Annotated in this window: 54 protein-coding genes; 28 read left to right on the top strand and 26 right to left on the bottom strand. The window is 69.1% G+C overall.

Annotation, left to right across the window (positions count from 1 at the left end; genetic code table 11):
- Positions 1-320: 320 nt before the first annotated feature.
- Positions 321-959 carry a glutathione S-transferase family protein gene (locus tag ASE10_RS08145; RefSeq protein ID WP_056306243.1) on the bottom strand — a complete coding sequence of 213 codons (639 nt, stop codon included), beginning with the start codon at positions 957-959 and terminating at the stop codon, positions 321-323.
- A 110-nt stretch (positions 960-1,069) separates the two neighbouring features.
- Between ASE10_RS08145 and queF the strand changes: the two genes are divergently transcribed.
- The 3 genes from queF to ASE10_RS08130 all read left to right on the top strand — a co-directional run bounded on the left by queF (position 1,070) and on the right by ASE10_RS08130 (position 2,860).
- Entirely contained in the window at positions 1,070-1,876 is an 807-nt protein-coding gene (gene queF / locus ASE10_RS08140; RefSeq protein ID WP_056306241.1) for an NADPH-dependent 7-cyano-7-deazaguanine reductase QueF, read from the top strand.
- 92 nt (positions 1,877-1,968) lie between these two features.
- Complete coding sequence (locus ASE10_RS08135) at positions 1,969-2,286, top strand: LysM peptidoglycan-binding domain-containing protein (RefSeq protein WP_055905741.1); 318 nt, start codon at positions 1,969-1,971, stop codon at positions 2,284-2,286.
- An 82-nt stretch (positions 2,287-2,368) separates the two neighbouring features.
- On the top strand, positions 2,369-2,860 hold the full coding sequence (locus tag ASE10_RS08130) for a hypothetical protein (RefSeq protein ID WP_055905738.1): 492 nt from the start codon (positions 2,369-2,371) through the stop codon (positions 2,858-2,860).
- 82 nt (positions 2,861-2,942) lie between these two features.
- On the opposite strand, the gene ASE10_RS08125 is transcribed toward ASE10_RS08130, so the two are convergent.
- Entirely contained in the window at positions 2,943-3,323 is a 381-nt protein-coding gene (locus ASE10_RS08125) for a YchJ family protein (RefSeq protein ID WP_055905735.1), read from the bottom strand.
- Between the two features lie 115 nt (positions 3,324-3,438).
- On the opposite strand from ASE10_RS08125, the gene ASE10_RS08120 reads away from it, so the two are divergent.
- The 6 genes from ASE10_RS08120 to ASE10_RS08095 all read left to right on the top strand — a co-directional run bounded on the left by ASE10_RS08120 (position 3,439) and on the right by ASE10_RS08095 (position 8,139).
- Complete coding sequence (locus tag ASE10_RS08120) at positions 3,439-4,152, top strand: UPF0149 family protein (protein ID WP_055905732.1); 714 nt, start codon at positions 3,439-3,441, stop codon at positions 4,150-4,152.
- A gap of 19 nt (positions 4,153-4,171) precedes the next feature.
- On the top strand, positions 4,172-4,534 hold the full coding sequence (locus ASE10_RS08115; protein WP_056098292.1) for a YkgJ family cysteine cluster protein: 363 nt from the start codon (positions 4,172-4,174) through the stop codon (positions 4,532-4,534).
- A 393-nt stretch (positions 4,535-4,927) separates the two neighbouring features.
- Positions 4,928-6,256, top strand: coding sequence for an NADP-dependent isocitrate dehydrogenase (gene icd, locus ASE10_RS08110; RefSeq protein WP_056098291.1), 1,329 nt, complete (start codon positions 4,928-4,930; stop codon positions 6,254-6,256).
- Positions 6,257-6,446: 190 nt separating this feature from the next.
- On the top strand, positions 6,447-7,439 hold the full coding sequence (locus ASE10_RS08105) for a peptidoglycan recognition family protein (RefSeq protein WP_056306239.1): 993 nt from the start codon (positions 6,447-6,449) through the stop codon (positions 7,437-7,439).
- A 52-nt stretch (positions 7,440-7,491) separates the two neighbouring features.
- The gene (locus tag ASE10_RS08100) at positions 7,492-7,803 is read left to right on the top strand and encodes a hypothetical protein (protein ID WP_055905721.1); all 312 of its coding nucleotides are present in this window, start codon (positions 7,492-7,494) and stop codon (positions 7,801-7,803) included.
- Between the two features lie 123 nt (positions 7,804-7,926).
- Positions 7,927-8,139 (top strand): hypothetical protein, encoded by a 213-nt coding sequence (locus ASE10_RS08095; protein WP_055905717.1) that lies wholly within the window; start codon positions 7,927-7,929, stop codon positions 8,137-8,139.
- A gap of 8 nt (positions 8,140-8,147) precedes the next feature.
- On the opposite strand, the gene ASE10_RS08090 is transcribed toward ASE10_RS08095, so the two are convergent.
- The 4 genes from ASE10_RS08090 to ASE10_RS20085 all read right to left on the bottom strand — a co-directional run bounded on the left by ASE10_RS08090 (position 8,148) and on the right by ASE10_RS20085 (position 12,593).
- Positions 8,148-8,561, bottom strand: a complete 414-nt coding sequence (locus ASE10_RS08090) for a hypothetical protein (protein WP_055905715.1) — start codon at positions 8,559-8,561, stop codon at positions 8,148-8,150.
- Between the two features lie 118 nt (positions 8,562-8,679).
- Positions 8,680-10,062, bottom strand: a complete 1,383-nt coding sequence (locus ASE10_RS08085; protein ID WP_055905712.1) for an alpha/beta hydrolase — start codon at positions 10,060-10,062, stop codon at positions 8,680-8,682.
- A gap of 324 nt (positions 10,063-10,386) precedes the next feature.
- On the bottom strand, positions 10,387-12,177 hold the full coding sequence (locus ASE10_RS08080) for a DUF885 family protein (RefSeq protein WP_056306237.1): 1,791 nt from the start codon (positions 12,175-12,177) through the stop codon (positions 10,387-10,389).
- On the bottom strand, positions 12,174-12,593 hold the full coding sequence (locus ASE10_RS20085; RefSeq protein ID WP_157481131.1) for a hypothetical protein: 420 nt from the start codon (positions 12,591-12,593) through the stop codon (positions 12,174-12,176). The genes ASE10_RS08080 and ASE10_RS20085 overlap by 4 nt, the downstream gene beginning before the upstream one ends.
- Positions 12,594-12,677: 84 nt before the next feature.
- Between ASE10_RS20085 and aceK the strand changes: the two genes are divergently transcribed.
- A complete protein-coding gene (aceK, locus tag ASE10_RS08075) occupies positions 12,678-14,408 on the top strand; it encodes a bifunctional isocitrate dehydrogenase kinase/phosphatase (RefSeq protein ID WP_056306263.1) in 1,731 nt (576 codons plus the stop codon).
- 4 nt (positions 14,409-14,412) lie between these two features.
- On the opposite strand, the gene ASE10_RS08070 is transcribed toward aceK, so the two are convergent.
- The 3 genes from ASE10_RS08070 to ASE10_RS08060 form a co-directional block, all read right to left on the bottom strand.
- Positions 14,413-14,895, bottom strand: coding sequence for an RES family NAD+ phosphorylase (locus ASE10_RS08070; RefSeq protein ID WP_200944118.1), 483 nt, complete (start codon positions 14,893-14,895; stop codon positions 14,413-14,415).
- A 38-nt stretch (positions 14,896-14,933) separates the two neighbouring features.
- On the bottom strand, positions 14,934-15,305 hold the full coding sequence (locus ASE10_RS08065; RefSeq protein ID WP_055905703.1) for a hypothetical protein: 372 nt from the start codon (positions 15,303-15,305) through the stop codon (positions 14,934-14,936).
- Positions 15,306-15,445: 140 nt separating this feature from the next.
- The gene (locus ASE10_RS08060) at positions 15,446-15,631 is read right to left on the bottom strand and encodes a hypothetical protein (RefSeq protein WP_056306235.1); all 186 of its coding nucleotides are present in this window, start codon (positions 15,629-15,631) and stop codon (positions 15,446-15,448) included.
- A 127-nt stretch (positions 15,632-15,758) separates the two neighbouring features.
- Here ASE10_RS08060 and ASE10_RS08055 point away from each other — a divergent pair, with 127 nt between their 5' ends.
- The 5 genes from ASE10_RS08055 (at position 15,759) to ASE10_RS08035 (ending at position 21,238) form a co-directional block, all read left to right on the top strand.
- A complete protein-coding gene (locus tag ASE10_RS08055) occupies positions 15,759-16,706 on the top strand; it encodes a LysR substrate-binding domain-containing protein (RefSeq protein WP_055905697.1) in 948 nt (315 codons plus the stop codon).
- Between the two features lie 110 nt (positions 16,707-16,816).
- The gene (locus ASE10_RS08050) at positions 16,817-17,680 is read left to right on the top strand and encodes a class I SAM-dependent methyltransferase (RefSeq protein ID WP_056306234.1); all 864 of its coding nucleotides are present in this window, start codon (positions 16,817-16,819) and stop codon (positions 17,678-17,680) included.
- Between the two features lie 307 nt (positions 17,681-17,987).
- Positions 17,988-19,328 (top strand): hypothetical protein, encoded by a 1,341-nt coding sequence (locus ASE10_RS08045; protein WP_056306232.1) that lies wholly within the window; start codon positions 17,988-17,990, stop codon positions 19,326-19,328.
- 43 nt (positions 19,329-19,371) lie between these two features.
- Positions 19,372-20,637 (top strand): hypothetical protein, encoded by a 1,266-nt coding sequence (locus tag ASE10_RS08040; protein ID WP_056306230.1) that lies wholly within the window; start codon positions 19,372-19,374, stop codon positions 20,635-20,637.
- Between the two features lie 67 nt (positions 20,638-20,704).
- Positions 20,705-21,238 carry a pseudouridine synthase gene (locus ASE10_RS08035; protein WP_056306260.1) on the top strand — a complete coding sequence of 178 codons (534 nt, stop codon included), beginning with the start codon at positions 20,705-20,707 and terminating at the stop codon, positions 21,236-21,238.
- Between the two features lie 239 nt (positions 21,239-21,477).
- Here the strand turns inward: ASE10_RS08035 and ASE10_RS08030 are convergent, their stop codons facing one another.
- Positions 21,478-22,431: a DMT family transporter gene (locus tag ASE10_RS08030; protein ID WP_055905831.1), complete on the bottom strand. Its 954-nt coding sequence runs from the start codon at positions 22,429-22,431 to the stop codon at positions 21,478-21,480.
- Between the two features lie 542 nt (positions 22,432-22,973).
- Between ASE10_RS08030 and ASE10_RS08025 the strand changes: the two genes are divergently transcribed.
- Positions 22,974-24,065, top strand: coding sequence for a hybrid sensor histidine kinase/response regulator (locus ASE10_RS08025; protein ID WP_162250120.1), 1,092 nt, complete (start codon positions 22,974-22,976; stop codon positions 24,063-24,065).
- Between the two features lie 51 nt (positions 24,066-24,116).
- On the opposite strand, the gene ASE10_RS08020 is transcribed toward ASE10_RS08025, so the two are convergent.
- Positions 24,117-24,479 (bottom strand): hypothetical protein, encoded by a 363-nt coding sequence (locus tag ASE10_RS08020; protein WP_055905683.1) that lies wholly within the window; start codon positions 24,477-24,479, stop codon positions 24,117-24,119.
- 155 nt (positions 24,480-24,634) lie between these two features.
- Here ASE10_RS08020 and ASE10_RS08015 point away from each other — a divergent pair, with 155 nt between their 5' ends.
- Both ASE10_RS08015 and ASE10_RS08010 read left to right on the top strand, forming a co-directional pair.
- Positions 24,635-25,306: a Fe2+-dependent dioxygenase gene (locus ASE10_RS08015; protein ID WP_055905680.1), complete on the top strand. Its 672-nt coding sequence runs from the start codon at positions 24,635-24,637 to the stop codon at positions 25,304-25,306.
- Positions 25,291-25,716: a hypothetical protein gene (locus ASE10_RS08010; protein ID WP_055905677.1), complete on the top strand. Its 426-nt coding sequence runs from the start codon at positions 25,291-25,293 to the stop codon at positions 25,714-25,716. The genes ASE10_RS08015 and ASE10_RS08010 overlap by 16 nt, the downstream gene beginning before the upstream one ends.
- Positions 25,717-25,969: 253 nt before the next feature.
- Here ASE10_RS08010 and ASE10_RS08005 read toward each other — a convergent pair whose 3' ends face one another.
- Entirely contained in the window at positions 25,970-26,992 is a 1,023-nt protein-coding gene (locus tag ASE10_RS08005; RefSeq protein WP_056306229.1) for a hypothetical protein, read from the bottom strand.
- Positions 26,993-27,047: 55 nt separating this feature from the next.
- Positions 27,048-29,555, bottom strand: coding sequence for an ATP-dependent helicase HrpB (gene hrpB / locus ASE10_RS08000; protein WP_056306227.1), 2,508 nt, complete (start codon positions 29,553-29,555; stop codon positions 27,048-27,050).
- A 412-nt stretch (positions 29,556-29,967) separates the two neighbouring features.
- On the opposite strand from hrpB, the gene ASE10_RS07995 reads away from it, so the two are divergent.
- Positions 29,968-30,762 (top strand): TatD family hydrolase, encoded by a 795-nt coding sequence (locus tag ASE10_RS07995; protein WP_055905670.1) that lies wholly within the window; start codon positions 29,968-29,970, stop codon positions 30,760-30,762.
- 328 nt (positions 30,763-31,090) lie between these two features.
- Here the strand turns inward: ASE10_RS07995 and ASE10_RS07985 are convergent, their stop codons facing one another.
- The 5 genes from ASE10_RS07985 to ASE10_RS07965 form a co-directional block, all read right to left on the bottom strand.
- Complete coding sequence (locus ASE10_RS07985; RefSeq protein ID WP_157481129.1) at positions 31,091-31,531, bottom strand: hypothetical protein; 441 nt, start codon at positions 31,529-31,531, stop codon at positions 31,091-31,093.
- Positions 31,532-31,616: 85 nt separating this feature from the next.
- The gene (gene sigJ / locus ASE10_RS07980; RefSeq protein ID WP_055905662.1) at positions 31,617-32,516 is read right to left on the bottom strand and encodes an RNA polymerase sigma factor SigJ; all 900 of its coding nucleotides are present in this window, start codon (positions 32,514-32,516) and stop codon (positions 31,617-31,619) included.
- Positions 32,516-32,956 (bottom strand): carboxymuconolactone decarboxylase family protein, encoded by a 441-nt coding sequence (locus tag ASE10_RS07975; protein ID WP_055905659.1) that lies wholly within the window; start codon positions 32,954-32,956, stop codon positions 32,516-32,518. The genes sigJ and ASE10_RS07975 overlap by 1 nt, the downstream gene beginning before the upstream one ends.
- A gap of 90 nt (positions 32,957-33,046) precedes the next feature.
- Positions 33,047-33,574: a hypothetical protein gene (locus ASE10_RS07970; protein ID WP_055905656.1), complete on the bottom strand. Its 528-nt coding sequence runs from the start codon at positions 33,572-33,574 to the stop codon at positions 33,047-33,049.
- 72 nt (positions 33,575-33,646) lie between these two features.
- Positions 33,647-33,940, bottom strand: coding sequence for a hypothetical protein (locus tag ASE10_RS07965; RefSeq protein ID WP_055905653.1), 294 nt, complete (start codon positions 33,938-33,940; stop codon positions 33,647-33,649).
- 199 nt (positions 33,941-34,139) lie between these two features.
- Between ASE10_RS07965 and ASE10_RS07960 the strand changes: the two genes are divergently transcribed.
- Positions 34,140-36,149, top strand: coding sequence for a winged helix-turn-helix domain-containing protein (locus ASE10_RS07960; protein WP_162250455.1), 2,010 nt, complete (start codon positions 34,140-34,142; stop codon positions 36,147-36,149).
- A 70-nt stretch (positions 36,150-36,219) separates the two neighbouring features.
- Here ASE10_RS07960 and ASE10_RS07955 read toward each other — a convergent pair whose 3' ends face one another.
- From ASE10_RS07955 to ASE10_RS07945, 3 genes are all read right to left on the bottom strand, one after another.
- Positions 36,220-36,522, bottom strand: a complete 303-nt coding sequence (locus ASE10_RS07955; RefSeq protein ID WP_156087551.1) for a hypothetical protein — start codon at positions 36,520-36,522, stop codon at positions 36,220-36,222.
- A 107-nt stretch (positions 36,523-36,629) separates the two neighbouring features.
- Positions 36,630-37,433, bottom strand: a complete 804-nt coding sequence (locus ASE10_RS07950; protein WP_055905642.1) for an ABC transporter permease — start codon at positions 37,431-37,433, stop codon at positions 36,630-36,632.
- Entirely contained in the window at positions 37,430-38,458 is a 1,029-nt protein-coding gene (locus ASE10_RS07945) for an ABC transporter ATP-binding protein (RefSeq protein ID WP_056306225.1), read from the bottom strand. Before ASE10_RS07945 ends, ASE10_RS07950 begins: the two co-directional genes overlap by 4 nt.
- 143 nt (positions 38,459-38,601) lie before the next feature.
- Between ASE10_RS07945 and ASE10_RS07940 the strand changes: the two genes are divergently transcribed.
- The 5 genes from ASE10_RS07940 (at position 38,602) to ASE10_RS07920 (ending at position 43,663) form a co-directional block, all read left to right on the top strand.
- On the top strand, positions 38,602-39,312 hold the full coding sequence (locus tag ASE10_RS07940; RefSeq protein WP_055905636.1) for a ferredoxin--NADP reductase: 711 nt from the start codon (positions 38,602-38,604) through the stop codon (positions 39,310-39,312).
- Between the two features lie 99 nt (positions 39,313-39,411).
- Positions 39,412-39,834 carry a low affinity iron permease family protein gene (locus ASE10_RS07935; protein ID WP_055905633.1) on the top strand — a complete coding sequence of 141 codons (423 nt, stop codon included), beginning with the start codon at positions 39,412-39,414 and terminating at the stop codon, positions 39,832-39,834.
- A gap of 330 nt (positions 39,835-40,164) precedes the next feature.
- Positions 40,165-41,682, top strand: a complete 1,518-nt coding sequence (locus ASE10_RS07930) for an alpha/beta hydrolase (RefSeq protein ID WP_055905630.1) — start codon at positions 40,165-40,167, stop codon at positions 41,680-41,682.
- A gap of 50 nt (positions 41,683-41,732) precedes the next feature.
- A complete protein-coding gene (locus tag ASE10_RS07925; protein WP_055905627.1) occupies positions 41,733-42,479 on the top strand; it encodes an ATP-binding cassette domain-containing protein in 747 nt (248 codons plus the stop codon).
- Positions 42,476-43,663, top strand: coding sequence for an ABC transporter permease (locus ASE10_RS07920; protein ID WP_055905625.1), 1,188 nt, complete (start codon positions 42,476-42,478; stop codon positions 43,661-43,663). The genes ASE10_RS07925 and ASE10_RS07920 overlap by 4 nt, the downstream gene beginning before the upstream one ends.
- Before the next feature lie 986 nt (positions 43,664-44,649).
- On the opposite strand, the gene ASE10_RS07915 is transcribed toward ASE10_RS07920, so the two are convergent.
- From ASE10_RS07915 to rpmH, 5 genes are all read right to left on the bottom strand, one after another.
- Positions 44,650-45,636 carry an energy transducer TonB gene (locus tag ASE10_RS07915; RefSeq protein WP_235565852.1) on the bottom strand — a complete coding sequence of 329 codons (987 nt, stop codon included), beginning with the start codon at positions 45,634-45,636 and terminating at the stop codon, positions 44,650-44,652.
- A 223-nt stretch (positions 45,637-45,859) separates the two neighbouring features.
- Positions 45,860-47,218, bottom strand: a complete 1,359-nt coding sequence (mnmE, locus tag ASE10_RS07910) for a tRNA uridine-5-carboxymethylaminomethyl(34) synthesis GTPase MnmE (protein ID WP_055905622.1) — start codon at positions 47,216-47,218, stop codon at positions 45,860-45,862.
- A gap of 1,286 nt (positions 47,219-48,504) precedes the next feature.
- Positions 48,505-50,211 carry a membrane protein insertase YidC gene (yidC, locus tag ASE10_RS07905; protein ID WP_055905619.1) on the bottom strand — a complete coding sequence of 569 codons (1,707 nt, stop codon included), beginning with the start codon at positions 50,209-50,211 and terminating at the stop codon, positions 48,505-48,507.
- 15 nt (positions 50,212-50,226) lie between these two features.
- On the bottom strand, positions 50,227-50,643 hold the full coding sequence (gene rnpA / locus ASE10_RS07900; protein ID WP_055905617.1) for a ribonuclease P protein component: 417 nt from the start codon (positions 50,641-50,643) through the stop codon (positions 50,227-50,229).
- 69 nt (positions 50,644-50,712) lie between these two features.
- Entirely contained in the window at positions 50,713-50,853 is a 141-nt protein-coding gene (rpmH, locus tag ASE10_RS07895) for a 50S ribosomal protein L34 (protein WP_031374044.1), read from the bottom strand.
- A 405-nt stretch (positions 50,854-51,258) separates the two neighbouring features.
- Between rpmH and dnaA the strand changes: the two genes are divergently transcribed.
- The 3 genes from dnaA (at position 51,259) to recF (ending at position 55,262) form a co-directional block, all read left to right on the top strand.
- Positions 51,259-52,590: a chromosomal replication initiator protein DnaA gene (dnaA, locus tag ASE10_RS07890; RefSeq protein WP_055905614.1), complete on the top strand. Its 1,332-nt coding sequence runs from the start codon at positions 51,259-51,261 to the stop codon at positions 52,588-52,590.
- Between the two features lie 301 nt (positions 52,591-52,891).
- Positions 52,892-53,992 carry a DNA polymerase III subunit beta gene (gene dnaN / locus ASE10_RS07885; protein WP_055905611.1) on the top strand — a complete coding sequence of 367 codons (1,101 nt, stop codon included), beginning with the start codon at positions 52,892-52,894 and terminating at the stop codon, positions 53,990-53,992.
- A gap of 145 nt (positions 53,993-54,137) precedes the next feature.
- On the top strand, positions 54,138-55,262 hold the full coding sequence (gene recF / locus ASE10_RS07880) for a DNA replication/repair protein RecF (protein WP_056306223.1): 1,125 nt from the start codon (positions 54,138-54,140) through the stop codon (positions 55,260-55,262).
- Positions 55,263-55,851: the final 589 nt, after the last annotated feature.

Below are 55,851 nucleotides of genomic sequence, written 5' to 3'. Positions count from 1 at the left end.
GGACGCGTTGCCGATGGAGCGAGAGCTGCGCCGTCGCCTTGGGGTAGGAGCGGCGTGAGCCGCGACCTGCGCCGTTGCCGAACCGGCGCGGTCGCGACTCACGTCGCTCCCACAGAAAGCTGCGCCGTCGCCTTGGGGTAGGAGCGGCGTGAGCCGCGACCTGCGCCGTCGCCGGAGTGGCGTGATCGCGACTCACGTCGCTCCAGCAGAAAGCTGCGCCGTCGCCTTTGGGGTAGGAGCGGCGTGAGCCGCGACCTGCGCCGTTGCCGGAGTGGCGTGGTCGCGACTCACGTCGCTCCTACCCCACGGCTGCGCGACGCTTACAATTCCTTCGAGGAATGCGGATCGATCTCGTACGGATACCGCTGGGCCAGATGCCCCGGCTGACTCTGTACGCGATCGACCCAGGCACGGAACTGCGGGTAGGGCGCCAGCTCGATACCCGCGTCCTCCGCGCGGCTCGCATAGGCGTACAAGGCGATGTCGGCGATGGTGTAGTCCTCGCCGGCCGCGAACGGACGCAGGGCGAATTCCGATTCCAGGATCTTGAGCGCCCGCAAGGCCGCGCCGCGCTTGGCGTCGATCAAGGCCGGGTGGCGCTGCGGCAGCTTGCCGGTCAGGGTCCAGTAGCGCAGCGAGCCGATGACCGGCTCCACGTACTGCTGCTCGAACGACAGCCACTGCCGCACCTTGGCCTGGGCGAAGGCGTCGCCGGGCAGATAGGGCGAGCCCTGGGCGAGGTAGTCGAGGATCGCGTTGGACTCGGCCAGCGCGCGTCCGTCTTCGAGTTCGATCGCCGGCACCGCGCCGGTCGGGTTGATGCGGTGGTAGTCGTCGCGGCGGCCCTCGCCTTCGAAGATGCTGACGATGCGGGTGCGATAGGGCCGCTGCAGGTGCTGCAGCAGCTGGCGGATCTTCCAGCCGTTCTGCGAGGGCAGGTAGTCGTAGAGAGTGAGCATGGTCGGGCTTCCGGGAGGCGATGGGGCCAGTCTCGGCCAGCGCCCACGGCCGCGATATCCGTTTCTTGCCTTGGGGCGGGCTCTGCGCGGCAAGCGGGTAAAATGCCCGCATGACCCAGGAACTCCCTCTCGGCCGCCACGTCGACTACCCGCGCGAGTACGACCCCGCGCTCCTGTTCCCGATCGCGCGCGCGCTCGGCCGCTCGCAGATCGGCCTGTCCGACGGCGCCCTGCCCTTCGTCGGCCTGGACCGCTGGCACGCCTACGAACTGAGCTGGCTGGACGCGCGCGGCAAGCCGCACATGGCCACTGCGACCCTGACCGTGCCGGCCGACTCGCCCCATCTGATCGAGTCCAAGTCGCTCAAGCTCTACCTCAACTCCTACAACGCCTCGCGTTTCGACGACGCCGAAACGGTGCGTGCGCGCATCGCCGCCGATCTGAGCCAGGCCGCCGGCGCCGGGGTCGAGGTCGCCTTCGGCCTGCCGCCGATGCGCGACTCCGCGGCCGAATCGCTGGACGGGCTGGAGGTGGCGATCGACGACTACGGCCCGCCCAACGCCGCTCATCTGGCCGCCGACCCGGCCATGGTCGTCGAAGAGACCCTGTCCAGCGCCCTGCTCAAGTCCAACTGCCCGGTCACCGGCCAGCCCGACTGGGCGCGCGTGGACATCGCCTACCGCGGCCCGCGCCTGGACCGCGCCGGGCTGCTGCGCTACCTGGTCTCGTTCCGCGACCACGCCGAGTTCCACGAGCAATGCGTCGAGCGGATCTTCGCCGACCTGCTCCGCGCGGCGGCCCCGCAGGCCCTGTCGGTGGAGGCGCGCTACACCCGCCGCGGCGGCCTGGACATCAATCCCTGGCGGGCCACGGCAGGCTTTTCGCGCCCGGCGGCACAACGCGACGAACGCCAGTAGGCCCCCGCCCCGGCGTTCACACGGGCGCAATATGTTCTTAACAACTGCCGTGTCATCGTGCTTCCGCCAATTCGGCAGGAGCACGCAAACCCATGACTACCCCGGATAAGAAAGCCGATTTCTCCGACGTGCAAAGCAGCGTCGACAGCACCGAGCAGGTAACCCAGCGGGCTGACTTCAGCGACGTCCAATCCTCGGTCAGCTCCACCGAAGACATTACGTCGTCGACGGCGCCCTCGGACCAGACCTACACGGTGGAAAAAGGCGACACGCTGTCGCACATCGCCAAGCAGTTCTACGGCAAGGCGAACAAGTGGAACGCGATCTTCGAAGCCAATCGCGACCAGCTCGACGATCCCGACAAGATCAAGCCCGGACAGGTGCTGAAGATCCCCGCGATCAACGATTGACCCTCAACGATCCGATCCGCCGGGGCCCTCGCGCTCCGGACGCGCCCGAATGCTTGTTCGCACCTATTCCAGGAGAAACACCATGATGATCCGCAATCGCACGCACTACGCTCTGGCCGCTGCCCTGGTGGCCTCGCTGGCCCTGGCCGGCTGCAAGAAGAAGGAAGAACCCGTCGCCGTGACCCCGCCGCCGGCCGCCGAGCCGGTCGCGCCGGCTCCGGCGCCCGTCGCCGCGACCGCCAGCGTCGCCAGCGTCGACCTGGGCAGCGCCGTGGGCGCCGACAAGAAGGTCACCGCCCCGGCGACCACCTTCAAGCCGAAGGACACGATCTACGTCGCGATCTCCACCAACACCTCCGATCCGGCCGCGACCGTGCCGGCGAAGCTGGGCGCGAAGTGGACCTTCCAGGACGGCCAGACCGTGAAGGACGACAGCGCCGACGCGCAGCTGATGGGCCCCGGCGTGACCAACTTCAGCATCAACAGCCCGAAGGGCTTCCCGACCGGCAAGTACAAGGTCGAGGTGTCGCTGGACGGCGCCGTGGTCCAGTCCAAGGACTTCGAAGTCAAGTAACTCTCTCCCCGCCTGGTGGGCGGGCAAGCCCGGGCGCGGTTCGATCAGGACCGCGCCCTTTTTTTGTCCGCGGCTTGCGCGATCAGCCGCCGGGGAACTCGCCGTCCAGGTAATACCAGCGGCCGTCCTCGCGCAGGAAACGGCTGCGCTCGTGCAATCGCACCGCCGAGGCGCCGCCGACCTTGTAGCGGGCCACGAACTCGACCATGCCGGTATCGCCCTGCGCGCCGTGCCGCTTCACCTCCAGCCCCAGCCAGCGGGTCGCCGCCGGATCGCCCAGTTCCAGCGCCTGCGGTCGCGTGCTCGGGTGCCAGGTCGCCAGCAGGTAGTCGTGCAGGCCCAGCACGTAGGCGCTGTAGCGCGAGCGCATCAGCGCCCGCGGATCGGCGGCCGGCGCGCCCGCGTGCAGGGGGCCGCAGCAGTCGGCGTACGGGCGTGCGGGGTCGCAGGGACAGGCGGTCATGGGACGGTTTCCGGGGTGGCGGGGCGGCGAAAACGCCGGCCGGGAAGCGAATTCTCGGCGAGCGCACGCCGCTGCGACTACCATGCGCGTCCCGGACCCCACCGTGCGACCTGCCATGAAACCGCCCGCCTACCTCGACGACGCCCAGATCGAACGCCTCGCCGACCTGCTCGACCAACGCGCCGTTCCGTTCAAGGGCTTCAATCTCGAGGCGCTGGACGGCTTCCTGTCGGCGCTGGTGGTCGCGCCCGAGACCGTGCCGGCGCCCGAATGGCAGCCCGTGGTCTGGGGAGGCAATCCGCCGCGCTGGAGCAACGAGGCCGAAGCGCTGGAGATCGACGCCCTGCTGCTGGGTCACTGGAACATGGCCTCCGCGCGCGTGCGCCACAACGACGACGACCTGCCCGACCACCTCGCGCCGCTGCTGTGGCTGCCCGAGGACGTCGAAGTCGACCAGGGCGACGACCTCGACGTCGGCCGCGACTGGGCCTTCGGCTTCTTCCGCGGCGTCGAATTGCGCGAAGCCGCGTGGGAAGCCTGGCTGGACGAGAACGAGTGGATCGACGAGATCTTCGTGCTGTTCGACCGCCTCGCCAGCGGCGAAGTGCTGGGCGAAGACCCGGAAGCGCCGGGCACGCCGATCAGTTACCGCGAGCGCCTGGAGATCGTTTCCAGCCTGCCCGGCATGCTCGCCGACCTGCACCACCACCGCATCGAAGCGCTGACCCCGCGCGAACCGCTGCGCCGCGTGGAAACGCCGGACCGCAACGCCGCCTGCCCTTGCGGCAGCGGCAAGAAATACAAGAAGTGCTGCGGGGCCGCCGCCTAAGCCGGAGCGAACCCGCCGCATGCGGCCCCATCCCTGCCTGAGCTGCGGCGCCTGCTGCGCCCACTACCGCGTCGCCTTCCACTGGAGCGAGACCGACGCCTGCAGCGCCGACGGCACGCCCGCGGCGCTGACCGAAGCCGTCGATCCGCACCGGGTCGCGATGCGCGGCACCTACGCCGGCGCGATCCGCTGCACCGCGCTGCGCGGCGAGGTCGGCCGCGACGCCCACTGCACGATCTACGCGCAACGGCCCTCGCCCTGCCGCGAACTGCACGCGGCCTGGGAAGACGGACGGCCTAGCCCGCAGTGCGACAAGGCGCGGGCGGCGTATGGATTGGCGCCGTTGGCGCCGGAGACGTGGGCGTCGGCGAGCGAGGCGTGACCTCGCAATCGCCGCATCGCTGCTCCTTTAGAACGACCGCTGCGGGATTCACGCCCAAGCCGCGCTTTGGGGGAACTGCGTGAACCGCGACCAACGTCATCGCCGTAGTCGCGCGATCGCGGCTTACGCCGCTCCCACAGGAGGCGGTGGCGTTCCCGTCACCTGCACGGCGGCCTTTGCGCGACGAACCGCCCGGCGCCCCAAGTCGCGCTGCCTGCGTGCGGGCCCGGAAAACATCATTCCATCTCGACCGCGCCCGATAGCCCGTCGGCCTTTGCCACACCCCGCCCGAACCGCGACAATGGCGGGCCGGATCGCAGCACCGTCGCGACCCGCCAGAACCCTGCTTCGCCCCTGCGCCCGCGCACGGGACTGGCCCCACTGGAGATCGTAATGACCGAGTTCGTAGCGACGCCGCCCGCTGGCGGCGCCAAGATCACCAAGACCCCGACCGGCCTGAACGTGCCGGACCGCCCGATCGTCCCCTTCATCGAAGGCGACGGCACCGGCCCGGACATCTGGCGCGCCTCGGTGCGCGTGCTCGACGCAGCCGTGGCCAAGGCCTACGGCGGCCAGAAGAAGATCGAGTGGCTCGAAGTCTATGCCGGCGAGAAGGCCAACAACACCTACGGCACCTGGCTGCCCGACGGCACCGTGCAGGCCTGCCGCGATTACCTGGTCAGCATCAAGGGCCCGCTGACCACGCCGGTCGGCGGCGGCATCCGCTCGCTCAACGTCGCGCTGCGCCAGATGCTCGACCTGTACGTCTGCCTGCGCCCGGTGCGCTGGTTCGAAGGCGTGCCCTCGCCGGTCAAGAAGCCGGGCGACGTCGACATGGTGATCTTCCGCGAGAACACCGAGGACATCTACGCCGGTATCGAATGGGCCGGCGGCAGCAAGGACGCGCAGAAGGTGCTGGACTTCCTGCAGAAGGAATTCCCGCAGGCCTTCGACAAGATCCGTTTCGGCACCGCCGACAAGAACGGCGCCTGGCTGAAGGAACTCGAAGCCATCGGCGCGCCGGCGCGCGAGCTGCCGGTCGAAGTCGGCCTGGGCATCAAGCCGGTCAGCCGTCTGGGGACCGAGCGCCTGGTCCATAGCGCGATCTCCTACGCGATCGAGAACAAGCGCAAGTCGGTGACCCTGGTCCACAAGGGCAACATCATGAAGTACACCGAAGGTGGCTTCCGTGATTGGGGCTACCAGGTGGCGCGCGACTTCTTCGGCGCGGTCGAGCTCGACGGCGGTCCCTGGCACGTGATTCCGGAAGGCAAGCCGGGCGCGGGCCTGGTCATCAAGGACGCCATCGCCGACGCCTTCCTGCAGCAGATCCTGCTGCGTCCGAAGGAGTACGACGTCTCGGCGACGCTGAACCTCAACGGCGACTACCTGTCCGACGCGCTCGCCGCGCAGGTCGGCGGCATCGGCATCGCGCCGGGCGCCAACATCAACTACGTCACCGGCCATGCCGTGTTCGAGGCGACCCACGGCACCGCGCCGAAGTATGCCGACCTGGACAAGGTCAACCCGGGCTCGGTGATCCTGTCGGGCGAAATGATGCTGCGCTACATGGGTTGGACCGAAGCCGCCGACGCGATCATCGCGGCGATGGACAAGGCCATCGCCAGCAAGCGCGTCACCTACGATTTCGCCCGCCTGATGGACGGCGCGACCGAGGTAAAGTGCTCGGAGTTCGCCGACGAGATCATCAAGCATCTCTGAGGCGACGACGTTCGCATCGGTACACGACAAAGGGCGCTTCGGCGCCCTTTGTTTTTGGAGCGCTGCCGCGCCGCGCGTTCAGCCAGGTGAAATGCGGAACCCCGCCATCCTTCACTTGATAGGCCCGTCGAAAGCTGGCAGTTTCGACGCGACGAGCCCCGCCTCGCGCCCGCACAGGAAAGGATTTCCGATGGCCGACCCGACTGCATCCAACCCGGTTTTACCCAACCCGATCCTGCCTTACGACGCGTCCCACCCCGACCACGCCCGTTACCAGAAGGTCTTCGACGGCGTGAAAGCCACGGGGCAGTGGAACGACGCAGAATCGCGCAATGTCGCCGCAGGCCTGTACGACCAGCTCAAGCGCAATCCGCAGATGGGCGACTTCGACCGCATCGTGGTCGGCAAGCCAGATGCCGCGGTGCCGTCGGTGTTCGCGATGAAGGGCAGCAGCGGCGATCCGCCCGGCGCCCAGCCCTGGGTCAGCGTGCCCACGGCGATGAGCAAGACCGACGCCGCGCAAACCTTGAGCGCCTATGCGCACACGCCCCAGGTCGGCAAGGACGGCTACCTCACCGATCCCGGCATCACCAAACAGCCGATCGCGGCGCTGGAAAAGGGCCCGCTCAAGGACATCCACGCGGTGGTCATGCACCGCACCGAGGGCTCGACCGCGCAAAGCGCGCTCAATTCGTTCAAGACCGGCACCGGCGCCCACTTCCTGATCGACAAGGACGGCACGATCTACCAGACCGCCAGCCTCAACGAGCAGACCCAGCACGTCGGCAAGGTCAGGGGCCGCTGCGTGGAGGAGGGCAACTGCTCGGCGCAGGAGCAGGCCTTCTTCGACAAGACCGGCTGGAACCCCAAGGCCATCCACGACCACGAGAAGGCCAAGCCCTACCCCGACCGCTTTCCGGTGAATGCCGACAGCGTCGGCATCGAAGTGGTCGGCAGCTACAACAGCAAGACCAAAACCTGGGACGCGCCGACGCCCGAGCAGACCGCGTCGATCAACAAGCTGGTGGGTACGCTGCAGAAGGAATACGGGCTCAATGACAAAGACGTCTACAAACACGATGCCATCTCGTACAAGACCCTGGGCGAAGGCGCTGACCTGTACGTGCCTGGCAACCGCACTCCCGCTGCTCCTGTCGTGCAGCCATCCGGGCCCAGTCGATAAGTCCGGCGCCGGCACCGCCGCCGGGATCACGGTCACCCGCGTCGACGGCGCGGTGTTCGACGCCGCGTCCGGCAAGGACGCCAATCTCGAACCGACCTGCAAGGCGTGGAACCTGAGCAAGCAGCAGGTCGCGAACTTCTTCGCCGCCAGCCGCGAGTATCCGGACGGCACCCACGATGCGTTCTATTGGTTGCCCTGTTCGATCAAGGGCCGTCTGACCGCGCAAGGCAGGGAGTGGGAGTTCAAGATCAATGCCGCGGCCACGGCAACCTGGAAGAGCGGAGACACGATCCGCCAGTGGGGCTGCGATGCGAAGGCCTGCGAATCGTTGGTGCTGATGATGCCGGATGGGAACAATCCTTGAGCTCGTGCGGCACCGGCATGGCTGCTCCGGCACGCGAACTTTCGCAGCATCACCTTGACTGAAGCAGCGCCGCCCGTGGACTGCCATGGCCGTCGCATACATGTCGGCTCGCGGGTTCGCGTCTTGAAGATCGCGGCATGGTTGGAGCGCCAGATTCCTGCGGACGAATTCGCACGCTTGCAATCCCTGGTCGGCACCATCCTGCCGATTGCCGAGATCGACGAATGGGGAACGGCGTGGAAGTTTCCTCAGACGCCGGACCGCATCTATACCCACGATCTGGCGTTGGATTCCGATGAGATGGAGCTGGTCGATCCCACTTCTCACAACGACTAGGCGAAACGTTAGGGCTCGTACACGAAATCGTCGGCGCCGACCTCTATCCAAGCCACCAGCGTCGTGCCCAACCGGTTGATCGCGGCTACTTCCATCTCGCTGGAATAGTCGAAAGCGGCTCGCTCCAGTACATCGCCCCTGCGCACCGTGGACAGCTGCAGCAAGGAGTGTCCGCGGGCGTCGAACGCCAGCGCCCGCAAGCGAATCCAATAGGCCGAGGTGCCTTCCTGCGAACCTTCCTCGAAGCAGGGCCGGTCCGCAGTCGCGCCGCTGAAGTCGACGAGTTCGTGCGCGAAGCGCATCAGCCGATCGGGATAGGTATAGAACCGAGAACGGGTTGCGTAGTCGCGGGTTTCGGCATGCAGCTCCAACTCGACCATTCCGTCGTCGTCTTGCCAACGTTTGACGATGCGTAGTTTCATTCGATCATTGTCGAAGCAACGGCAGCGTTGGAGAAACCGTTTCAGCCCGCGGGCTTCGCGGTGTGGCGGGCGCCCATCGGCGCCCTTCGTGTCCTACACGGTGCGGATCGATCCCGCGTTACTTCGCCTTCGCCGGCGCGGCGGACGCCGCGGGCGCCGCCACCGGCGGCGCGCCGGTCAGCACCTGCGCATCGCCATACGGACCGCGGCCGAGCTTGCCGGTCTTGATCCAGTCCAGCTGCATGCGGAAGTAGCCGTCGGCGATGCGGGTTTCGCTGCGCTCGCCGTTGGCGGCGGTTTCGAACTTGAGGATGCCGTGGTCGGTCTCGGGGAAGATCGCCAAGGTCAGCGGGCGGCCTTCGGCGGCGACCGACAGCAGGCGCTCGCGGGTTTCCTCCGGCGGCGCTTCGCGGTCGGCGCCGGCCAGCATCCACAGCTGCGGCTGCTTGAGCTCGCGCAGCACCGGCATCGGGTCGTAGTTCCAGCTGGTGCCCTTGTCGAGTTCGGGCTCCATCGCCTTGAGCTGCTGCGGCGTGTGGCTGACGACCAGGCCGGTGTACTCGCCCTTCATCGCGCCCCACCACTTCTCCTGGCCGTACTTGTTGCGCGCCACGGTCAGCGCGTCCCAGCCGTCCTTGCCGTGCGAGGCGACGATGGTGCCGGTGGCGTCGGTGACTTCGCGCGCCTTGGCGACGACGTCGTCGCCGTAGCCGGCGTTCCTGAGGTCGAGCGCGACCTGGCCGGCGTCCTCGCCCAGCGGGCTGATCGCCATGCCGTAGCCGACCGCGACGAAGGCCGCTTCCGGCGTCTTGCTAGCGGCCAGCGGAGCGATCCAGCCGGCCTGGCTGCCGCCGTGGAAACCGATCCGGCCGGCGCGCTTGCCGGCCATGCGCTTGGCTTCGCGCAGCGCGGCGCGGGCGTCGTCGGCGAGCAGGTAGAAGTCCTGGGTGTACTTGCCGCCGGACTCGCCGGTGCCGCGCTTGTCGTAGACGAACACGCCGATGCCGTTGGCCGGGAACAGGTTCTGGACGTGGTAGCGGTCGACGCCGGAGTAGTCCTCCGAGCCGTGCACGGTGACGATGATCGGCACCGGGCCGTTGCCGGGCGGCAGCACCAGGCGGCCGCGCAGGTTGACGTCGTTGCCTTCGAAGCGGGTCTCGCTGATGTCGAACTTCAGCTTGCGGCCGTTCTTGCCTTCGAACGCGATCTTGCCCTGCTCGCATTCGCCGAAGCTCACCCGCACGTTGTCGGGGCGGCCGGTCCAGCCCAGGGTGCTGGTCCACTGGCCGTCGTTCTCGCTGAGGCGGCCGCTGCGGCCGTCGATCAGGCGCCAGCGCAACGCGCCTTTGTCGGCATTGGCGACGTCGACGATGCTGCCGTCGTCGAGACGATAGGCGCCGGCGTGGCAGCTGTTGGTGTCGGTGGCGTTGCTGGCGAACGCGGCCGGGCTGATCAGCAGCGCGGCCAGGGCCAGGGCGAGCGGAATGCGGGCATGGGACATGATGCGGTCTCGTTGGGCGGCGCGGGCGCCGGATCGATGTTCGGGATCGACGTTCGATGGGTGGGATGCGATAACGCGGGTGCGGGTTGCATCGCTGTGTCGGAATTGTGTCGCATGCGGCGAAGTCGCGCTGCGCGGGCGGTCTCAGCGGTCGTCGTGGTCGTGCGCCAGTACGGCGCCCGCGGCGGCGGCCCGGCGCAGCGCTCGGCCACCGAGTCTGTGGCGGTGTTGGATCATGACGGTGCCCTCCCTGTTCCGCGTCGGCGGGCAGCATGCCATAAGCGCCGCCGACCTTAGGCCGCGGCGGGGGACGGTTCGCGCTGCCTAGCGCGTGGCGGCGGTCGGCACGGCGTCCGGCGCGGCCTGGCGCGCGGCGGCGAAGCGGCGCATCTCGCGTTCCATCACCGCCAAGGGCACCGAGCCCAGGTTCAACAACGCGTCGTGGAATTTGGCCTCGTCGAAGCGACCACCCAGTTGCGTCTCCGCCTCGCTGCGCAGCTGGCGGATGCTGCGATAACCCAGGTAGTAGGCCAGGGCCTGGCCGGGCCAGCTGATGTAGCGATCGACCTCGGTGCGGATATCGTGCGGCGCCAGCGCGGTGTGCTGCGACAGGTAGTCGATCGCCTGCTGGCGAGTCCAGCCGTACTCGTGCAGCCCCGTATCGATGACCAGGCGTGCGGCGCGCCACATCTCGAAGCTCAGCCGGCCGAAGTCCTCGTAGGGCGTCTCGTACACGCCCAGTTCGATGCCCAGCCATTCGGTGTACAGGCCCCAGCCTTCGCCGTAGCCGGAGAAATAGGTCTGGCGACGGAAGTCCGGGCGGTCCGGGGCCTCCAGCGCCATCGCGGCCTGGTGGCTGTGCCCGGGCACGCATTCGTGCAGGGTCAGCGCGGCCAGGGTGTACAGCGGCCGCGACGGCAGGTCGTAGGTGTTCATCAGACACGAATCCAGCCCGCCGCGCCCAGAGGTATAGACGGGTGCGATATCGTTCGGCACCGGCAGGATCGCGAAACGCTTGCGCGGCAGCTGGGTGAACAGGTCCTCAAGCCGGCCGTCGACCTTCTTGGTCACGTAGGCCGAATACGACAGCAATTCGCGCGGGGTCTTGGCGTAGAACTGTGGGTCGCTGCGCAGGAACACCAGGAACTCCGCGAAGCTGCCTTTGAAGCCGGTCTTGCGCATCACTTCGTGCATCTCGGCGGAGATGCGCGCGACCTCCTGCTTGCCGATCTCGTGGATCTGCGCGGGCGTCAGCGCGGTGGTGGTGTATTCGAGGATCTGGCTGCGGTAGAAGGCCTGGCCGTCGGGCAGCTCGCTCGCGGCGGTGCTGGTGCGCGTGCGCGGCAGGTATTCCTCGCGCATGAAGCGCAGCAGCTTGGCGTAGGCCGGCGCCACCTCGTCGCGGATCGCGCGCTCGCCTTCGGCCTGCAGGGCGCGCCGGGCGTCCTCGCCCAGGTGCGCGGGGATCGCGGCGAACGTGGCCGAGAACGGATTGTCGGGACCGTCCTTGGCGTAGGGCTCGATGGTGCGGTCGCGACCCTCGATCGCGACCCGCGGCACGCTGTAGCCGCGCGCCAGGCCCGCGCGCATGTTGGCGATGTTCTCGTCGAAATAGCGCGGCAGATCGTGCAGGCGACCGAGCAGGCGCCGATATTCCTCGGCCTTCTGGTAAGGGCGGCGCGGGTTCAGGTCGCCCCAGAAGAAGGTGTCGCTGTTGAACGGCGCTTCGTAGGTGCGGTAGCGCGCGTTGTTGAGCAGTGCGGCGACCGAGGTGCGGAACACGGCGGCATTGATCCGCTCCTCGTCCGACAGCTGCGCCTCGGGCAGCGTATCGAGCTGGGCCAGGGCCTTTTCCCAGTAGGCCACGCGGCGCTGCCAGGCCTGCGGCGTGACGCTGGGCATGCGGTCGCCGTCCACCCAGCGGCCGTCCGGCTCGCGTACCTGCACGAACTCCTGCTGGCGCCAAAGCCATTCGGCCTCGTACAGGTCGCGCAGGCGGCGCGTGGCATCGTTGGCGGCGGCGGCGCCTGCAGATTCGGCGGCGCTGGCCGGGGCCACGCCCGCCAGCGACAGCACGGCGAACAACAAGGACGGACACAGCAGGCGAACGATCATGCGCGGACCCTTGGCGGCAGCGAAAGAAGGCGGAACACGAAGGCGCGCATCGGACCGATTCCGCCGCCTCGTGCGGCGGAGCCGATACCGGCGATGGGCCCGGTTCCGTGGATGCAAGCTTGCATGCCGCCGGGATTGGCGTCACGCGGTTCGGGTGGCGGGCGGTCCTGGCGCAGGCGGTCGCTGCTGCGCGATGCGGCACAGCGACGGATCGCCGCGGGCCTGCCGATCGGGGTGAAGCCGGAGCTGCGCATGTTCGACATGGTCCCGCCGACGGCGCGTGCGGGTCTAGCGGGCTGGCGCCGTCCCGGATGCGGAAATCGGCACAAAATATTGGTGCGCGCCACAGCATCCGAGCATGCCTTCTGCGGCGCGGCCGCGGATGGGTCCCGCCCCTTGCGCGCTTGTTCGATCATCGTCCGATCCGGTGTCCTTCATCGCGTTTCTGCCCGGGCGATCCGCTGCGCCTGGCCGCCTCGGCACCGCCTTACACTGCGGCCATGCCCATCGATCCCATCGCCCTGGTCGAAGCCGAATCCGTCGCCGCGCAGATCCGCGAGGCGTTCGCCGACTATCACGCGCGCTTCGCCGCGATCACCCGCCGCGCCAAGGGCCGTTTCGAGCGCTGCGACTGGAACGGCGTGCGCGACGATGCGGTGGAACGCATCGCGCTGTACGACCGCTGCGTCGCCGAGGCCAGCGAAGCGCTGGACGCACACCTGGGCGCGCAGGCCCATGACCGCACATTGTGGTCCGCGGTGCACGCCCGCTACGCCGGCCAGATCGAGCCGCTGCTGGACCGCGAGCTCTACAAGACCTTCTTCAACACCCTCACCCGGCGCTTCTTCAAGACCCGCGGCGTCGACGCGGCGATCGAGTTCGTGGCGCTGGACATCGAACCCACCGACGCCATCACCCACCCGGTCGCGCGCCACAGTTACGCGGTGTCGGAGGATCGGCTCACCGAAACCCTGATGCGGGTGCTGGACGACTACCCGTTCGAGGTGCCCTACGCCCACCGCACACGCTGCGCGGCCGGCATCGCGGTGCGGCTGCAGGACGACCTGCTCCACTGGGGCCCGAATCCGGTGCGCGCGATCGAGCTGCTGGACGCGGTGTTCTACCGCGAGCGTCGCGCCTATCTGGTCGGACGCGTGTTCGGCGAACGCGCGTTTTCGCCTTGCGTGATCGCGCTGGTCAATGACGGCGGCGCGCTGCGCGTCGACGCGGTGCTGACCCTGCGCGCCGACGTGGTCCAGCTTTTCAGCTATTCGCGCAGCTATTTCCACGCCGACCTGACCACGGTCGGCGATGCGGTGGTGTTCCTGCGCACCTTGCTGCCGGGCAAACCTATCGACGAGCTCTACACCGTGCTCGGCCGCGCCAAACAGGGCAAGACCGAGCGCTACCGTACCTTCTTCCGTCAGTTCGCGGCCCAGGCCGGCGAGCGCCTGGTGCGCGCCGACGGCGAGCTCGGCATGGTCATGGCGGTGTTCACCCTGCCCAGCTATCCGCTGGTGTTCAAGCTGATCCGCGACCGCTTCGCCTACCCGAAGGACATCGCGCGCGCCGAGGTCGAGGCCAAGTACGCGCTGGTGTTCCACCACGACCGCGTCGGCCGCCTGGTCGATGCGCAGCCGTTCCGCTTCCTGCGCTTCCCGCGCGCGCGCTTCGCGCCGGAGCTGCTGGAAGAACTGCTGGGCACCTGCGCCGGCAGCATCACCCAGGACGGCGACGACCTGGTCCTGCACCTGTGCTACGTCGAACGCCGGCTGCGCCCGCTCAATCTCTACCTGCGCGAGCAACCGCTGGAGACCGCGCGCGCGGCCGCGATCGACTACGGCCAGGCGATCAAGGACCTGGCCCTGGCCAACATCTTCCCCGGCGATCTGCTGTTGAAGAACTTCGGCGTCTCGCGCCACGGCCGCGCGGTGTTCTACGACTACGACGAGCTGTGCCTGGTCACCGACTGCCGTTTCCGCGCCATGCCCGAGGCGCGCAATCACGAAGACGAGATGGAGGCCGGCGCCTGGTTCTACGCGGCCGGCAACGACGTGTTTCCGGAACAGTTTCCGCGTTTCCTGGGGCTGCCGCCGCCGCTGCTGGGCGCGCTGCTGCACGCGCATCCCGAGATCTTCCAGGTGCAGTGGTGGCAGAACGTACAGACCGCGCTGCGCGAAGGCCGCTACACCGATGTCGCGCCGTATCCGCTGGATCGGCGCCTGCCTTAGGGATTCAGCGCCAGCTCGACGGATCGATCGGCAGGTCCATGCGTGGGTCGTGCACCAGCAGGTGATCGTCGGCGCCGAGCAGGTCGGGGTAGATCACCAGGTTCAAACCACCGATGCGGCGCGTGGACGGAAACACCACCGCCGCCAGTCCGGCGGCGCGCACGTCGTCGGCGATCACCCAGCTCGGCGGCTCGATCTCGTCCAGGAACGCCTGCCGCTTCCAGTTGCACGACAGTTCCTGCCACAGCGGCGGCCAGTGCTCGGGGTCGTAGCCGGCGCGGAAATCGGCGGCGCGCGCGATCGTGGCGCGGTAGGCGACCAGGGTACCGGGGCGCACCAGCGGATCGTCCTGGCGAAATTCCTCGATCGCGGTTTCCGGTTCCAGCGCCAGGTACAGGGCATCGATGCCGGGCCGGTTGAGGCGGCCGCCGGCCATGGCCGCGCCGGCGCCGCTGAGCGGCTGGTACGACCAGCGCGGGGTGTGCATGCGGTACGCCGGGAGATCCGGTCCCAGTGCCGCGACGATCATCCGCTCGCGCCGCCTTCCAGCGTCGCCAGGTAGCGGATCACGGCCTCGGATTTGCCGTCGCGGACCAGGTCGGCCGCGGTCAGATAGCCGAACTCGGCGATCGGGTGGTTGATGAACCAGAACAAGGTGCGTTCGCGGTCGTCGTTGACCCGGTACGCGGCGGCCAGCACTTTGACGATGTCGCGCAAGGCGCCCTGCAACTGCGCCGATTCCGGGTTGCCGGTGACCGTATTGCGGTGCACGCGGGCGAGCCCGGCAATCTCGCTCACGCCCATGTGCAGGGCCTGGGCCATGCGCACCGGCGACAAGGTCGGGCGCGAGGGCTCGCGCAGGGTTTCCAGGAAGGTGTCGAAGGCGGCGGCGGACACGGGCGGCGCTCCAGGTCGGGACCAGGACCATAGTACGCCTATATTTTGCACAATCAATGCCCCGGTTGCGCGACCCAGGCAAAAAGAAGGCCCGGATCGACCGGGCCTTCAGGGAAAGGGGCTGCGGACTGCTGCTGCCATCAGCTGCAGCCGGCGACGGCGCCCTGGGCGCAGCAGGCCGCGGCGGCGGCGCGGCTGTCGGCGGCCAGGATCGGCTTGGGGGCGACCTGCTTGGCATCCTTCGCCGGGGCCGGCTCGGATCGGCCGTAGTAGCGGTCGTCGGTCAGGTAGCCCTGCATGAACAGGAGGTCGGTATAGATGCTCATGGCTTGCTCCGGTCAGTTCCAACGCCGGTCCGGAATGGACTGGCTTCTTGAGTAGCTCGCAAGTTACTCTTGGCCTTAGCGTTGAAAAAGCGACATTTCTGCAAGCCAGACTTGAGCAGCATTCAATATGAGCCGCCCCCCTCTGCACGCCCTGCTGGGCTTCGCCGCCGCCGCCCGCAGCGGCAATCTGACCCGCGCCGCGGAGTCCATGCACCTCACCGTGAGTGCGCTGAGCCACCAGATCCGTGCACTCGAGGAACGCCTGGGCCGGCGTTTGTTCGACCGCGGACCGCGCGGGGTCAAGCTGACCGCCGACGGCGAGCGCTTGATGAACCGCATCGCCCCGCACCTGGAGGCGCTGGATCACGCCCTGCGCCCGTACGCGCCCTGCCGCGACGACGTACTGACCCTGAGCCTGATGGCCTCGATGGCCTCGGCCTGGCTGGTGCCGCGGCTTGCCGATTTCCTGGCCCTGCACCCGCAGTTGGAACTCAACCTGCAATCCAGCACCCGCCTGGTCGACTTCGAGCGCGAGGCCAACGTCGACGCCGCGCTGCGCGGCGGCTATGGCGGCTGGCCGGGAGTGGTGATCGAGCACCTGTTCGACGAAACCCTGACCCCGGTCGCCAGCCCCAAGCTGATCGAGCGCATGGGCGGACTGCCGGCGCTGGAGGACTTGCAGCGCTGGCCGCTGCTCGGCGATCCGGCCGATCACTGGCGCGACTGGTTCGAGCACTACGGCGGGCGCGAACCGGCCCGCTACGTCGCCCACTTCGACGATTCCGAAACCATGCACCGGGCCGCGGTCGAAGGCATGGGCGTGGCGCTGGCGCGCATGGCGCGCACCCGCTTGCTGATCGAGAACGGCCAACTGGTGTCGTTGCGCCCCGAACGCCTGCGCACCGACTACGCCCACTACCTGGTATACCCGCAACGTTCGGCCGACCACGCCGGCCTGCTCGCGTTTCGCGGCTGGGTGCACGAACAGGCCCAGGCCTACGTGGCGCGCATGGAAGCGACCCTGCCCAGCGACGAGGCCTACACCCGCAAGGTGCGCAAGCACTCGCAGACCTGAGACGCGCACCTCGCAGCTGCGCTGCTGGAGGTACCGATCCCGGACCTCCGGCACTGGGCGCAGGCACGCGCTGGGGTAGATTGATCGCCCCACCGCCCCGAGGCCGACGCATGACCGCCCCTACCCTGCACCGTTCCTTGCTGGTCGCCACCATCGCCGCCGCGCTCGGCCTTTGCGCCATGACGGTCGAAGCCAAGCAGCCGCCCGCCGCCAAGACCGCGGCCGCGAAGACGGCCAGCTTCGACAGCGTGCTCGCCGGCGACTGGCGCAGCGAAAAGAACCGCGCCCGCGACGTCTACCGCCACCCGGCCCAGACCCTGGGCTTCTTCGGCGTCAAGCCGAACCAGACCGTCATCGAGATCACCCCCGGCGGCGGCTGGTACAGCGAAGTGCTCGCGCCCTACCTCAAGGACGACGGCCGTTACGTCGCCGCGGTGTGGGACGACGCGATTCCGGGCCAGCCCCAGTACCGCTACGGCCTCAACACCTCGCTGCGCGCGCGCTTCGCCGACAACGCCGCGGCCTACGGCAAGCCGGACGTGCGCGTGTTCGACCCCAAAGCCCCGAACTTCGGCCCGGCCGGCACCGCCGACGTCGTGCTGACCTTCCGCAACGCCCACAACTGGGTCGAGGAAGGCACCGCCGCGGCCTATTTCAAGGCGTTCTTCGACGCGCTCAAGCCCGGCGGCGTGCTCGGCGTGGTCGATCACCGCGCCAAGCCCGGCACCGATCTGGAAACGATGAAGAAGTCCGGCTACCTCACCGAGGCGCTGGTGATCGAACTGGCCCAGGCCGCCGGCTTCGTGCTCGACGAAAAGAGCGAGATCAACGCCAACCCGAAGGACGACACCAACCATCCCAACGGCGTGTGGACCCTGCCGCCCAGCAACAAGCACGATGCCCAGGACGACGCCAAGTACCAGGCGATCGGCGAAAGCGACCGGATGACGCTGCGCTTCAAGAAGCCGGGCTGAGGACGCGCCGACCCGCGCGCTTGCGGCAGGGCCGCGGGCGCGCTGGCGCGGATCGGCCGTTGGAATCGGGATCGCCTGTCGGGAGCCGGCGATCCCGCTGTCGTTAGCGTCGCCTGCCGCGCAGCCCTCGCACGACGCGTATTGGCTGCGCATGCGCGGCGCATGATCGACCGGCACTCGCGCGCGACATCGCAATGGCCCGCAACGCGCCGCGACGACGGACCTCGCGGCACGACCGCCTTGAAGTACAGTGCGCAAACGGACACAGGGGATGGGCTGGATGGCTGGACGAAGTACGACGCGACTGTTGGTCGCTGGCCTGATAGCCGCACTGGTCCTTGGTGCCGCCTTACTGATCTGGGTACCCAACCTGCGCGACGCCGCGTATTGGAGCGGCCTGCGCGATGCCGTGCTGGGCAGACGGACGGCCGAAGTCGCGGCACCCGAGCGAGCCGCCGAGGTGCCCGCCGAGGCCACCGCTCCCGTTGCCGCTGCCACCGCCGCTGCCGTCGATCCGGAGCCGGAAACTCAGACCGGCGCGGCCACCGTCCCCGAGGACACCAGCAAGCTCGACGTGCTGCCCGGCCCGTATCGCAATTTGCCGACCGCCGCGCCGCCGTTCGCGCTGCAGCCCGACATTCGCTACCTGGGCCGGCTGGGTCTGGAAGATCTGCCGCCGGACGTGCTGCCGTCTTCGGTGGAGGAAGCGCTGCAACACGCCGTGGATTCGGCGCAAGGCGACGAAAGCCTGGCCGAAGCCGAGGCGGAAGCCGCAGGACCGATGCGGCGCGAGAACAAGATCGGCGCCGAAGTCTGCGCATCCGAAGCCTTGCAGGCCGGACAGCGCGCGCTGATGCGCCGGCGCCAGTTCCTGCTGCCCTGGGTACGCCGCGGCGACCTGGTGATGATCCAGGGCGAGTTTCCGGACAACGCCTTCCAACGCGCGAAGTTGAGCGGCAAGCCGCTGAAGACCAAGGCCGAGGTATCGATGTCGGTGCACGGTCCGCTGGGTGCGTATTTCCATTCCAGTCTCGACGGCAACAACAGCCTGCTGCCCAAGGACAAAGAGCAGCTGTCGCTGGTGTTCAAGGCCGAGCAGGGCGGCGTCTACAAGCTCACCGTCGACCTCGACGATTGCACCGCGGCCGTGTCCGTCCCTTACCGCTTGCAGGTAAGCCGGCGCGGCGCCGCCACGGCGGCGGCGGCGAGCGCGGAAGCCGTTGCGCCCGAGCGCAGCCAGACCCTGCCGATGGCGAGCCTGCCGCAGGTCGAGCTGGGCCATACCTACCAGGGCGCGTTGTTGCTGGACGAGCCGCTCAAGGGCGCGTACTCGCCATCGGGCCTCTACTCGACCTTGTTCCAGGACATGCACATCGGGCCCTTGGTCAAAGGCAAGCGCTACCTGATCGAAGTCACCAGCCCGGACGCCGATCCGGCCTTGCAGCTGTTCCAGCGCGGTCCGCTGGTCGGCGACACGGCGCCGCAGCAGGACTCCGACGGCGGCGCGCACGGCAACGCCATGCTGATCTACCAGCCCAAGCTGGACGGTCCCTACATCTTGCGCGTGGTCGGCACCGATCCGCGCGATATCGAGCGTGCGAACGCGCGCTTCGGCTACCAGGTGCGGGTGAGCGAATGGACGCCGTGACCTCGGATCGCACAGACGCGCACCGCCTTATCGGAATCGCCGCATGAGCCGCCCACGCAAGTTTCTGTGGATCCTGGTCGCCGCATTGTTGGTGCCGGCGCTGGGCCTGCTCGCGTTGCGGTCGCTGCTGCCGGCGCAGTACCACGCCTTGGGCTACGGCCTGCAGCGCTACTTCGACGCGGACAGCCAGGCAGAAGTGCCCGCAGTCTATTCGTCAGACGACACCCCCGTCGTCGGTGCCGACGGCGCCGTGGCCAGCGCCGCCGATGCCGCGGGCAGCGCGGTCGACGCGGCCGCCCGGCCGATGCTGGGCCCGAATGCGCAAGCGCTCGTGCACGAGATCGTGCCGGCGCCGCTGCAACCGGGCGTGCAGTACCGCGGCCGCTACAGTCTGTTCGACGCGCCCTGGCAGGGCGCGCCTGCGCCCCGAGCGGTGCGGCCGGATGAAGAGCTCGAAGCGGACGAGTCGTCGGAGGAGCAGGCCGACGAGCCATCCGATGACGCGCAGAGCGAGCAACCGCCAGGTGCGTGCAACCCAGGCCTGGCCGCCGCCGGTTTCCAGGCCTTGCAGAAGCGTCGCTACTTCGCCCTGCCCTGGGTCGAAAGCGGCGACCTGGTGCAGATCGAAGCTGAGTACCGCGGCGGCTTGCTGCCGCGCGCGTTCGAGCTGACGGTGAGCGGCCCCAGGCGCGACTCCGGCGAAAGCTCCGACCCCAAGACGCGCGAAGACCATAGCCGCGACGGCAGCCGCCGCTCGCTCGCGTTCCGCGCGCCGCACAGCGGCAACTACCTGCTGACCCTGGACCTGGACGCCTGCGTGCCCAAACAGGATGCGCCGTTCGCGATCCGGGTCGAGCGCAACGGACGCGACGGCAAACCCGCAGCGACAGGCGAGGCGAGCGCACGCGAACTGCCGGCGCCCGCACTGGACCGATTGCGCTTCGGCCAGGTCTATACCAACCCGCCGCAGCGCCGCAACGACGAGGCCAGCCTGCGCGCGCCCCTGCTGCGCAAAGAAGACGAGTTCCGCCAGTACGCGCTGATCGGCCCGCTGCAGGCCGGCAAGCATTACGTGATCGAAGCCGCGAGTCGCGAGTTCGACCCCTACCTGGAGGTCTACGGCAACGGCCTGTCCTCGCTCGGCCGGCTCGCCAGCGACGACGACGGCGGCGAAGACAACAACGCCCTGCTGGTCTTCGCCCCGCCGCAGGATGGCGATTACGTGATCGGCGTATCCAGCCGCGGTTCGCTCGATCCCGGCCGGGCCCGCAGCATGCGCCTGGAGTTGCGCGTAGGCGACTGGAAGTAAGCGCGCCGCGGTCCCGCATCGCCGCGTGCGTTTGGCGCGGTGCGCCGGCCTGCGCGATCATGCACGCATGCTGATCGCGTTCAACAAGCCGTTCGGGGTGCTCTGCCAGTTCACCGACCGCAGCCAGCCGCCGCGGCCGACGTTAGCCGGCTTCGGGCTGCCGCCGCAGGTGTACGCCGCCGGCCGGCTCGACCACGACAGCGAAGGCCTGCTGCTGCTCACCGACGACGGCGGCCTCGCCCACCGGCTCACCGATCCGCGCCATAAGCAGAGCAAGACCTACTGGGTGCAGGTCGAAGGCGAGCCGTCCGAGCAACAACTGCGCGCCTTGCGCGAGGGCGTCGAACTCAACGACGGCCGCACCCGTCCGGCTCAGGCGATGCGCATCGATACGCCGGCGCTGTGGCCGCGCGATCCGCCGGTGCGATTCCGCAAGACCGTGCCGGATGCCTGGCTGGAACTGAGCATCGGAGAAGGCCGCAACCGTCAGGTGCGGCGCATGACCGCCGCGGTCGGTCTGCCTACGCTGCGGCTGGTGCGGGTCGCGATCGGCGAGCATCGCATCGAGGGTTTGGCGCCGGGGGAATGGCGGGTGGTCTAGTGCGGCGAGGGTTCGTCGTGGTTCGCGTTGGCGCGATCGCGGCTTACGCCGCTCCCACAGACGGCGTGCGGGTTGCGTCGTGTTTGTGGTGGCGTGTCGCGGCTTACGCCGCTCCTACCCCAGAGCGGCGAAGGGCTTCCTGTAGGAGCGGCGTAAGCCGCGACCGCGACAGCAAAGCCACGACGCAACGATCGAAGCGCGCATCGATGCCGCCCCCTACCGCAGCCCGCACCGCCCGTTTACTCCCGCGCTGCCACCGGCGGCGCCACCGGCACCGAGTTCGCACCGGGGCGGGTCAGGATCAGCACCCCGCCCAGCACCACCGCGGTACCGACGATCTGCACCGGCGTGATCGCCTCGCCCAATACCCAGCCGCCCAAAAACACCAGCGACACTGGCCCCAGCACCGACAGCTGCGCCGCCGTGCCCGCGCCCAGGCGCGCGACCGCGGCCATGGTGAAGGTGACCGGCAGGAAGGTGCAGAACAGCGCGTTGGCCGCGGCCAGGCCGTAGACCTGCCAGGGCAGTTGCAGCAGATGCGCGGGATCGCGCGCGATCAGGTAGTGGATCAAGGTCGCCGCGGTCGACACCACCATCGCGTAGGCGACCAGGCGCAGGGAGCCCACGCGCTTGATCACCTGCCCCGACATCGCCAGGTACAGCGCGTAGCAGAACGCCGCCATCAGCACGAGCGCGCTGCCCAGCAGCACGTGATCGCCTTCCACGCGCAGATTCTCGGCCATCACCAGGGCCACGCCGGCGTAGCTCACCGCCATCGCGATCCATTCCTTGCGCGCGACCTTGCGTCCGAACGCGAACACGCTCATCAGCAGCACGAAGGTCGGATTGAGGAACAGGATCAGCCGCTCCAGCGACACCGGCACGTACTCCAGGCCCCAGAAATCGAACAGGCTGGACAGGTAATAGCCGAGCACGCCCAGCACCACGATCAGGCCCAGGTCGCGCCGGCTCAGGCCGTCGCCGCGCGCGCGGGCGCGGCCGGTTTCGCGCAGGCCGAGCAGGACGAACAGGGGCAGCGACAGCGACATGCGCAAGGCCATCACGTCCAGCGCGTCGATGCCGTAGCGGTACTGCAGCTTGGCCAGGATCGCCTTGGCGGAAAACAGGATCGCGCCGGCCGCGGCTAGGCTCAGGCCGAGGCGCCGCGCGGCGGGGTCGTGGGTCGGGGTCACGGCGGAATCGCGAAGACGAAGCGCCGCCATGATAGCGGCCACGGCCCGGGGATTCGGTGCCGGCCGTGGCCGGAGCGCGCCGCCGCAGCAGGCACCGCATCCTGCGTCGGTGGGCACATTCGATCCGCCAGGCTCCGGGCCGAAGCCGAGCCGGCGGCCGCCTGGCCGTGCGGGAAGGCGCCGGGCCGGGCCGGCGCCCCGGCCCGGCGACCCAGCCGAGCGGCCGAGCCCGCGCCCCGCGGGTCCGGCCTCCGAAAGGCCCCCGAATGCCGCCCAGCGACGCCGCCAGGAGGCGCCCGCCGCCCTTCACAAACCTCCCCGTTCCCGCGCATTGCCAACGCCAATGAATGGTTCAGACTGTGCGGGGACGCGCGTCGCATCGACGCGAAAGATTCTGTTAACTTGCGACCGAAATGCGCATCGAAGACGTGTCAAAGGCGCGGCTGGAATCGCCGCAAACAACGCCGGCTCCGGCCCGCGGCGAACACCTTTTGTCCGACCTCGCGCAAGCCACGCAAGCCCTGGGGAGCGACACCGGACGTATGACCATCGCCGCCACGTCCATGGGCCGCATCCTGGTCGTCGACGACCAGGCCGCCAATCTGCGCGTGGTCGGCATGCTGCTGCAGCGCCAGGGCTACGAAGTGATCCCGGCCTCCAGCGGCGACGAGGCGCTGGCCCGCTACGCCGAATCCGAACCCGACCTGATCCTGCTCGACGTGATGATGCCGGGTATGGACGGCTTCGACGTCATGAACGCGCTGCGCGCGAACGGGCCGCTGAAGGTGCCGGTGGTGTTCGTCACCGCGGCCCACGACCGCGATCTGCTGCTGCGCGCCTTCGATGCCGGCGTGGTCGATTACGTGACCAAGCCCTTCCTGCCCGAGGAACTGCTGGCGCGGGTCAACGCCCACATCGGCCTCAAGCTCGCCCGCGACCGCCTGGAGCGGGTGGCGCGCGAGCGCGAGGAGCTGGTCAATCTGGTCGCCCACGACCTCAAGAACCCGCTCACCAGCGTGCTGTTCGCCAGCGACCTGCTGCGCGCCGGCGGCTGCCGGCCCGAGCGCGTGCCGCGCTACCTGCAGATGATCCACGAGAGCGCCGACGACGCCCTGGGCTACATCCGTCATTACCTGGAAAGCAGCAGCGCCGGCAAGCGCGAAGCCGGCGGCGACGAGCGCGCCGACCTGGGCCAGACCCTGCAATGGCTGGTGCACCGCTACGAGATGCAACTGGAAGCGCGCGGCATCCGCATCGAAGTCGTGCCGCCGCCGGGTCCGGCCGAAGTCGCGATCGACCCGCGCGTGCTGCGCCAGGTCAGCGAAAACCTGGTCACCAACGCCATGAAGTACGCCCCCGGCAGCGAACTGCTGCTGGCCGCGCGTCCCGGCGCGCCGGGGTTCTGGCAATTGATCGTGGCCGACCGCGGCCCCGGCATCCCCGCGGCGCGTCAGCGCGAACTGTTCAAACCCTTCGTGCGCCTGCATGAGGACGCCGTCGACGACGGCCTGTCCAACGGCCTGGGCCTGTCGCTGGCGCGGCAGATCGTCGCCAACTTCGGCGGCCAGCTCTGGTACGAGGATCGCCGCCACGGCGGCGCGCGCTTCATCGTCGAATTGCCGGAAGCGCCCTGATACCGGCGCGGCGGTCGCCGCGCCCCCGGTTACGGCCCTCCGCCGGGCGGATTACTCGGTCGCCGCGCTTTCGTCGCCCGCCTTGCGGGTGCTGCGGCTGCGCCGGCGCGTGCCGGCTTCGCCGCGACGCGCCTCGATGCGCTTGGCGCTGCCTTCGATCGGCTCGTCGCGGTTGCGCTTGGCCCGGTGCCGCGCGGCCAGCCAGAGCAGGCCGGCGCCGGCCACCGCGGCGACCGCGATCGCCGGATTGCGGCGCACGAAACCGCCGGCCACGCGCGCGCCGGTCTTGACCGCGCCCAGCACGACCCCGGCTTCGAGCAGCTTGCCGGCGCTGCCGGGAACCTGTTTGAGACTCTCGCCGACCGTGGCGACGAGTTCCATTGCGCGGTCGGGCAGCGAATTGAGCTTGCTCATCGGATCGGATCCTGGGGCTGGAATGCGGGGTCCAGTCTCCTGCTCGGATCGTTGACATGGCGTGATCGGGGTCGCGTATTGCCCGCCCGCGGCTGAATGCCGATCATGGCCGTACCCGGTCGCCCGATCCGGGACCGACCCCGATGCGAGCCGCCATGATCCGAGTGCTGCCCAACGTGCTCAACGCCGCCGAACTCCAGGCCGTGCGCGAGCTGCTGCCGCAGGTGCGTTTCGGCGACGGCCGCATCACCAACCCCGACTCCACGGTCAAGCAGAACATGCAGGCGCCGCAGGAGGACCCGGCCAACGCGCGCATCGCCCAGATCGCACGCGACGCCTTCATGCGCCATCCCGACGTGCGCGTGTTCGCGCATCCGCGCCAGATGGCGCGGACCACGGTGGTGCGCTACGAGCCGGGCATGAACTACGGCTGGCACGTCGACGAGGCCCTGTTCCCGTCCACGCCGCCGCTGCGCAGCGACCTGTCGTGCACCATCTTCCTCAATGCCCCGACCGAGTACGACGGCGGCGAGCTGACCATCGAACTGGGCGCCCAGCACCTGGCCTACAAACTCGAAGCCGGCAGCGCGATCCTGTATCCGTCCACCACCATCCACCGCGTCACTCCGGTCACCCGCGGCGTGCGCCTGGCCGCGATCACCTGGCTGCAGAGCTGGGTCGCCGATGTGTCCAAGCGCGAACTGCTGGTGCAGCTGGACGAAGCGCGCGCGATCGTCGCCGCCCGCCCCGGCGGCCCGGAGCCGCGCCTGCAGGTGCTGCTGGAATCGCTGCGGACCAACCTGTTCCGGATGTGGGCGGACACCTGAGCCCGGTTTCGCGCTCGCGCGCTGTCCTCGCCGCCGGCTTGTGCGCGGCCCTGCCCGCGACCGCGTCGGCGGCCGATTTCTCCGGCCTCACGACGATCATGTTCGGCATCCCGTTTATGGGTTTCAGCCTGCTGACGTTCGTCGTGATGCTCAGCCTCGGCCGACCGTCCCACGCCTGGTTCGCCGGCGCCGGCGTGCTGCTGTGCATGCTCTTGCTGATCGGCGTGTTCCTGTTCCGCGACGCCTGGTCGCTGTTGGGCAACCGCCACTCTTTCTTCTTCGGCGTGGTCTACTTCGCGCTGTTCGTCGGCTGCATCGCCAGCTTCTTCGCGCTTGCGCGAAAGAAGGACGGTGACGGCGATAGCCGGGATGGCGGGAACGCCAACGACGGCGCAGCCGAAGAACGCTGACGCCGGCGCTTGCCATAGGGTGCGGTGGCCACCGCAGCATCGCGATCGATCCATTCCGACGCGGCGATGCGCAAGATAACGAAGCCATCGCAGAACCTCGGAGTTCGCGATCGCGGCTTACGCCGCTCCCACAGGAGGCAGGGGCCGGCCTGGAACGGAACCTCCGCCGGCAGACGGGGTTCGCGGTCGCGGCTTACGCCGCTCCTACCCCAGAGCAAGGCGAGAGCGAAGCGGGCGTCCCACGCAGCGTGGGTCAGCCGGCGACGGCCTGAGCCAACGACGGCTCGCGCCGCACGGCGGCCTCGACCCAAGCCACGCCTTCGGCGATCTCGGACGCATGCCGCTGCATCGCCAACGCCAGGTCGTGGGCACGATCGTCGGCGCCGTAACCGTGCGTCTGCGCTTTCGAATAGCGGCCCCAGGCAGGCGACGCCAGCGCGCGCGACACGCCCTGCGCCTCCAGATCCAGATGCGCCGCCACGCGCTGCAAGCTGGCTTCCGGCTGCGCGAGTAAGGTTTCGAAATCCACGCGCAGCACGCGCGCGGCGTGCTCGCCGTGGGCGTGCGCGGCGAAGCGCACGCGTTCGGCCAGCCAGCCCATCGCGCATTGCTGCGGCAGCGACAAGGCATGCAGCGCCGCATCGGCGGCATGGCCACGCGCCTGCAGATCGCGCAGGCGTTCGCCCGCGGCGCTGGCGGCGTCCAGCACCGAGGCCGGCGATTTCAGCAGCGTCGCCAGGTACGGCCGCAGCGGCATGTCCAGCAGCACCGCGCGCGTATCGGCGCAGGCCGCCAACAGCGGTGCGATCAGGCCGTTGCAGCCGCTGGTGGCCTTGACCACGCTGCGGGTCTGCGGCGGCAGGGCGCGGCTCCAGTTCGACCACAGCGCGCGCAGCAGTTGCGGCGCTTCGTCGCCGGACAGGCGCGATTCGGGCCGGCCCAGTTGCGGCCAGGCCTCGGCCAGGGTGCGCAGCGGCAGCGGTTCGCGCAGGCCCTGCACCTGCGGCCAGGCGCCGAGCACGCGGCTGAGCAGGGTCGAGCCGCAATGGCCTATGTGGAAGATCGCGTCGGCATGGCGCGCGGCCGGCGCGTCGGCCGGCGGCAACGACGCCAAGGGCATCCAGCCGCCCTCGGGATTGGCGGGCAGCGCGCGGTCGTCCAGGAAGGCGGCCTCGGCGCGCTGGTCCGCGCTCAGGCGCAGCCACAGCACGCGCCGGCCGACCAGGTCGAGCTTGAACGGCAGGAACTCGGGCAGGTCGGCGGGACTGGCGCTCATGCGCGGCAAAGGACGGCGAAAGGAAGGTGAGTGTAGGCGATGGCTCGCTGCGCGCTCAGGTGCCGCGCGGCTTGGCGCGATGGGTCGCGGTCGCGGTCCAGGGATCGTCGGGCCAGGGGTGTTTGGGGTAGCGGCCCTTCATTTCCTTCTTCACCTCCGGGTAGGTGCGCTCCCAGAAGCCCTTGAGGTCCTGGGTGACCTGCAGCGGCCGGCCCGCCGGCGACAGCAGGTGCAGGGTCAGCGGCACCCGGCCGTCGGCGATGCACGGGGTATCGGCCAGGCCGAACAGTTCCTGCAGCTTGACCGCCAGCACCGGCGCGGCGGCGCCGCCTTCCTCGTCGTAGGCGTAGTCGATGCCGCGCTCCATGCCGGAAGGCACGACGATGCGGGTCGGCGCGAGCGCGTCGATGCGCTGCCGCAGCGACCAGTCCAGGCGCGAGCGCAGGGCTTCGCCGAGTTCGCTTTCGCCGAGCGCGTCGAGCCGGGTCTTGCCGCTGAGCGCAGGCTTGAGCCAGTCGTCCAGCGTGGCCATCAGCGCATCGTCGGACAGATCCGGCAGCTCGCCGGCGAGCTCGGGCAACCAGGCGCGCAGGCAGCGCACGCGCGCGCGCCACTGCCTGAGCGATTCGGTCCAGGGCAGCGCATCCAGGCCGAGTTGGCGCACCGCATCGACCAGGGCATCGGCGTAGCGCGAAGGATCCGGTCGCGCCAGCGGCCGGCTGTCGATCACGATGCGGTCGTAGCGGCGCTCGCGCACCGCGGCGATGCCGCGCGCGGCCGCGTCCCAGACCACCCGGTCCTCGCTGACGAAGCGCTGCGGGAATTCGCGCTCCAGGCGCGCTTCGTCCAGCGGCGCGGCGCGCAGCACGCGCGCATCGCGCGGATCGTCGCGCAGCTCGCTGATCACCAGCCAGGGCTCGCCGTAGACCGCGCTGTCGTCGAACAGTTTCGCGCTGCGGCCGTTGGCGAGCTGGTAGCGGTAGGGATCGGACGGATGCTGGCGCGCGATGCGGTCGGGAAACGCATGCAGCAGCAGATCGCCGAGCGCGTGCGCGGGCACCTGCGACGGCGGCGCGCGATCCACGCGCAGGCGCCGGCGCCATTGCTTGCTGGCCTGGTCGAGCGCGGCCAATGCGGAGCGCGACGCCTCGGCCGGGGCGCGGCCGGCGCGGAACGCGGCCAAGGCCTGCCAGCGCGCCGCCAGCGCATCGCCGCCGCTGCGCAGCGGATCGCGCGCTTCGATCAGCGCGGCCAGGTCGCAGGCCAGCGCGCGTTCGCCGGCATCGCTGGGCGCCAGCAGCATCGCCGCCAGGCGCGGATGCGTGCCCAATGCGAGCATGCGCCGACCGAAGGCGGTGATCGCGCGGCCGTCGAGCGCGCCCAGGCGCTGCAGCAGTTCGCGCGCGGCGGCCAGAGCGCCGCCGGGCGGCGGATCGAGGAAGCGCAACGAGGCGTCGCCCCACGCGGCCAGTTCCAGCGCCAGTCCGGCCAGTTCGACCTGGGCGATCTCGGGCCGGCGTTGCGGCTCCAGGCGCTGCGATTCCGGCCATAAGCGGTAGGCCCAGCCTGCGGCGACGCGGCCGGCGCGGCCGGCGCGCTGGTCGGCCGAGGCCTGCGCGATCGCCACCACGTCCAGGCGCGCGAAGCCGCTGTTGGGGTCGTAGCGCGGCTCGCGCGCCAGGCCCGCGTCGATCACCACGCGCACGCCGGGCAAGGTCACGCTGGACTCGGCGACGTTGGTCGCCAGCACCACGCGGCGGCGGCCGTCGGGATCGGGCTGCAGCACGCGCGATTGCTGTTCGACCGGCAGTTCGCCGTGCAGCGCCAGCACATCGACGCCGCGCACCGCCTCGCTGGCCTGCAAGGCCGCATCGACGCGCGCGATCTCGCGCTGGCCGGGCAGGAACACCAGCACGTCGCCGGGATGCTGGACCAGCGCCTGTTCGACCGCGCGCCGGGTCTGGTGTTCGAGCTTCTCGTCGCGGCGCGCGGGGTGGTGGGCGATGCTCACCGGATAGCTGCGGCCGGCGCTGCTCAGGCGCGGCGCGTCGAGGAACTGGGCCAGGCGTTCGCCGTCCAGGGTCGCCGACATCACCACGATGCGCAGGTCCTCGCGCAGCGCGGCCTGCACGTCCAGAGCCAGGGCCAGGCCGAGGTCGGCGGCGAGGTGGCGTTCGTGGAATTCGTCGAACAGCAGGGCGCCGACGCCGTCCAGGGTCGGGTCGTCCTGGATCATGCGGGTGAGGATGCCCTCGGTGACGACCTCGATCCGGGTCCGCGCCGACACCTGGTTCTCGAAGCGGATGCGGTAGCCGACGGTCTCGCCCGCGGCTTCGCCGCGCTGGCGCGCCATGAACTGCGCGGCCGCGCGCGCCGCGACCCGGCGCGGTTCCAGCATCACGATCTTGCGGCCCTGCAGCCAGGGCGCATCGAGCAGCGCCGGCGGCACCTGGGTGGTCTTGCCCGCCCCCGGCGGCGCTTCCAGCACCAGACGCGGATGGGCGGCGAGGCTGTCGCGGATCTGCGGCAGCAGCGGGTCGATGGGGAAGGCAGGCGCGGTCACGCGCGCAAGGATACGCGGGGGCGGCGCGCTTGCCTGCGGCGGAGCGGCGAACGCCGCGAGGGTTCCACGGCGAGATCGCCCAGAGCGTCCTCCGTCCAACCCAATCGCGGCTCACGCCGCTCCCACAGGGGCGGGTGTGCGCCTGCTTCCTGTGGGAGCGGCGTAAGCCGCGATGGCTCCACGACGAGATCGCCCAGAACGTCCTCCGTCCAACCCAATCGCGGCTCACGCCGCTCCCACAGGGGCGGGTGCGCGCCTGCTTTCTGTGGGAGCGACGTAAGCCGCGATGGCTCTGTCCGCCCGGACCACCCACTGCGTCCCCTATCCAACCCAATCGCGGCTTACGCCGCTCCCACAAAGAGCCGCACGCCCGCATTGCTAAACTGCGCGCTTTGCGAAGACCGCGATCCCCATGCAACTGCTCGACATCGGCGCCAACCTCACCCACGACAGCTTCGATCCCGACCGCGACGCGGTGCTGCAGCGCGCGCGCGACGCCGGGGTCGCTCAGATGGTGGTGACCGGCGCCAGCCGCGAGCATTCGCCCAAGGCCCTGGCGCTGGCGCGCAAGCACCCGGGCGAGCTGTACGCGACCGCCGGCGTGCACCCGCATCACGCCAGCGAATACACCGCCGAATGCGACGCCGAGATGCGCGCCCTGCTCGCCCATGCCGAGGTGGTCGCGGTCGGCGAATGCGGGCTGGACTACTTCCGCGATTTCTCGCCGCGCCCGGCGCAGCGGCGCGCGTTCGAGCAGCAGCTGCAGATCGCGGTCGATACCCGGAAGCCGCTGTTCCTGCACCAGCGCGACGCCCACGCCGATTTCATGGCGACGATGCGCAACTTCGACGGCCGCCTCGGCGCGGCGGTGGTGCATTGCTTTACCGGCACGCGCGAGGAGCTGTTCGACTACCTCGATCAGGACTGGCACATCGGCATCACCGGTTGGCTCTGCGACGAGCGCCGTGGCCAGCATCTGCGCGAGCTGGTCAGGAACATCCCGGCGAATCGCCTGATGATCGAGACCGACGCGCCCTATCTGCTGCCGCGCACGGTCAAGCCCGCGCCCTCGCACCGCCGCAACGAGCCCATGTACCTGGCGCACATCGTCGAAGAACTGGCGCGCGATCGCGGCGAGGAGGTGGCGGTCACCGCCGCCAACAGCACCGCGACCGCACGCGAGTTCTTCCGCCTGTCGCCGGCGTGAGCGGCCGCACGCGACGCTTCCGTCCAAGGCAGAAGCGCACCAATCCCGCTTTGGGGTAGGAGCGGCGTAAGCCGCGACCACGCCACCGGAACCTCAACGCCACCCGCCGCCCGCATCGCCCGCCGACGCGAACAACACCGCCGCCGTTTCCCCGCAAACCCCGGCCTGGGCCGCCGCCGTCGCTTCCATCGCCACACAGTCCACGGCTGTGTCGCGGGCGATCGGGCGCTGGCCGGCGGCGCCCGTCGCCGGCGCCGGAGGCAGGCCCAGGCCGGCGAGCACGAACGCGAGCAGCCCCAGCCATGGGACGCGGCGCCCGCGACCGCGCTCATTGCGCGCTGAAGTCGCCACAGCCGTACCAGTTGGCCGTTTGCGCCGCGCCGACGATCACCGCATAGGGATGCGCCTTGCCGGCGCTATCCAGGCAGCTCTTGCCGACGCCGGCCTTGTTGATCCGCACCACCAGCTCGCGCAGCTGGTTGTTGATGTTGACGCGGCCGACCAGGGCGTAGCGGCCGGGCTGCGACGGCACCTGCGGGTCCTGGATCAGGCCGCCGTGGGCGACGCCGGCCAGCTGCGGCACCACCAGGCCGTAACGCAGCGGCTTGGCGCCGCTGTCGAAGATCAGGCCCCAGCCCTGGTTGCCGCCGCGGAACACCGGCGCCGGGAAATGGGGAGTGGCCGGATCGGCCGAGCGCACCGGCGCCGGCCACAGGCTGAGCGCGGCGGCCAAGAGCAGACCGGCGACCGCAACGACGGGGACACGCATGGACGACTCCTGGGACGGCGACGGCGGTCTTGCCGTCTACCGTCTCCAACGTCCGGCGGGGACGCGCGTGAATCCGTGCACGCGCTCAGACGATGGCCGGCGCGTCCAGGGCGGCGAGCTTGTCCGGGTTGCGCATGATGTAGATGCGGGTCGCGCGGCCGTCCTCGTCGTAGGCGAAGGACAGCGAAGCGGCGACGTGGCCCTCGTGTTCCAGGATCACGCCGCGCGCGCCGTTGAGGTCGGACACGGTCCAGCGGTACTCGCCCCAGTACTGGCGCAGCGAGCCGAGCACGAAGTCCAGCACCTGCTCGCGGCCGACCATCACGTCCAGGCGCGTGGGCACCTTGCCGCCGCTGTCGGCGCGCAGCTCGATGTCGTCGGCCAGCAGCGCGGCGAAGGCGTCGGTGCGGCCGCTGACGATGGCGCCCTCGAACGCGGCCAGCAGCTGGTCCTGGCGCTGCAAGGGGGTGACGTGGCGCACCCCGCCCTGCTCGACGTGCGCCTTGGCGCGTGAGACCAGCTTGCGGCACGCCGCCTCCCGCAGCTCCAGGGTGCGCGCGATCTGCGGATACGGCACGTCGAAGATCTCGTACAGCAGGTAGGCCGCGCGCTCCTTCGGCGTCAGCCGTTCCAGCAGCAACAGGAAGGCGGTGCTCAAGGACGAGGCCAGCGACAGCGCGGCCTCGGGCTGGTCGTCACCGGCGCTGTGGATGGGCTCGGGCAGCCAGGAGCCGACGTAGTCCACGCGGGTGCGGTGCGCGGCCCGCAGCAGGTCGATGCAGCGGCGGGTGCAGATCGTGGTCAGCCACGAGGCCGGGTTGTCGATCGCGGCGCGGTCGGCGTCCTGCCACTTCAGGTAGGTGTCCTGGACCGCGTCCTCGGCGTCGGCGCGCGTGCCGAGGATGCGATAGGCCAGGCCGGTCAACAGGCGGCGATGGGTTTCGAACGCGAGGCCGGCGGCGTCGTTGCGGCTGCCTGCCTGCATCAATGCCTCGACACCTGGATCCGGTTCCACAGATTGATCATCGCCACGCTCGAGGTCAGCACGCCGATCTCATTGTCGCTGAAGTGCTCACGCAGGCGCGCGCGCAGCGGTCCCAGTTCGGCGCCGGGTTCGAGCCGGGTCAGGGCCTCGGTCCAGGCCAGCGCGGCGCATTCGCGTGCGCTGAAATCAGCGGCCTGGCTCCAGTCGGCGAGGCGCTCCAGGCGCGTGCCGGTTTCGCCGTCCTCCAGCGCCTCGCGGGTGTGCAGCTTGATGCAGTAGTCGCAGCGGTTGATCTGCGACGCGCGCAGCTGCACCAGATGATGCAGGCCGCGCTCCAGGCCGTAGCCGTCCATGGCGCGGTGCACGCTGCCCATGGCCTGCAGGACGTCGGGGATTTCGCGCTGGTAGTTGATCGGGCGTGCGGCGGCGGTGTCGTTCATGGAGCGCTCCAGGGATGACGGATCATTCCGTCTTACTGGAACGACGATCCAGCCCGCGGCCCTGTGACATGCCTGTGCGAGCGACCGCGATCAGTACACCGCGAGGTCGCCGCAGCCCCGCATCGGGTCCATGCCCTCGACCCGCACGCGTACGCTGTGCTGGTGCGGACGGTCGCCGTCGTCGGTGCAGTCCTGGCGCGAAATCTCGATGGTCATGGGCTTGGCGCCCTGGGCGGTGGCCAGATCGCCGCTGAGCACGATCGGCGAGTTCGGCGCGCCAGCGGTCGGCTTTTGGTAGCGCGCGTGGCCGGTCGCGTTATAACTGCCCGAGCCCCAGGTCAGGGCCACGGTATGGTCGAAGTCGTCGCCGCTGGCCTGGATATCGACCGACCAGTGCTCGCCGAAACCCTTGAACGCCGGCACCGGGCTGACCTTGCCGACCTGATCGGCGGCGATCTTGGCGGCCGGGCGCCCGGCGGGCGCGGCAGTCTCCGTCGCGGCCGTGGCCGGTTGCGCCGGTGCCGCGGTCTTGCCGGCGTCGGTGCCGGCGCAACCGGCCAGGGCGGCGCTCAGGGACGCCGCGCCCAGAACAGCGGCGGACAGAAAGGACAGGCGCATGCGGTGGCTCCGGATCGTTCGAGGTCGCCAGTAGAACGCATGCGGCGTGCGCGCGGGGTTAACGGTTAGCAGTTAACGGGCGGCGGCGAGCCGGCGCGCGTCGCCGGCCTGCGGCGCGAGCACCAGGCGCACCTGCCGCGCGCCGTCGCGGTTGCAGGCGCGACTGGCGTCGGCCATCAGCCGCGCGCGCACCGCGTAGGCCTGACTGAGGTTGTCGATGCCGGTCAGGCGTGCGACCGCCTGCTGGTCGGGCAGTGCCGGACGTTCGCAGTCGATCAGCAACGACGTGGCTTGCGGCGGTGCGGCGGCGGCGGGCGCGGCGATGAGCGCGAGCGCGGCGGCCAGGGACAGGGTGGCGAGGTTCATGGCGTGGGGTCCTGAGGCGCCGGACGACCCGGCCCGGACAGGCTCGCGCCGCGCGCCCTCACGGTCTTGAGGGCGGTATGAGGAAGGTCGCTGGGAAGCCTGAGGGCGCGGACCTAAGCTTGGGAAAAGCTTAGGCCGGGTCATCGCCGCCTTCGCGTAAACGTTAATGGCCCGTCCCCCGATGGCCCGCCCGCACTCCATGAGCCCAACCGACCCACCGCCGTCCGACCTGGCCCCGTTGATCTTCGACGACATCGTGATCGACCGCAGCGGCCACCGGCTGTTGCGTGGCGGCGAAGCCCAGGCGCTGGAACCCAAGGCGTTCGCGGTGCTGGCCTTGCTGGCCGGCTCGCCCGGGCGGGTGTACGCGCGCGACGAGATCCTCGACGCCGTCTGGGGCCACCGCCACGTCACCCCGGGCGTGCTGAACCGGGTCATGACCCTGCTGCGCCATGCCCTGGGCGAGGACGCGCAGGCGCCGCGGTACCTGCACACCGTGCACGGCTACGGTTATCGCTTCGATCTGCCGGCGGCGGCTCGCGCTGCCGATACCGGGGCGGTCGTCGCGCCGCCGGTCGAAATCGAGCCCGAGGCGGAACCGCGGCTGCGTCGCGCCGGCGATCATCCGCCCGCCGCGCAGCGCCGGCCACCGAGGCGCATCGCCGTACTGGCGGTGCTGGCCTTGCTGCTCGCCGCCGGCGCCGGCGCCGGCGTCTGGTGGCGTTACGGCGGCGACCGCGGCGGCGACGCCCCGCCCACCGACGCCGTCGCCGCCCACCACGAAACCGCGCCGGTACTCGCGGTGCTGCCGTTGCGCGCGTTCGGCGACGACCCGCGCAGCCGCGACTTCGCCGACGGCCTCAGCGAGGAGCTGATCGGCCTGCTCGCGCGCATCGACGGCCTGCGCGTGACCTCGCACACCTCCTCGGTCCAGTTCCGCGACACCAAACTGCCGCTGGCCGAGATCGCGCGCCGCCTGCGCGCCACCCACGTGCTCGAAGGCAGCGTGCGCCAGGACGGCGAACGCCTGCGCATCAGCCTGCGCCTGGTCGAGGCCGCCAGCGACCGCACCCTGTGGACGCAGGACCTGGACCGCGAGTTCCGCGACATTTTCGTGATCCAGCGCAACATCGCCTACGCGATCGGCAACGCGATGCAGCGCCAGCTCAGCCAGAAGCCGCCGGCGCCGCCCAAGGACGAGGACCCGGCGCTGTATCAGCGCTATCTGATCGCGCGCAATGCCTCGCCGGGCGGGCTGCGCAACACCAATTCCGCCAGCCTGCCGTCCGAAGCCGCATTGCGCGAATTGCTGCGCGAACACCCCGGCTACGCGCGCGCCTGGGGGTCGCTGTCGGCCAAGCTGTGGCTGCGCTCGCTGGCGCCGGAGCCCGGCCGCAACGAACTGCGCAGCGAAGCCGAGCAAACCGCCGCCACCGCCCTGAAGCTGGACCCGCAACAACCCGAAGCGCTGGGCGTGCTGGCCAGCCGCGCCTGCCGCGAACAGCAGTGGCAGGAATGCCTGTCGCTGTCGCAGCGTTCGATCGCACTGACGCCTTCGGATACCGCATGGCGCGGCGCGCATGCGCAACGCCTGGCGTCGATGGGCTACGTCGACCAGGCTCTGCGCGAGATCGACGACATCCTGCTGATCGCGCCCTACGACCCGGCGCTGCATTTCTGGCGCGGACGGATGCTCGACACCCTGGGCCGTCACGACGAGGCGCAGTCGCACCTGGCGATGGCCGACCCGATCCAGTCGCAGACCGCGCGCTACTTCAACGCGATCTGGCGCCGCGACTACGCCACCGCCGCGCGCATCGCCAGCGCCCTGCCCTCGGACCAGCCCTGGCGCAACTCCGAAATCGCCGCGGCCGCGGCGCTGCGGGACCCTTCGCGCTGGCCGGCGGTGCTGCCGGCGATCGAGTACTCCGAACGCAATCCGCGCTACGGTCAGGTCCACTACGACTTCACCCGGCTATTGCTGCCGGTGCGCGATTACCCGCGCGACATCGACAGCCTGGATGCGGTGCAGCGCGCGGGCTACGCCTCGTACCAGTGGGTGCTGTGGCAGCCCGAGTCGCGCGCGCTGCGCCAGGATCCGGCGTTCCAGGCCTACCTGCGGCGCAGCGGGCTGATCGCCTTGTGGCGCGAACATGGCTGGCCGCAGATGTGCCGTTCCGATGGCGCCGATGGGGCGGTGTGCGATTGAAAGGCCGGTGCGTCGCGGCGGCGGGAAAACGCGGCGACCCGGCTTGGCGCGATGCCGCGCTTGAGCGTCCTTACGGCGTGGCCGGGGCCGTCCCGGCCAGCAGCGCGTCGATCTCGCTGCGCACCTGCGCGCAATGCGTCGCGCGATAGCGCTGCATGTCTTCGACCTGCTCCGACGGCAGTTGCAGCAACTGGCTCATGGCCCGCTGCATGCCGGCATAGAAGCCGGCGTCGTAAGCGCTCTGGTCGAACTCGCGCCCGGCCGCGCGAAAGCGCGCCTCGGCCGCGACGCGCAAAATTTCATTCAAGCGCTCCAGCTCGGGGTCCACATAACCGCACAGCGAGGCCCGGGTCAGGCGCGTGCCGTCGTCCATGGCGCGCTCGTGCAGGGCGCTTTCGCCGGCATCGGACGCCGGTGCGGCGAACGCGGTGGTGCATACGCCCGCGCCCAGGATCGAAGCGAGCGCGATCCTGCGCCAACTCAACTGCGCAGGCCCACGCCACGCTTGAGCAGCCACAGGCCCAGCGTCGCCAGCGCGGCGACGAAGCCCAGCATCAGCGCATACGCCACCCACAGCGGCACGTCGCTGCTGCCGAGCAGGCCGTAGCGGAAGGCATTGACCATGTAGAAGATCGGATTGGCGTGGGTCATGGCTTCGGCCCACGGCGGCAGCAGCTTGACCGAATAGAACACGCCGCCCAGATAGGTCAGCGGGGTCAGGATGAAGGTCGGCACGATCGCGACGTCGTCGAACTTCTTGGCGTACACCGCGTTGATGAAGCCCGCCAGCGAGAAGATGGTCGCGCCCAGCAGCACGGTGGTGAGGGTTACCAACGGATGCGGCACGCTCACCTTGGTGAAGCACATCGCGATCAGCAGCACGATCGTGCCGACCATCAGCCCGCGCAGCACCGCGCCGGCGACGTAGCCGGCCAGGATCACCCAGTTCGGCATCGGGCTGACCAGCAGCTCCTCGACGTGGCGGCCGAACTTGGCGCCGAAGAAGCTGGACGAGATGTTGCCGTAGCTGTTCTGGATCACGCTCATCATCACCAGGCCGGGGACGATGAACTCCATGTAGCTGTAGCCGCCCATGTCGCGGATCTGCGAGCCGATCAGGCCGCCGAAGATCAGGAAGTACAGCGCCATCGTGATCGCCGGCGGCACCAGGGTCTGGCCCCAGATGCGCAGGATGCGCGCGACTTCGCGCCGCACGATGGTGCCCAGCGCGGTCAGGTTGCGCTGCGCGTTGGTGGGCTGGGCGTTCGGAGCCAGGTCGTTCATGCGCTCTGCTCCGGTTGTGCGGGCACGCCGTTGCCGAGCGGGCCCTTGTCGAGGTTGTCGCTGGTCAGGCGCACGAACAGTTCTTCCAGGCGGTTGGACTTGGTGCGCATCGAACGCACGCGGATGCCGGCCCCGCCCAGGGTCGCGAACACGCGGTTGAGGTCCATGGCGCGCGGCATTTCCAGGTCCAGGGTGTGGTCGTCGACCGCGCTCAGGGTCGCGCCTTCGATCTCAGGCAAGGCCGCCGGCAGCACGCCGTCGATGTCGAACAGGAAACCTTCGACGTCGAGCTTGGCCAACAGCGCCTTCATCGGACCCTGCTCGACGATGCGGCCGTGGTCGATGATCGCCAGGTTCCGGCACAGGCTCTCGGCCTCTTCCAGGTAATGCGTGGTCAGGATGATGGTGGTGCCGGAGGCGTTGATCTCGCGCAGCGTCTTCCACATGCCGCGGCGGATCTCGATGTCGACGCCGGCGGTGGGCTCGTCGAGGATCAGCAGCTGCGGCCGGGTCATCATCGCCCGCGCGATCATCAGCCGGCGCTTCATGCCGCCCGACAGGGTCCGGCTCATCATCTGCGCCTTGTCCCACAGCTGGGCGCGCTTGAGTTCCTCTTCGGCGCGCTCGATCGCGATCTGGCGCGGCACGCCGTAGAAGCCGGCGTAGTTGACCAGGATGTCGAGCGGCTTCTCGAACATGTTGAAGTTGAGTTCCTGCGGCACCAGGCCGATCAGGCGCATCGCCGCGCTGCGGTTGCGGGCCAGGTCGGTGCCGAAGATCTCCACCAAGCCCTCGCTGAGGTTGACCAGCGAGCTGACGATGCCGATCAGGGTCGACTTGCCGGCGCCGTTGGGGCCGAGCAGGGCGAAGAAATCGCCGGGGGCGACGTCGAGCGAGACGCCCTTCAGGGCCTCGACGCGGTTGTCGTAGGTCTTGCGCAGCGCGCGCACGGACAGCGCGGGCGCCCCGGGGGCGCCGCCGGCCGCCGTGGACGCGGAGGCCGTACCAGCTTGGTTTTGGGTCATTTCGGGAAGCCTGCACCGCGAGCCGCGCGGCGATAACCGGTAGTATAGGCGCCCCCGTGGTCGCGCTCCGGCCACAGACTGTTGCAGGTTTGTCGGTAGCCGTGGCCATCCAGCATTTCCCCCTCAAGCTCGTCTCGCGCCGCATGCTGGCCCCCACCGTGGGCCACTACACCTTCGTCCGCGACGACGGCCAGCCGCTGGATTACATCCCCGGCCAGTTCATCCAGGTTCACTTCCAGTACGCCGACGGCACCGCGACCAAGCGCAGCTACTCGCTGGCGACCATCCACGACCACGCGCTGGGACCGGGCGAGGCGGTGGAGATCGCGGTGAGCTACGTGCCCGGCGGCGCGGCGACCGCGCTGTTCGAAGGCCTGGACGAAGGCGGCACGATCGACGCCAGCGGTCCGTTCGGGCGCTTCTGCCTGATGCCGGCCGACGCCAACCGGCGTTACCTGCTGATCGCCACCGGCACCGGCGTGACCCCGTACCGGGCGATGCTGCCGCAGCTGGAAACCCTGATCCGCGAACGCGGTATCGAGGTGGTGCTGATGTTCGGCGCGCGCACCCCGGACGAGCTGCTGTACGGCGACGAGTTCCGCGCCTTCGCCGACCGCCAGCCGAACTTCCGCTTCGTGCCCTGCTATTCGCGCGAGCTGCCGGTCGACCCGCATCCGGACACCCGCCACGGTTACGTGCAGCAGTTCCTCGACGAGTTCGCGCCCAACGGCGAGTCCGACATCGCCTACCTGTGCGGCAATCCGAACATGGTCGATACCTGCTTCGAGGCGCTGAAGACGCACGGCCTGCCGATTCCGCACATCCGTCGCGAGAAGTACGTCAGCAGCAAGTAAGCCGACGCGGCCGAACGTCCGCCGCGACTGCCGCCCAGCCAACACCCGGGCTGCACGCCCGACCCGCCACGATGGCCGCCTCTCCCAGCGGAGTCGGTCATGCGCAATCACGGTGGATTCACCAAGATCGCCAAGTGGGCGGCCCGGTTCACCGGGCGGCCGCTGTGTTTCGGCCTGGCCGCCGGTCTGATCCTGATCTGGCTGGTGTCCGGCCCCCTGTTCGGCTTCAGCGACACCTGGCAGCTGGTGATCAACACCAGCACCACCATCATCACCTTCCTGATGGTGTTCCTGATCCAGAACACCCAGAACCGCGACACCGAGGCGATGCAGATCAAGCTCGACGAGCTGATCCGGGCGACCCGCGAAGCCCACAACGCCCTGCTGGATCTGGAAGAACTGGACGAGGCCGCGCTGGACCGCTATCGCAGCCGCTACCAGGAGCTGGCGAAGTCCGCGCGGGCCGGCGGCGAAAGCGACGAGATCGAGGAGCGGCGGGCGGGTTCGGCGCCGGCCCCGTAACCGCCGCTTGCTGTGGGAGCGGCGTGAGCCGCGATGGTCGCTGCGGTGCGCGAGGTATCGCCCGGCGATGCTTCGGCTCCGGTGCCGGGTCACACCTGCCGGGTCCACGCCTGCCGGGCCCATGCCTGCTCGGACCACGCCCATGACACGGCATGCGCCGGCCGTCCCTGGCCGCAGTCGCGGCTTATGCCGCTCCCACAGCTGCGGGCGGGAGCCCGCGTCGGGCCTGTCGGTATCGGTTCGGCCGCCGGGCCATACCTACGGTCACATTTTTCCGCTGGCGCCAGTCTGTCATTCTGAAGGCGTATCGCCTTAGGACGAGAGGGATCCATGCGTATCACCCATTACCTGACGGCCGCGCTCGCGGCCGCCACGCTGCTGTCCGGCTGCGGCCAGGGTCCGGCCGCGCAGAAGCAGGCCCAGGCCGAAGCGGGCCAGCGCCTCTACGGCCGGATCGCGTTCCGGCCCTGCTCGCTGACCAGCCCGTTCACCGCCGACAGCATTGCCGCGCAGTGCGCGCGCTACGCCGTGCCTGAAAACCCGGCGTTGCCCAAGGGCCGCCAGGTCCAGCTCAACATCGCCTGGCTGCCGGCCACCGACGAATCCGACGTCGCCGCCGATCCGGTGTTCTTCCTCGCCGGCGGCCCCGGCCAGGCCGCGACCGAAGTCTGGCCGACGATGGACGCGGCGTTCCGCGAAGTGCGCAAGCACCGCCATGTGGTGTTGGTCGACCAGCGCGGCACCGGCAAGTCGAATCCCCTGATCTGCCGCAACGCTCAGGGCGACAGCGCGGTAATGGAGGACGACAGCGCCGGCGTGCAGGATGCGGTCAAGTTCGCCGGCGACTGCGCGGCCAAGCTGCAGGCCGACCCGCGCTACTACACCACCACCGACGCGGTACGCGACCTGGACAATGTGCGCGCGGCGCTGGGCGTGGCCAAGATCGACGTGGTCGGCGGTTCCTACGGCACCCGCGTGGCGCAGCAGTACGCGATGCGCCATCCGCAGCACACCCGCGCGGTGGTGATCGACGGCGTGGTGCCGAACGAGCTGGTGCTGGGTTCCGAGCACGCGCGCAATCTGGACGTCTCGCTGGCGCTGCAGTTCGAGCAGTGCCGCAAGACCCCGGCATGCCGCCAGCGCTTCGGCGACGATCCGCGCGCGCAGCTGCGCGAGTTGATGACGCGCCTGAAGGACAAGCCGGTCGAGGTCGAATACCGCGATCCGACCACCGGCGAACTCAAGCGCGACCAGGCCACCGCCGGCGCGGTCGCCGGCCTGACCCGCATGTTCGCCTACGCGCCGCAGGCCGCCGCGCTGCTGCCGCTGGTGCTCAACGAGGCCGATCAGGGCCGCTACGCGCCGCTGATGTCGCTGACCCAGATGATCCAGGGCCAGGTCAGCGAGCAGATCATGCACGGCATGCAGCTGTCGGTGATCTGCGCCGAGGATGCGGACCTGCTGAAGGACGATCCGGCCGACGCCGAGACCGTGATGGGCAGCGATCTGTCCACGGTGCTGGTCGCGCAGTGCAAGGTCTGGCCGACCGGCAAGCGTCCGGCCGATTTCCACGCGCCGTTCAAGTCTTCGCTGCCGACGCTGTTGCTGTCGGGCGAGTTCGATCCGGTGACGCCGCCGCGTTACGGCGAGCAGGTGCTCAAGGGTCTGCCCAACGGTCGCCACCTGGTGCTGCGCGGCCAGGGCCACGGCAGCTTCGCTTCGGGCTGCATGCCCAAGCTCATGGGCCAGTTCCTGGAAAGCGCCGACGCCAAGCAGCTCGACGCCAAGTGCCTGGACTCGCTGGGCTACGTGCCGCCGTTCGTCTCGTTCAACGGGTGGGAGCCGTAGCGCGCCGCGCGCTGCGATCCACCGCGTTCCCACTTTCCAGGCTCTCATCGATGATCATCGCTAACGATCTGCACAAGAGTTTCAAGACCAAGACCGGCGTGGTCCACGCCGTCGAGGGCGTCGACTTCGAGGCGCGCGACGGCCAGATCACCGGCCTGCTCGGCCCCAACGGCGCCGGCAAGACCACCACCCTGCGCATGCTCTACACCCTGATGCAGCCCGACCGCGGCGACATCCAGGTCGACGGCGTCGACGCGCGCCGCGATCCGGCGACCGTGCGGCGCGCGCTGGGCGTGCTGCCCGACGCGCGCGGCGTGTACAAGCGCCTGACCGCGCGCGAGAACATCGCCTACTTCGGCGAGCTGCACGGCATGTCGCGTTCGGCGATCGCCGAACGCACGCGCACACTGGCCGCGGCGCTGGACATGGACGACATCCTCGACCGCCAGACCGAAGGCTTCTCGCAGGGCCAGCGCACCAAGACCGCGATCGCGCGCGCCCTGGTCCACGACCCGCGCAACGTGATCCTGGACGAACCCACCAACGGCCTGGACGTGATGACCACGCGCGCGATGCGCGGCTTCCTCAAGCAGCTGCGCGACGAGGGCCGCTGCGTGATCTTCTCCAGCCACATCATGCAGGAGGTGGCCGCGCTGTGCGATCGCATCGTGATCGTGGCCAAGGGCAAGGTGGTCGCGTCCGGCACCGCCGACGAACTGCGCGCGCAGACCGGCGAACCCAATCTCGAGGACGCGTTCGTGCGCGCCATCGGCAGCGACGAGGGCCTGCACGCATGAAGACTTCCTGGTTCTCCGCAACCTCGGCCGTGGTGCGCAAGGAATTGCGCGACATCGGCCGCGACCGCCGCACCCTCGCCCTGGCCCTGCTGCTGGGCCCGCTGCTGTATCCGGTGCTGATGCTGGGCATGGGTTCGCTGGCCGAGAAGCGCGCCAAGACCCAGCTCGACAAGACCCTGGAGGTGCCGGTGCTCGGCGCCGAGCGCGCGCCCAACCTGATCGCCTACCTGGCCACACGCGGCATCGTCGCGACCAAGCCGCCGGCCGACCTGGACCAGGCGATCGCGCGACAGGACGTGGACGTCGCGCTGCAGATCGGCAGCGAGTACGGCAAACAGTGGAAGGACGGCCAGCCGGCTCTGGTCGAGATCGTGCAGGACAGCACGCGCCGCGACGCCGAGATTCCCAGCGCGCGCCTGCGCAACGCCCTGGAGGGCTACAGCCAACAGGTCGGCGCGCTGCGACTGCTCGCACGCGGCTTGTCGCCGACCATCGCGCGTCCGGTCAACGTCGGCACCCGCGATCTCGCCACGCCGGAAGCCAAGCGCGGCCTGATGCTGTCGTTCATGCTGCCCTATCTGTTGATCTTCTCGTCCTTCATCGGCGGCGCGGCCTTGATCCTGGACGCCACCGCCGGCGAACGCGAACGCCAGTCGCTGGAACCGCTGCTGGCCACGCCTGCTTCGCGCGGCGCCATCGTCAGCGGCAAGATCGCGGCCGCCTGCATCCTGGGCTTCACTTCGCTGCTGCTGACCTTGCTCGCGTTCAAGCTCAGCGCGCAGATGGGCACCGGCAGTACGCGCATGCTCGATGTGAGCTTCATGGCGATCGGCAAGATGCTGCTGATCCTGCTGCCGATGCTGTTCATCGGCACCGCGCTGCTGACCTACCTGGCCGCCGGCGCCAAGAGCATCAAGGAAGCGCAGAGCCACATGACCTGGCTGATGCTGATGCCGATGGTGCCGACGATCATCCTGATGGTGAATCCGCTCAAGACCCAGCTGTGGCAGTTCGCGGTGCCGTTCCTGGCCCAGAACCAGCTGCTGCTGAAGGTGATCCGCGGCGAGTTCATCGCCCCGCAGGTGTGGATGGTCTATCTGGCCGCGGGCTTCGCGCTGGCCGCACTGCTGTGGTTCGCCGCAGTGCATCGTTACCACAACGAGCGCCTGGCGATTTCGGGCTGAGGTTCGCAGCCAAGCGTGTGAGCACGTGTTGCAGGAAGCCCGGCCTAGTGCCGGGCTTTTTTTTGGAGGCCTAGAGGGAGCTGCCGCACGGCATACGGTACTTCGCGGCGATGCGGTTCGCCTGCGGCTCACCGCATCCTACGAACCACCGTTGTTGTTGCTGTTGTCGTTGCTGTTGTCGTTGCTGTTGCTGTTGCTGTTGCTGTTGCTGTTGCCTCGGCATTGAAATCCAATGCCCCGCACTCGCCCAACCCTACTCAGACCCGAAGGGCGGCGCGCAGGACGCGCGCCGTTTTTCGAGGAACAGGATGTTCCTTCGAAAAATCCCCGCGCCAGCTCCGATCTCGCAAGGGAGGGTTGTCAAGGCAAGCCCTTCTCTTTGGTTACTTTCTCTTGGGCTAGCAAGAGAAAGTGACCCGCACGCGCAGCGGGTTGTCAAGGCAAGCCCTTCTCTTTGGTTACTTTCTCTTGGGCTAGCAAGAGAAAGTGACCCGCACGCGCAGCGGGCGGAAGCTGTTGCTTAAGAACGAAAGCAACGCAGCAAACGGAATTCGCAATCGCGGCTCACGCCGCTCCCACAGAAAGCAGAAAGCGAAGCCGATCCGAATCGAAGCCAGCGCGGTAGCCGAAGGGCGCGGTCGCGGCTTACGCCGCTCCTACCCCAAGGCGAGTGGCAAGAGAAAGTGACCCGTATGCGCCGCAAGCGGAAGCTGTTGCTTTAGAACGAAACCGGCAAAGCAGCCGGAATTCGCGATCGCGGCTCGCGCCGCTCCCACAGAAAGCGAAGTCGATCCACATCGGAGCCTGCGCAGTAACCAGAGGTCGCGGTCGCGGCTCAAGCCGCTTCTGCCCCAGGGCGGAAGGCTGTCTGCGCAGACCGGGTACGCAGACCTCAAACGCGAAAAACAACGCCCGGCCGAAGCCGGGCGTTGTGGGTACTGCGTGCGGGTCTCCCGTGCGTTGCCGCACTCCCGCCTTTGGATCGCTTAGCCGCCCGGGTTGAACCCGATCGTGCGACGGGTCGTGACCGGCGCCCCCACCGGCTGGAACCGCCACTTGCGCACCGCATTGACCGCTTCGCGGTCGAAGATGCGCGCCGGGTTGGAACGGACCACGCGGGCGGCGGTGACCGAGCCGTCGGTGCCGACGGTGAACTCGACCTGCACTTCGCCCGACTGACCGGCACGCAGCGCTTCCGGCGGATAACGCGGAGCCGGCGTCGACACCGCACGCAGGTCGGCGCCTGCGGACGGCGTGGCGGAGGCGGTCTGACGCGCTTCGGCCGCACGCTGTTCGCTGGCGCGTTGCTCGGCGGCGCGCTGGTCGGCGGCGCGTTGCTCGGCTTCGCGAGTGGCGGTGGCTTCGCGGGTCGCCGCGGCCTGACGCTCGGCGGCCTGGCTGGCGGCGAGCTGGGTCGCGGCCTGCTTCTGCTGCGCTTCCTGCTGGGCCAGACGCTGCTTCTCGAGGTCGGCCTGCTTCTTGGCCTGCTCTTCGGCGGTCAGCACCTGCTGTTCGGCGCGCTTGGCGACTTCGGCCTGCTTGGCGCCGATGCTGGCCTTCAGGCGCGCGAGCGCCGGATGCTGGGCGTCGGCTTTTTCCAACAGCGCCGACAGGCGCTGGGCTTCGGCGAAGTCCTCGCGGCTGACGCTTTGCTCGGTCGCGATCACGGTCATCGGCAGCAGGTCGGTGAGCGCGCTGGAGACGGCGGCGTCGGCCGGCGCCTTGTCGCGCAACGCCAGGTAGTACTCGACCGCGTTGTCTTCGGCCGGTGCGTACAGGCGGTTTTCCGCATAGGCCTTGCGGGCCGCTTCGCGGAGCTGGTCGGCGGTCAAGGCGGAGACCTTGGCCGAGACCGCTGTTTCCGGCGTGACGGCCGGAGCCGTGGTCGCCGCGGTGGGCGCCGCCCCTTCCTGGGCGGGTTGATCCTTGCCGCAGGCGGCCAGCGCGCAGGCCAGGGCCAGCGCGATGCTCACATGCGATACGACGGACAGCCGGCGTGAACGCCGGTCATTTTGGTTCACAGTCATTGGCAAAACTCCCCTGAAGTGCGCCGTAGCGAGCACACACCGGATAGGACGCGCTAGCAGGCCGCGTTTGTCAAGCGCCTGGGGCCCAAAAACCGGCCCCGGCAAGGCATGAATCGGTGATTGTGACCGATCCCGGGGCGCCAGGTTCCGAGCCTGTTTGGAAGCTCGGCTACTTGCCGATGCAGAAGCTGGAAAAAATGTGCCCGAGCAGGTCATCGGCGCGGACCCGGCCGGTGATTTCGCCCAAAGCGTCGTGGGCCTGGCGCAGCGACTCGGCGGCCAGGTCCAGCACCTCGCGTTCGATCTGGACCCGGGCGTCGGCGAGTTCGGCCTGCGCGCGCAGCAGGGCTTCGACGTGGCGGGCGCGGGCGGTGAACGCCCCCTCGGCCGCGTCGGCGCCGTCGCCCTGGGCCAGCGTGCGCAGGCGCGCATGCAGGGCGTCCAGGCCGCGGCCGGTGCGGGCCGAAACCTGAATGCGGTCGTCCGCGTCGACGACCCCGGTGCCTTCCTCGAGCAGGTCGGCCTTGTTGTACAGCCACAGCCGCGCCGGCACCCCGGCGATGGCATCGGCGACCGCGAGACGGCCGGACTCGGGATCGCGCGCGTCCAGCACCACGATCGCCAGGTCGGCGCGCGCGAGTTCGTCGCGGGCGCGACGCATGCCCTCGCGCTCGATCGCGTCGCCGCCCTCGCGCAGGCCGGCGGTGTCGACCAGGGTCAGTTCGACGCCGTCGCTGCGGATGGTCTCGTGCAACAGGTCGCGGGTGGTGCCGGCGATGTCGGTGACGATGGCGCGGTCGCTGCCGGCCAGGGCGTTCAGCAATGAGCTCTTACCGGCATTGGGCGGCCCGACGATGACCGCGTGCAGGCCGTCGCGCAGACGGCGGCCGCGTTCGGCCGCAGCCAGCAGGGAGTCCAGGGCGACCGACAGGGCCTCGAAGCGCTGGCGCAAGGCGGCGCCGCCGAGGGTGTCCAGCGGTTCGTCGGCGAAATCGATCGCCGCCTCGACGTGCACGCGCACCGCGAGCAGGTCGTCGGCCAGGGCATCGACGCGGCGCGAAAACTCGCCGTCCAGCGCACGTCGCGCCGCGCGCGCCGCGCGTTCGTCGGCGGCGGCGATCAGATCGGCGACGGCCTCGGCCTGGGCCAGGTCGAGCCGGCCTTCGAGAAAGGCACGCTCGCTGAACTCGCCCGGCCGGGCGCGGCGCGCACCCAGCGCGCCGCAACGTTCGGCCAGCGCCTGCAGCACGGCCGGGCTGCCGTGCGCCTGCAGTTCGACCACGTCCTCGCCGGTGTAGCTGGCGGGTGCGGCGAAGTACAGGGCGATGCCGTCGTCGATCACCGCGCCGTCGCCGTCGACGAAGCGCACGTGGTGCGCGCGCCGCGGCTGCAGCCGACGCGCCGCCAGACTTTCGCCGATCGCCCGCGCCCGCGGACCCGACAGACGCACGATCCCGACCCCACCGGCACCGGGCGCGGTGGCGATCGCGGCGATGGTGTCGCGGTCGTTGGGAGGCGTGGCGGTCATGCGGTTTCGGCGGTGAGTCTGGGGTGCATCAGGGTAGCGCGTTGGGGGTGGGGGAGCGGTTGCGGGAGATGGAAGCGGGCGTTCCGGCCGTATTGGCTGCAGCGAGCTTGCTCTCATCTGGGAAGGCAGCGAAGCACGCTGCGGCGGTGCTATGGCGCCTCGTCGAGCCGTAGCTGTGGCCGCTGCTGTTGCTGTTGCTGTTGCTGTTGCTGTTGCTGTTGCTGTTGCTGTTGCTGTTGCTGTTGCTGTTGCTGTTGCTGTTGCCGCGGCATTGAAATCCAATGCACCGCACTTGCCCAACCCCCCCCAGACCCGAAGGGCGGCGCGCAGGACGCGCGCCGTTTTTCGAGGAACAGGATGTTCCTTCGAAAAATCCCGGCGCAAGCTCCGATCTCGCACGGGAGGGTTGTCTAGGTAAGCCCTTCTCTTTGGTTACTTTCTCTTGGGCTAGCAAGAGAAAGTGACCCGCATGCGCAGCAGGCGGAAGCTGTTGCTTAAGAACGAAACCAGCAAAGCAGCCGGAAAGTGACCCGCATGCGCAGCAGGCGGAAGCTGTTGCTTAAGAACGAAACCAGCAAAGCAGCCGGAATTCGCGATCGCGGCTCACGCCGCTCCCACAGAAACAGAAAGCGAAGCCAATCCGAATCGAAGCCAGCGCGGTAGCCGAAGGTCGCGGTCGCGGCTCACGCCGCTCCTACCCCAAGGCGAGTGGCAAGAGAAAGTGACCCGCATGCGCAGCAGGCGGAAGCTGTTGCTTAAGAACGAAACCAGCAAAGCAGCCGGAATTCGCGATCGCGGCTCACGCCGCTCCCACAGAANGAAAGTGACCCGCATGCGCAGCAGGCGGAAGCTGTTGCTTAAGAACGAAACCAGCAAAGCAGCCGGAATTCGCGATCGCGGCTCACGCCGCTCCCACAGAAAGCAGAAAGCGAAGCCAATCCGAATCGAAGCCAGCGCGGTAGCCGAAGGTCGCGATCGCGGCTCACGCCGCTCCTACCCCAAGGCGGGTGGCAAGAGAAAGTGACCCGCATGCGCAGCAGGCGGAAGCTGTTGCTTAAGAACGAAACCAGCAAAGCAGCCGGAATTCGCGATCGCGGCTTACGCCGCTCCCACAGAAAGCAGAAAGCGAAGCCGATCAGCATCGAAACTCGCGCAGCAGCCGAAGGTCGCGGTCGCGGCTCACGCCGCTCCTACCCCAAGGCTCCTACCCCGAAGCCAGTGCGGAGCCCGAAAACACGAAGCCCGCCGATCGGCGGGCTTCGTGGTCGGGCGAAAGACTACGCAACTCAAGCCTTGGCCGGCTTCTCGGCATAACGCTTGGTCATCCACCACTGCTGCAGCAGACCCAGGCCGCTGTTGGTGATCCAGTACAGCACCAGGCCGGCCGGGAAGAACGCGAACATCACGCCGAACACCAGCGGCATCAGCTGCATCATCTTCTTCTGCATCGGGTCCATGCCCGGGGTCGGCGTCAGCTTCTGCGTCGCCCACATCACGGCGATGTTGATCAGCGGCAGCACGAAGAAGGGATCGCGCGCGGTCAGGTCGTGGATCCACAGCATCCACGGAGCGTGGCGCAGTTCCACCGACTCCAGCAGCACCCAGTACAGGGCCAGGAACACCGGCATCTGCACGACGATCGGCAGGCAGCCGCCGACCGGGTTGATCTTCTCCTTCTTGTACAGCTCCATCATCGCCATCTGGAACTTCTGCTTGTCGTCGCCGTAGCGCTCCTTGAGCTGCTCGATGCGCGGCTGGAACTTGCGCATCTTCGCCATCGAGCGGTACTGCGCGGCCGACAGCGGGTACATCGCCAGCTTGATCAGCACCACCAGGCCGATGATCGACCAGCCCCAGTTGCCGAACAGGTCGTGCAGCTTCGACAGCAGCCAGAAGATTGCGTTGGCCATCGTGGCCATGATGCTGTAGCTGCTCCAGTCGACCGCGCGCTCCAGGTCCGGCACCTGCTGGGCCTTGAGCGCGTCGACCAGCTTGGGGCCGATCCACAACCGCGCCTGGGTCTGCGCCTTCGCGCCGGCGGCGACGTTGACGCTGGGGCCGAGTTCGCGGATCAGGTACTGGGGAACGCCGGTGTTGGTGTTGGCGGTCGCCAGCGAGAACACGCTCTGGTCGTTCGGGCCCGGGATCCAGGCGGCGAAGAAGTGGTGCTGCAGCATCGCCACCCAGCCGCCGGTGACCTTCTTGTCGAGCGCGCCGTCGTCGACGAACTTGTCGAACTTGCGCTTCTCGTACTTGTCTTCGGTGCTGTACCAGGCCGCACCCTGGAAGCTGTACTGCTCGGCGTTCATCGGGCCGCTGCGGACCAGCGCGCGCGGCACGCGGGCGAGCTGGCGGTAGACCGAACCCTGCCACGGCGCGGTGCCGGCGTTGATCACTTCGTCGCGCACGGTGATGGCGTAACCGCTGTGCTGGAAGATGTAGGTGCGGCGGATGGTCACGCCGTTGGCGCCGGTCCACACGAAGGGCACGGCGATTTCCTTGGCGCCCTTGGCCAGCACGTAGTCGCGCTGCGGGCTCTCCGGCACGAAACCGGATTCGTGGGTCGGGGTGGCGCCGCCCTGGCTGACCCAGCCGCTCTGGGCGACGAAGTAGTTGGTCGCGTCCTCGGCCAGCAGCCGCACCGGCGCGCTGTCCTCGGCCGCTTCGCTCGGATACTTGAGCAGGTCGGCGCGGTGCAGGGTGCCGCCGTCGAATACGACCTTGAGCACGTCGGTGGTGACGGTGACCGTCTGCGCCGCGCTCGGCGCCGCGACCGCAGTTGTGGGCGTGGCGCCGGCGGCAACCGGAGCGCTGGGCACGATGCCGGCGGCGCTAGCCGCGGTCGCGCTGGGCACGGTGCTGGTCGCGGCGGCGGCGGCAGCGGCGGTGACGGCCGGTGCCGGCGGCGCGGATTTCTCCTTGCCCCATTCCATCCACAGCAGGGTCGCCACCATCAGCCAGGCGAAGATCAGGAATACACGGGTCTGGTTCATGGGCAGCAGGCGGGCTCAGCCGGGACCGGGGTCCGGCAGTGGGGAGGGAATGGGATCGGCCGGCATTGTGCCGGGCACCGCAGGTGCGGGCAACGCGCCGGCGCGCCTGAGCAGACCGAGGAAGGCTTGGTCGAGTTCCTCACGCGTGCAACGCGAGGCGCCGGGACGGGCGACCACGACGTAATCGCCGCGCGCCAGATCGGCACGCAGCTTGCGGAAGGTATCGCGCAGGACGCGCTTGATGCGATTGCGTCCGACCGCATGGGGATCGACCTTGCGCGACACCGCCAGGCCCAGTCGCGCCTCGATGTCGACGGCCTGCCAATGCAAAGCAAGCACGGGCAGCGCCACACGCCGGCCGTGCTTGAAGATGCGGTCGAAATCCGAACGCGCGCGTACCCGCGCGGTGCGCGGGAAGCGGTTGGAGATCATCGGGTCGGTACCGGCGTATGCCGGACGGCTGCCTCGCGCCGCGTCAGCGGCAGGCAGCCGGGACGCCGTTTAGGCGCACAGACGCTTGCGGCCCTTGGCACGACGACGGGCCAGGATCTTGCGGCCGTCGGCGGTCGCCATGCGGGCACGGAAACCGTGGTCGCGCTTGCGCTTGAGGTTGCTGGGCTGATAAGTGCGCTTGGTGGCCATGGTCCGGCTCTACGTGTACGGCGGAAAAGACCGGCGATCTTAGCGGCCGCGGGCGGGACGGTCAAGTTAAGGTGAATGGCGGCCTGCGGCGGTCCGGCATCGGCGCCTGTTGCGGCGGCGGCGGCGAATGCTTCCGGCCGCCATCGTCGCGGCGCCTTCGCAAGCGCCGCTATCGTGCGAAAAACCGCCCGCAACCGCGTCAGTGCTGGCTCGCGGCGTGCCGGCGCCTGTGGACTAGCCTGTGTTCAGCCTTGTGGACAAGTCCTGTTCCGGACCCGGCGGCGATGATAGTCTGGCTGACCCCCCTGCCCCGTTTGCCGCGAGCCGTATCGCGCGGCCGGCGGCGTTTCGACCGCCGTGCCGCCAGGCCCGGCGTGCCCTGCAATACAGAAGACCTGCCGACCGATGGAAGCTTGGCCCCGCTGCCTCGAACGACTCGAAGCCGAATACCCGGTCGAGGACGTGCACACCTGGCTCAAACCGCTGCAAGCGGCCCAACGCGACGACGTCACGGTGCTGTACGCGCCCAATGCCTTCGTCGTCGAGCACGTACGCGAACGTTACCTGGCGCGCATCCGCGAGCTGCTGAACTATTTCGCCGGCAGCGCCGAGGTCAGCCTGGAGATCGGCTCGCTGCCGCGCGTGGCGCCGCCGCGCGAGTCCGAGACCGCCGCCTACCGCCCGACCCCGGTCGCCGCGCCGGTGGAGCCGTTCCAGGGCAACCTCGACACCCATTACACCTTCGACAACTTCGTCGAAGGCCGCAGCAACCAGCTCGGCCGCGCCGCGGCGCTGCAGGCCGCGCAGAAGCCCGGCGAACGCGCGCACAACCCGCTGCTGCTGTACGGGGGCACCGGCCTGGGCAAGACCCATCTGATGTTCGCGGCCGGCAACGCCATGCGCGAAGCCAACCCGGCGATGCGGGTGATGTACCTGCGTTCGGAACAGTTCTTCAGCGCGATGATGAAGTCGCTGCAGGACAAGACCATGGATCAGTTCAAGCGTCAGTTCCAGCGCGTGGACGCGTTGCTGATCGACGACATCCAGTTCTTCGCCGGCAAGGACCGCACCCAGGAAGAGTTCTTCCACACCTTCAACGCCCTGTTCGACGGCAAGCAACAGATCATCCTGACCTGCGACCGTTACCCGCGCGAAGTCGAGGGCTTGGAGCCGCGCCTGAAGTCGCGCCTGGCCTGGGGCCTGTCGGTGGCGATCGAACCGCCGGACTTCGAGACCCGCGCCCAGATCGTGATCTCCAAGGCCAAGGAACGTGGCGCGGCGATCCCGGAAGAGGTCGCGTTCCTGCTCGCCAAGAAGATGCGCAGCAACGTGCGCGATCTGGAAGGCGCGCTCAACACCCTGACCGCGCGCGCCAACTTCACCGGCCGCGCGATCACCGCCGAGTTCGCCCAGGAAACCCTGCGCGACCTGCTGCGCGCGCAGCAGCAGGCGATCGGCATTCCCAACATCCAGAAGACCGTGGCCGATTACTACGGCCTGCAGATGAAGGACCTGCTGTCCAAGCGCCGCACCCGCTCGCTGGCGCGCCCGCGCCAGGTCGCGATGGCGCTGACCAAGGAACTGACCGAGCACAGCCTGCCCGAGATCGGCGACGCCTTCGCCGGCCGCGACCACACCACCGTGCTGCATGCCTGCCGGCAGATCCGCACCCTGATGGAGACCGACGGCAAGCTGCGGGAAGACTGGGACAAGCTGATTCGCAAGCTCAGCGAATGAGCCCGCAGGCGACGGACGGCGCCGGTTGCAGGTACTCTTCGAATAAAGCGGTGCACGAGACGCGTACAAGCTGTGGATAGATCGAGGCCGGCGCCTTGCCCCGAAATTTATCCACAGCTTGTGCAGCAGCTCAGGGTCCGGTTCTACCGAACTTTGACCTCACGGAAAAACCAGTAAAAACAACAAGTTAATGCAGTTTTCCCGGGTTTTCGGCGACACCATCACCACCATGCTTTTGATTTATTCCACTCTTTTGTATTGGGCGTTGCCGCCCGAACCGACTAGGGGCTAAGGGGTCCGCATGCGTTTCAGCCTGCAACGAGAAGTGTTTCTCAAGCCGTTGGCGCAAGTCGTCAACGTAGTCGAACGCCGGCAGACCCTGCCGGTCCTCGCTAATCTGCTGGCCCAGGTCAAGGACGGACAGCTTTCGCTGACCGGTACCGATCTGGAAGTCGAGATGGTCTCGCGCATCGTCGTCGACGATGCCAAGGACGGCGAAACCACGATCCCGGCGCGCAAGCTGTTCGAGATCGTTCGCGCATTGCCCGACGGCAGCAAGGTGACGGTCACCCAGACGGCCGAGAAGATCACCGTCCAGGCCGGGCGTTCGCGCTTCACTCTGGCCAGCCTGCCGGCCAACGACTTCCCGTCGATCGACGAGGTCGAAGCCACCGAGCGCGTACGCGTGCCGGAAGCGGCGCTGAAGGAACTGATCGAACGCACCGCGTTCGCGATGGCCCAGCAGGACGTGCGTTACTACCTCAACGGCCTGTTGTTCGATCTGCGCGAGAACAGCCTGCGTTGCGTGGCGACCGACGGTCACCGCCTGGCGCTGTGCGAAACCGCCTACGAAGGCGGCGGCCAGACCAAGCGCCAGATCATCGTGCCGCGCAAGGGCGTGCAGGAGCTGCAGCGCCTGCTGGAAGGCGGCGACCGCGAGATCGAGATCGAGATGGGCCGCGGCCACATCCGGGTCAAGCGCGACGATGTGACCTTCACCAGCAAGCTGATCGACGGCCGTTTCCCGGATTACGAAGCGGTGATCCCGATCGGCGCCGACCGCGAAGTGCGGATCGAGCGCGAGATCCTGCGCGCGGCTTTGCAGCGTGCGGCGATCCTGTCCAACGAGAAGTACCGCGGCGTGCGCATCGAGGTCTCGCCCGGCCAGCTCAAGATCAGCGCCCACAACCCGGAACAGGAAGAAGCGCAGGAAGAAGTCGAGGCCGACACCAAGGTCGACGACCTGGCGGTGGGTTTCAACGTCAACTACCTGCTCGACGCACTGACCGCGCTGCGCGACGAGCACGTCGTGATCGCCCTGCGCGACGCAAACTCCTCGGCGCTGGTGCGCGAGGCGGCGAACGAGAAGTGCCGCCACGTGGTCATGCCGCTGCGCCTGTGATCCGGCCGCGGTCGGCGACGACCGCGAGCGACAGGTTCCACGTGGAACACATCCCGCAAGTTCACGACACGCCCGGCCCGCCCGGGCGTGCTCGTTTCTACCGTCCGGGCGCCCTGCCCGGCTTGCCGCCCTGTCGAGCCTCGTAATGCGCGTAACCCGCCTCGAAGCCCGCGGTTTGCGCCGCTTTGCCGATGTCAGGCTGGCGCCTGCCCCCGGGATCAACCTGATCACCGGCGACAACGGCGCCGGCAAGACCAGCCTGCTGGAAGCCCTGCACCTGATGGCCTACGGCCGCAGCTTCCGTGGCCGGGTCCGCGACGGGCTGGTTCGGGCCGGCGACCCGGCCCTGGAAGTGTTCGTCGAGTGGCAGGAAGGCGTCGGGCCGGCCGCTACGCGCATCGCCGAGGGCGAGGCCGGGACGACCCGCTTGCGCAAGGCCGGGCTGCGCCACACCGGACAGGACTGGATCGGCCGCCTGGACGGTAGCCCGGTGGCCCAGCTCGGCGAGTTGTGTGCGGCCTTGGCCGTGGTCAGCTTCGAACCCGGCAGCCACGCCCTGATCACCGGCGGCGCCGAGGCCCGGCGCCGTTACCTGGATTGGGGACTGTTCCACGTGGAACATGACTTCATTTCCCTGTGGCGGCGCTACACACGAGCCCTGAAGCAGCGCAACGCCCTGCTCAAGGCCCGCGCCCGCGACGGCCAGCTCGACGCCTGGGACCGGGAACTGGCCGATGCCGGCGAACCGCTGAGCCGGCGCCGTCAGCATTACCTTGAGGACCTGCAGCCCCGGTTCGCGGCCCTGGCGGCGGATCTGGCCCCAGCCCTGGGCGATACCCGTCTGGATTACCTGCCCGGTTGGCGTCGCGACGAGCTGCCCCTGGCCGACGCCCTGCTGCTGGCCCGCGAGCGCGACCAGATCGCCGGCTATACCTCGGTCGGGCCGCACCGGGCCGACTGGCGCATCCAGTTCGGCGGTCTGCCGGGCCGCGAGGCCCTGTCGCGTGGCCAGGCCAAGCTCACCGCCCTCGCCGCCCTGCTGGCCCAGGCCGAGCACCATGCCCAGGCCCGAGGCGAGTGGCCGGTGATCGCCCTGGACGATTTGGCCTCGGAACTGGATCGGCACCACCAGCGCCGGGTGCTGGAGCGCCTGATCGCCAGCGGCGCCCAGGTGTTCATCACCGGAACCGAGGCGCCGAGCGCGCTGGCTGAAATCGGGGCGGCCGTGATGACGTTCCACGTGGAACAGGGTGAGCTTCGACCCGATTGAACTGTGTTCCACGTGGAACATGGGCCTCTAGCGCAGGCCTGCGGTGTTCCACGTGGAACGCTACCCGGCATTGGGCTTTCTGGCCGGGCTCGTCCGCGGCTGATGGCGCCGCGCCGTGGGAGCACCGCCCGACTCCGGGCTACCAAGCCGCCGCCAGCCATCCGCCCAGCAGGTTGGGCCCGGATCGCCGCGATAGCTGTCAGCCTCGACTCCTGGGAGCCAGCACCCGGCTCGTCATGCCTGTCATTCGGCATCCGACCGACTTAAGGTCGCGGGCAGAAGCGGCCCGCACCGCCGGCGCCCCCCAAGTCGCGCAGGCAGCGCAGCCGCAGAACCAGGTCGAGACTGGCGATCCGACGAGCTGCGGCAGCCGGATGTCGCCGTGGGGGACTCGTCTTCGCAATTGCTCGAGGGGCGATCGCCGCGATCCGTTCTAGCTCGGCGGCCCTCATACGCGGACCTGACCGAGAACAACCGCTTCCTCAACATCACCGTCGGCCGCGTCCCTGCACCACCGAAACAACCGGGAGTTCAAAGGCCGGGGCATCGGCTGCGTCCAGTTGCCGCTAGATTTCATCGATTCGCCCAG

This window comes from Lysobacter sp. Root76 (genome assembly GCF_001428685.1).
Classification (GTDB): domain Bacteria; phylum Pseudomonadota; class Gammaproteobacteria; order Xanthomonadales; family Xanthomonadaceae; genus Lysobacter.
This window is presented reverse-complemented; position numbering and strand designations above follow the sequence as displayed.

Bases quoted from the DNA above. Each gene is read 5' to 3' on its own strand.
- ASE10_RS08145 (WP_056306243.1), bottom strand. From the start codon at position 959: ATGCTCACTCTCTACGACTACCTGCCCTCGCAGAACGGCTGGAAGATC.
- queF (WP_056306241.1), top strand. From the start codon at position 1,070: ATGACCCAGGAACTCCCTCTCGGCCGCCACGTCGACTACCCGCGCGAG.
- ASE10_RS08135 (WP_055905741.1), top strand. From the start codon at position 1,969: ATGACTACCCCGGATAAGAAAGCCGATTTCTCCGACGTGCAAAGCAGC.
- ASE10_RS08130 (WP_055905738.1), top strand. From the start codon at position 2,369: ATGATGATCCGCAATCGCACGCACTACGCTCTGGCCGCTGCCCTGGTG.
- ASE10_RS08125 (WP_055905735.1), bottom strand. From the start codon at position 3,323: ATGACCGCCTGTCCCTGCGACCCCGCACGCCCGTACGCCGACTGCTGC.
- ASE10_RS08120 (WP_055905732.1), top strand. From the start codon at position 3,439: ATGAAACCGCCCGCCTACCTCGACGACGCCCAGATCGAACGCCTCGCC.
- ASE10_RS08115 (WP_056098292.1), top strand. From the start codon at position 4,172: ATGCGGCCCCATCCCTGCCTGAGCTGCGGCGCCTGCTGCGCCCACTAC.
- icd (WP_056098291.1), top strand. From the start codon at position 4,928: ATGACCGAGTTCGTAGCGACGCCGCCCGCTGGCGGCGCCAAGATCACC.
- ASE10_RS08105 (WP_056306239.1), top strand. From the start codon at position 6,447: ATGGCCGACCCGACTGCATCCAACCCGGTTTTACCCAACCCGATCCTG.
- ASE10_RS08090 (WP_055905715.1), bottom strand. From the start codon at position 8,561: ATGAAACTACGCATCGTCAAACGTTGGCAAGACGACGACGGAATGGTC.
- ASE10_RS08085 (WP_055905712.1), bottom strand. From the start codon at position 10,062: ATGTCCCATGCCCGCATTCCGCTCGCCCTGGCCCTGGCCGCGCTGCTG.
- ASE10_RS08080 (WP_056306237.1), bottom strand. From the start codon at position 12,177: ATGATCGTTCGCCTGCTGTGTCCGTCCTTGTTGTTCGCCGTGCTGTCG.
- ASE10_RS20085 (WP_157481131.1), bottom strand. From the start codon at position 12,593: ATGATCGAACAAGCGCGCAAGGGGCGGGACCCATCCGCGGCCGCGCCG.
- aceK (WP_056306263.1), top strand. From the start codon at position 12,678: ATGCCCATCGATCCCATCGCCCTGGTCGAAGCCGAATCCGTCGCCGCG.
- ASE10_RS08070 (WP_200944118.1), bottom strand. From the start codon at position 14,895: ATGCACACCCCGCGCTGGTCGTACCAGCCGCTCAGCGGCGCCGGCGCG.
- ASE10_RS08060 (WP_056306235.1), bottom strand. From the start codon at position 15,631: ATGAGCATCTATACCGACCTCCTGTTCATGCAGGGCTACCTGACCGAC.
- ASE10_RS08055 (WP_055905697.1), top strand. From the start codon at position 15,759: ATGAGCCGCCCCCCTCTGCACGCCCTGCTGGGCTTCGCCGCCGCCGCC.
- ASE10_RS08050 (WP_056306234.1), top strand. From the start codon at position 16,817: ATGACCGCCCCTACCCTGCACCGTTCCTTGCTGGTCGCCACCATCGCC.
- ASE10_RS08040 (WP_056306230.1), top strand. From the start codon at position 19,372: ATGAGCCGCCCACGCAAGTTTCTGTGGATCCTGGTCGCCGCATTGTTG.
- ASE10_RS08035 (WP_056306260.1), top strand. From the start codon at position 20,705: ATGCTGATCGCGTTCAACAAGCCGTTCGGGGTGCTCTGCCAGTTCACC.
- ASE10_RS08025 (WP_162250120.1), top strand. From the start codon at position 22,974: ATGACCATCGCCGCCACGTCCATGGGCCGCATCCTGGTCGTCGACGAC.
- ASE10_RS08020 (WP_055905683.1), bottom strand. From the start codon at position 24,479: ATGAGCAAGCTCAATTCGCTGCCCGACCGCGCAATGGAACTCGTCGCC.
- ASE10_RS08015 (WP_055905680.1), top strand. From the start codon at position 24,635: ATGATCCGAGTGCTGCCCAACGTGCTCAACGCCGCCGAACTCCAGGCC.
- ASE10_RS08005 (WP_056306229.1), bottom strand. From the start codon at position 26,992: ATGAGCGCCAGTCCCGCCGACCTGCCCGAGTTCCTGCCGTTCAAGCTC.
- ASE10_RS07995 (WP_055905670.1), top strand. From the start codon at position 29,968: ATGCAACTGCTCGACATCGGCGCCAACCTCACCCACGACAGCTTCGAT.
- ASE10_RS07985 (WP_157481129.1), bottom strand. From the start codon at position 31,531: ATGCGTGTCCCCGTCGTTGCGGTCGCCGGTCTGCTCTTGGCCGCCGCG.
- sigJ (WP_055905662.1), bottom strand. From the start codon at position 32,516: ATGCAGGCAGGCAGCCGCAACGACGCCGCCGGCCTCGCGTTCGAAACC.
- ASE10_RS07975 (WP_055905659.1), bottom strand. From the start codon at position 32,956: ATGAACGACACCGCCGCCGCACGCCCGATCAACTACCAGCGCGAAATC.
- ASE10_RS07970 (WP_055905656.1), bottom strand. From the start codon at position 33,574: ATGCGCCTGTCCTTTCTGTCCGCCGCTGTTCTGGGCGCGGCGTCCCTG.
- ASE10_RS07965 (WP_055905653.1), bottom strand. From the start codon at position 33,940: ATGAACCTCGCCACCCTGTCCCTGGCCGCCGCGCTCGCGCTCATCGCC.
- ASE10_RS07960 (WP_162250455.1), top strand. From the start codon at position 34,140: ATGAGCCCAACCGACCCACCGCCGTCCGACCTGGCCCCGTTGATCTTC.
- ASE10_RS07955 (WP_156087551.1), bottom strand. From the start codon at position 36,522: ATGGACGACGGCACGCGCCTGACCCGGGCCTCGCTGTGCGGTTATGTG.
- ASE10_RS07950 (WP_055905642.1), bottom strand. From the start codon at position 37,433: ATGAACGACCTGGCTCCGAACGCCCAGCCCACCAACGCGCAGCGCAAC.
- ASE10_RS07945 (WP_056306225.1), bottom strand. From the start codon at position 38,458: ATGACCCAAAACCAAGCTGGTACGGCCTCCGCGTCCACGGCGGCCGGC.
- ASE10_RS07940 (WP_055905636.1), top strand. From the start codon at position 38,602: ATGCTGGCCCCCACCGTGGGCCACTACACCTTCGTCCGCGACGACGGC.
- ASE10_RS07935 (WP_055905633.1), top strand. From the start codon at position 39,412: ATGCGCAATCACGGTGGATTCACCAAGATCGCCAAGTGGGCGGCCCGG.
- ASE10_RS07930 (WP_055905630.1), top strand. From the start codon at position 40,165: ATGCGTATCACCCATTACCTGACGGCCGCGCTCGCGGCCGCCACGCTG.
- ASE10_RS07925 (WP_055905627.1), top strand. From the start codon at position 41,733: ATGATCATCGCTAACGATCTGCACAAGAGTTTCAAGACCAAGACCGGC.
- ASE10_RS07920 (WP_055905625.1), top strand. From the start codon at position 42,476: ATGAAGACTTCCTGGTTCTCCGCAACCTCGGCCGTGGTGCGCAAGGAA.
- mnmE (WP_055905622.1), bottom strand. From the start codon at position 47,218: ATGACCGCCACGCCTCCCAACGACCGCGACACCATCGCCGCGATCGCC.
- yidC (WP_055905619.1), bottom strand. From the start codon at position 50,211: ATGAACCAGACCCGTGTATTCCTGATCTTCGCCTGGCTGATGGTGGCG.
- rnpA (WP_055905617.1), bottom strand. From the start codon at position 50,643: ATGATCTCCAACCGCTTCCCGCGCACCGCGCGGGTACGCGCGCGTTCG.
- rpmH (WP_031374044.1), bottom strand. From the start codon at position 50,853: ATGGCCACCAAGCGCACTTATCAGCCCAGCAACCTCAAGCGCAAGCGC.
- dnaA (WP_055905614.1), top strand. From the start codon at position 51,259: ATGGAAGCTTGGCCCCGCTGCCTCGAACGACTCGAAGCCGAATACCCG.
- dnaN (WP_055905611.1), top strand. From the start codon at position 52,892: ATGCGTTTCAGCCTGCAACGAGAAGTGTTTCTCAAGCCGTTGGCGCAA.
- recF (WP_056306223.1), top strand. From the start codon at position 54,138: ATGCGCGTAACCCGCCTCGAAGCCCGCGGTTTGCGCCGCTTTGCCGAT.